Raw genomic sequence first — 57,671 nt, 5'->3', positions numbered from 1 at the left:
CGCCCAGGCGTCCGACAGGTAGAGCTCGGCGCCGGCCACCAGCGGCTCGAAGCGCTGGTTGGTCGGGAAGCTGCGCACCCGCTTGAAGGCCGGCAGGTAGCCGTAGAGCTGCGGGAACTGGTTCTGGTCGTAGGCCCAGATGTTGAGGAAGATCGTGCCGCGCGCGTCGGCCGGCTCGGTGAACAGCACCGACTGGTAGCGCAGCTTGTCCGGCTCACCGGCCCAGTAGGGCTTGGGATCGATGACGGTGCGTGCCACCGTGGACATCTCGGCCCACACCGACGAGTACTGGTACTGCAGGTTGCCCGCCGGGTCGAGGTCGTACTCCTTGCTGGCATAGACCGACACGTCGTGGCGGCCCCAGCTCAGCGTGTGCGCGGCGAACATCTCCAGCGCGGACGTGGGCTCGGGGAAGGGGTTGCCGCCGATCCACGGCTTGCCCTCGGTGGTGACGATGTTGCCGCTGGCGTCGAAGCGCGCCTTGCCGCGGTTGCGCGCGGTGGCTTCCAGGTAGGGCAACGGGTTCAGGTGGCTCAGGTCGGTGGTGGTCGGGGCCAGCACCAGCTTGCGCCCCATCGTGGCGATCTGCCGGTAGCGGACCGGGTCGAGCAGGTCCTTCACCAGCTCCACGTTGCCCGCGTCGATCACGTCGCCGGACTTCAGGCGGCCCTTGCTGTAGGCCTCGATCGACAGCAGTTCGTCGGGGTAGGCCGCGGCGACCGAACCGCTGCGCAGGAAGGCCGCCCAGGCCGACCCGAACACGCCGGCGCGCAGCAGCCCCTTGCCGGTGGCGTCGAGGAAGGCCCGGCGGCTGTAGTCGCGGTCGAAACGAAGGAGGTGCGCCATGGGCTGGAAAGAAAAAAGCACCGGCTGCGCGAGCGGCCGGTGCATGTCGTCGTCGACACCCGGCCGCCGCGGCGGCCGGGTCGACTCGAACCACGACTAGACACTCAGAACTGATAAGCCACGCGGGCGAAGATTTCGTTGTTGTGCTGCAGGCCGTCGACGAAGTCGCGGTACTCGCCCTTGTTCTGGGAGTACACGGCGTTGAGGTAGAGGTCGGCCTGGATCGACTTGGTGGGCTTCCACTTCACGCCCGGCTGCATGTACCAGCCGCCCTTGAGGTCGGTCAGGATCGCGAAGTCGAAGCGGTACTCCAGCGTCGGCGACGGCTGCTGCAGCGCCAGCGCCACCGCGTTGAAGCCGCCCGACTGGCCCTTGGGCGACTCGCCCGGGGTGTTGCCCACGCCGTCGAGGTAGCGCCCGAACAGGTCGCTCCTGGACTTGTGCAGCCACTGCGCCACGAAGTAGGTCGCCGGGAAGGCGCTGGTGAACTTGTGGTACTTCTCCATGATGAAGGCGAACTGGTATTCGTCCTTCTCGATGTAGTCGCCCAGCGTCGGGTTGGTGAAGTGCTTGTTGGGCGTGTAGGAGAACTCGAAGCGCCCGATCAGCTGGTCGAGCAGCGAGTCGGGCTCGCCCTCGAACACGCGGTTGATGCCGCCACCGAACACCGTCTCGCGCTTGTACTCGCGGCTGAGCCAGCCGCGCAGCGAACCGGCCACGGCCGGCGTGAAGAAGGTGTCCAGGATGCACGACGCAGCCGCCTTGTTGCCGATCTTGAAGTCGCCGTAGACCGCACGTTCGGCACCGCAGACGGTGGCCAGGCCGACCAGGCCGTAGGGGTCGCCCGCAGCGGTGATGAAGTTCATCGAGGTGGCCACGCCTTCGATGCCGTTGAGGCGCGAGTTGGCCGCGCCGCGGAACCACTCCTCGGCGCTGTAGACGCCGGTGGGCTGCGCCGCGAAGGCGGTGCCTGGCAGCGTGCCGGCGCCCTTGGCCGCCGTCCACTTGAAGACGCCGTCGGGGTTGGTGCGGTTGATGGCAAAGGCCTGGTAGCCGAAGCCGCCGGCCTCGCCCTTCAAGCGGAAGCCGACGTTCCACTTGTTCTTGACGTCCTCGTAGCCGGGCCGCTGGTCGACGGTGAACTGATCCTGGATGAGGTTGTAGCCGGTCTCGCCGTTGGGCAGCAGCGTGGGCGCGAAGCGCTGCACGAAGCCGTCGACGTCCATCTTCTCGTTGACGCGGTAGTTGGCGCGCAGGCCGAGCGCGGAGCGGCGGGTGTCGGAGTACTCTTCGGCGGCGACGCCGAACAGGTGGCCGCGCAGGTCCAGGCCGTTGGGCTGGTCGGCCACGCGGAAGAACAGCGCCTCGCCCCAGGCGATCTGCTGGTTGCCGGCGCGGATCCACAGCGGGCCGTTGTTGTAGTCGAGGTAGAAGGCGGGCAGGTCGATCAGCGCGCGGTCGGTGGCGTAGGCCAGCGGGCCGCCGGCGGTGCCGCCGAAGGCCTGGCGGAAGCTGCTGCCGGAGTTGATGTCGCCCACGCCGGTGCTGGCGCCGCCGACGGTGCGGGTGCCGTAGGCGTCTTCGACGGCGCGGGTCTCGTCGACGATGCCGCGCAGCTTGATGGTGGCCTTCAGCGAGTCGGTGAGCTTGCCGTCGAGGTTGAGGTCCACGCGGGTGGCGAACCAGTTGATGTCGGCGTCCTTCTTGTAGGCCGCCGGGCGCGACAGCGTGGGGACCCCGCCCTGCGTCACCAGACTGTTGTTCGAATAGACCACCCCGTTGGTGGAGTTGCCGTTCTGGGTCGTGAGGTTCTGGTCGTCGGTGGTCTTGACCGCCAACTCCTGTCGGATGAAGCCCGACACTGCCCACTCGGCCGCCTGGGCCGACCCGCACAGCGCGACCAACGCAGCTGCTGCGATGGCGTGCCGCTGAGAGATTTCTGTACGAATCTTCTTCACGCTGTTGTCTCCTCGTTGTAGGTCAAAGATCGAGTTCCAGGATCGTTCCACCGGCCCCCACCGCCACCAGGCGCCGCTTGCCGCCGCTGCCTTCGCTCGCGGCGAGCGCCTGGTACCAGGCGTTGCGCACGAGCTTGGAGTTCAGCGGGCTCCAGGTGGCCCCGCCGTCGCGGCTGAGGACCACGGCGTTGATGCCGCTGGCGAGCACTTCGCCCTGGGCCGTGGCGTGCACGCCGGTCAGGATGGCGCCGGTGCCGGTCTTGTGCGAGACCCAGGTGGCGCCGCCGTCGGCGCTGCTGAGCAGCGCGCCGCTCTGGCCGCTGGCGTACATCTTCTTGCCGCCTTCGACGACGGACAGGCCGAACAGGGAGCGTTCGCCCTTGTGCAGGGCTTTCCATTGCTGGCCGTCGCTGCTGCGCAGGACGAGTTCGAATTCGCCCACCGCGGTGACGCTGCCGTCTTCGGCGACGTGGATGTCGTAGAGGTGGGGTTCGGCTCCGTCGTCGGTGATGCCGCTCCAGTCGACGGTCTGCACGGCCCAGGACTGGCCCCAGTCGGTGGACTTGAGGATGGTGCCGAAGGCGCCCACGGCGTAGGCCAGGCCTTGGCGGGTGACGTCGACGGCGAGCAGGCGCGACTTGGTCATGGAGGGCGCAGCCTTCCAGGTCTTGCAGTCGGCCGCCGCATACACCAGGCCGGTCTGGCCGACGGCGATGCATTTGCCTTCGCGCATCGCCACGGCCATCAGCGCCAGGTGCTTCATCGGGAAGGGCTGGACTTGCCAGCTCGCCCCGCCGTCGGCCGTGGCCAGCACGTTGCCGAACGCCCCCACCGCGATGCCCCGCTCCCCTTCGAACACCACGTCGTACAAGGCATCGTGCGCCGTGCCGTGGCGCAGAAGCTTGGCGCTGCCGATGGGTGCAGCGGCTGCCACCGCAGCGGCCGGTGCCGGAGCGGCCGGTGCTGCGGCAGCCGCCGAGGCGGCGCCGTCGGCGGCTTGCGCCGCTCCCGTGACCGCCCCCCCGCACAGCAGCGCGGCGGCGGCCGCGAGCCGGGCGAGCCCTGCGGCAGACCGAGCCCGGCCGCCGCGAGCGGTGGACCGCTCGTGTTGCTGACGCTCGGGCATGTTCAGGTCCCCAGCCGCTGCAGCGCCTGCTCGGTCATGAACTTCTCGATCATGCCCGGATTGTCGTAGCCCGACTGGTAGCCGCCGGTGATGCTCTTGGCCTGCACGAAGCGCGTCATGCGACCGTCCTGCACGTTGTGCGACATCACCGCCGTCCACGACCAGTGCGTCTTGCCGCTGCTGTCGACGTACTTCTTGTCGCCCTTCTCGTAGAAGCTGTACTGCGGCTCGAAGGACTTGAACAGCTCACCACGACGGTCGTAGGTGACGTAGGCCACGTACATCTGATTGCGCACGTCCATCCACACGCGCTTCTTGCCCACCGGCGCGCGGGGATAGCCCGTCGGCTCGGCTTCGAAGATCACGACGTCGGGGCACAGCTCCATGCTGGTCTCGAGGAAGGTCTGGCCCTTCGGCCCGCCGTGCACCGGACGTTCCCAGTTCGGGTGATCGCCGTACCAGGTCTGCGACACCGCGCCCAGGAAGGGGCCACGGCCGATGATCTTGTAGTTGCCCCAGGTCAGCATCGGGTCGCCGGCCGCCCAGGCATCCGACAGGTACAGGTTGGAGCCGGCCACCAGCGGCTCGAAGCGCTGGTTGGTCGGGAACTTGCGCACGCGCTTGAAGGCGGGCAGGTAGCCGACGAGGTCGGGGAACTTGCGCTGGTCGTAGTACCAGGTGCTCAGGTAGCCCGTGCCCTTCACGTCGACAGGCGAGGTGAAGAACACCGACTGGTAGCGCAGCTTGTCCTCGGCGCCGGGGAAGGTCTTGCCGTCCACGCGGGCCAGCGTGTTCTCTTCCACCCAGGCGAAGTCGTACTGGTAGCTCAGCGAGCCGTCCGGCGCCACTTCCTGGTCCTTGATGCAGTAGATCGAGTTGTCGTGGCGGCCCCAGCACAGCGTGAGGTTCGCGGCGGACTCGATGCCGGTCTTGGCGTCCGGGAAGGGGTTGCCGCCGGCCCAGGGCTTGCCGTCGGCGGTGACGACGTTGCCGCCCGAATCGAACTTCGCCTTGCCCTGGTTCTTCAGCGTGGCCTCGAGGTACTGGTGCGGATACATCCGCGTCACGTCCTTCGTGGTCGGCACGATCTTGATCTTGCGGCCCAGCGTCTTGACCTGCTGGTACGCGACCGGATCGAGCAGTTCCTTGACGATGTCGACGTTCTCGGCGGTGATGAAGTCACCGGTCTTGATCTTGCCCTTGGACCAGGCGTCGATCGACATCAGCTCGTCCGGGTAGGCCTTGGTGATGTCCGCGGAGTTCGCGATCATCGGCCACAGCGGCCCCAGCACCCCGGCCGTCGCAATGCCCTTGGCGGCCTGCTCCATGAAGAAGCGTCGGCTGTAGTCGTGGTCGTACTTTCTGATATGCATGGTTGTCTCCTACTTCGTTGTCGACAATTCGCAGTCCCCACCCAGCGGGGGGCGGCGCACTCTCACAGGGCTCAGGCAGGCACCGCCGTCTGAGGCTTCTTCTCCAGGGATTCGGACAGGGCCGACATGTCGCTGTCGAGGAACTTGGGCTTGATCAGGTACACCAGCAGCGGCAGCAGCACCAGCGCCAGCACCATGTTGATGAGCATCAGGATCACCAGCAGCAGCCCGGTGTCGGAGAGGAACTTGAGCTCCGACAGGAAGTACCACGGCGCCAGCCCGATCGTCATCAGCGAGGCGGTGAAGAAGATGGCCTTGCCGCAGGTCTTGAGCGCCACCCGGATCGCCACGCCCAGGTCCTTGTTGGCCACCTGGTATTCCTCGCAGATGCGCGTCATGAGGTAGATGCCGTAGTCGATGCCGACCCCGATGCCGATGGCCAGGATGGGCAGCGAGTTGACGTCCAGGCCGACGCCGGCGAGCGACATCGACGCGGTGAGCATGGCGTTGGCCAGGTTCACCGGGATGAGCAGCAGCAGGCCCGCGACGATGGAGCGGTAGGCGAGCGAGCAGCCGATCAGGATGACGAGGTTGAGCGCCAGCAGGATGCGGCTTTCGTAGCGCACCACGGTGTCGTTGATGGATTGCTGCAGCGCAATGGCCCCGGAGGCCAGCCGGATGGTGAAGGTGGGGTGCTCGGGGCCGACCTTCTCGACGCAGGCTCGGGCCTGGGCCAGCGCGGTGTCCACCGTCTCCTGCTTGTTGTTGGAGTACCAGAGCGAGACGGTGCCGTTCTTCTGTTCGAAGTCGGTGACGTGCAGGAAGGCCTTGGCGTTGGTGCCGGCCATCAGGCCGGTGACGGCGGCCGAGGCGGAGGCGTCGTCGTTGTCGAGCGGCGACCACTTGGGGTTGCCGCCGCTGAAGACGCGGTTGGCTTCGGGCGCGAGGTCGGCGAAGGACAGGGTGGCCGTGGGCGGGTTGGGGCTGCTCTCCAGGCAGTGCTGGAGGTCGCGCATCGTGGTGAGGGTGTCGCTCTGGCGCACGATGCGGGCGTTGCCCTTGCCTTCGAACACGACTTCCATGGTCATGGAGCCGGGGAAGTGCTGGTTGATCTCGCGCACGGCGAGGTTGAACTTGGAGTCGTAGCGCAGCAGGTTGGTGCCTTCGACGGGGTTGCCGACCTGCACGCGCAGCATGAGGAAGACGGCGACGATGCCCAGGACGATGAAGACGATGCCGGTGTAGCGGGCGTTGCGCCCGGTGGAGAGGGCAGCGAAGCCGCCGAGCGTGCCCTGGATGCCGCGTTGGACGGGGCCGCTGTGCTGGTCGGTGCCGAGCAGGTGCTCGATGTTGTTCGGCCTCGGCATGAGGCTGAGCAGGATGGGGGTGAGGAAGACGCTGCAGGGGACGAGGTTCAGGGCCCACAGGCCGGTGAAGAGGGCGAAGCGCTCCATGGCCGGGATGGGCGCGAGGGCGACGAGCAGGAGGCCGGCGACGTCGGTGAAGATGCCCAGGGTGCCGGGGTAGACGAGGGAGACGAGGGAGAGTTCGGCGGCCTTCTCCTTGGGGTGGCCGTCGTGCAGGAGTTCGAAGTAGCGCTCGGTGGCCTGCACGCAGTGGCTGAAGCAGCGGGCGATGAGCAGCAGCGGCACGACCATGAGCAGGGGCTCGACGGGCAGGCCGAGCCAGCCGACGAGGCCGAAGCCCCAGATGGCCGAGACGGCGCTGACGAGCACGGGCACGAGGATGCCGGCGACGTTGCGCATGTGGAAGGCGAGCACGCCGAACATCAGGATCAGGGTGATCGCGAAGATCTCGAGGGTGTTGTCGCCGAAGGCGTAGATCCACCCGGTCATGACGGGGAAGCCGGCGGCGTGGATCTCGTGCGCGGCGTCGGTCTCGTTCTTGACGATGGCCTGGACGGCGTCGAAGACCTTGTGGTAGTCGACGGATTGCTCGATGAAGGTGGCGTTGACGATGGTGGCGGTGCCGTCGGAGGACACGAGGAAGGTGTTGGCTCCGGGGGATTCGTCGACGCGGCGGCGGATCTCGGCGAGCTGCTCGGCCGTCTTGGGCAGCTCGTCGTCCATGATGGGCTGCGAGAAGATGCCGTCAGGGGTGATGACGGTGTAGCGCGCCTTGGAGGTGGCGATGGAGAGGATCTGGTCGTGGTCGACCCCGGGCGTCAAGTCGATGTCGCGCGAGATGCGCCAGATCTTCTCGAGCGTGTCGGCCTGGAACACGTCCTTGCCATCGACCCGCTTGATCATCAGCGTGACGGTCAGCGGGTTGCCGAAGTTGGGGTGGTCCTTGTAGACCTGCACGAAGGGGTGGTTCTTCGGGAACAGGTCCGAGAAGATGGTCTTCACGTCCACGCGCACCAGACCCACCGCGAAGAACGCCGTGATCAGCCCCATCACCACCAGGATCGCCCACCGGTTCCCCAGTGCAAATCGCGCCAGCTTGCGTCGCAGGTCAATCTTTTCCATCAGGCACCCAGGTCTCTTGATATCAGTTGTTTATGTCGAACCGCCACGAACCGAACGTGCATGCGGGCCTCCACCGCCCGCTTTTCGATCGAGCAATTAGAGAGGCAGTGGGGGGCACGGCGACCCACCCGAGCGGGTAGTTTCTGCAGCGTCTCGGCGTTCATCCCACAAGCGTTTTCACGGGGGTGTGCGGCTACTGCGCGGTGTAGCCGCCGTCGATGACGAGCTCGCTGCCCGTCATGAACGAGGACTCGTCGGAGCCCAGGTAGAGCACGCCGTAGGCGATGTCGTCGGGTTCACCCATCCGCCCGATCGGGTGCATCTTCGAGATCACCTGGCGCCCACCTTCGACATCGCCGAGGCTGGTCAGATAGCCTTCGACCATCGGCGTCCAGATGTAGCCTGGATGGATGGTGTTAACCCGGATGCGGTAGCCCGCCTGCGCGCAATGCAGCGCCGCCGACTTCGAGAAGATGCGGACGCCGCCCTTGCTGGCGTTGTAGGCCGCGAGCTTGGGGTCGGCGACGATGCCCTCGATCGACGAGATGTTGATGATCGAGCCCGTGCCGGGCCCGTCCTTCATCGCGCGGATCGCGTGCTTGGTGCCGAGGAAGACGCCGTCGAGGTTGACGGACATCAGGCGGCGCCAGGCCTCCAGCGTCTCGTCCTCGGCGCTGCCGGCGGTGCCGAGGCCGGCGTTGTTGACGACGATGTTCAGGCCGCCGAACTGCGCGCGGGACTTCTCGACCACCTCGACCCAGCGGCTCTCGTCGGTCACGTCCTGCGTGAGGAACAGCGCCTTGCCGCCGGCGCGCTCGATCTCCTTCGCCACCGCGGCGCCCTGCGCCTCGTCCACGTCGGTCAGCACCACGCGGGCGCCTTCGCGCGCCAGCATCAGTGCGCTGGCCCGGCCGATGCCCTTGGCGCCACCGGTCACCAGCGCCACCTTGTTGTCCACACGTCCCATGTCCTGATCTCCTGTTCGTTGTCGTGTGCGCCGCGCCGCCGTCAGACCGCGGTGTAGCCGCCGTCGACCACGAACTCGGCGCCGGTCACCCACTTCGCGGCGTCGGAGGCGAGGTAGAGCGCGGCCGAGGCCACGTCCTCGGGCGCGCCGCAGCGGCCCATCGGGATCGCCGTCTCGAAGGCGGTCTGCGCCGCCGCCAGGTCGGGCATGATCTTCAGGTCGACGAAGTGCTGGAACAGATCGCGCCCCATTGCGGTCCACACCACGCCGGGGTGGATGGAGTTGCAGCGGATGCCGAGCTTGAGCTGCCCGCACTCGACGGCGACCGACTTCGTCAACAGCCGCACCGCGCCCTTGGACGCGCAGTAGTTGCTCAGGCCGATGCAGCCCACCAGGCCGGCGACCGAGGACAGGTTGATGATCGAGCCGCCCTGCCCGGCCGCGCCGCCCGGCCGCATCGCGCGGATCGCGTGCTTGCAGCCGAGGAAGACGCCGGTCACGTTGACGTCCTGCACCTTGCGGAATTCCTCGACCGTGGTCTCGGTGATGAACTGCAGGCGCTCGATACCCGCGTTGTTGACGAGGACATGCAGGCCGCCGAGCCGCTCGATCGTGACGGCGATCGCGGCCTCCCACTGCGCCTCGTCGGTGGTGTCGAGCCGGAAGAAGTCGGCCTGGCCACCGGCGGCGCGGATCTCGGCCACCGTCTCGCGACCCTGCGGCTCCAGCACGTCGGTGACCATCACGCGCGCACCGGCACCGGCCAGCGCCCGCGCCATCTCGGCACCGAGGCCGCGCGCCGCGCCGCTGATCAGCGCGACCTTGCCGTCCACGCGGTAGGCCTTGCCGTAGTCGATGGGAGCCGGGGTGCTGGCGCGGCTGTCGGTCATTGGGGGTCTCCTGGTTCTTGTCGGTGCGGGCATCGGCCCGACCGGAGGCATGGGCGCGACTCGCGGCGCAGCGCGAGCACAGGGCGAGGCCGGATGATTGCGGCGCCCTCCCCCACCGTCACTACCCGGCGGGGTAGTTCGCGCGCGCCGCTCCCGCGGGGAAACCCAGGGTCGCGCGTCGCGGACGCGACACCCGCCGGCCGCCTGACGCCGCACACGCCGCGTCAGGCGGCCGGCGTGCACCCCATCAGTGCGGCCACTGCGGCGATCACCGCCTCGGGCCGGTCGCGGTGCGGCGAATGGCCGCAGCGCGGCAGCTCCAGCAGTCGCGTCTGCGGCACGCGCCGTGCGATGCCGCGGACCTGCTCCAGCGTGCCGTACTCGTCGTCCTGCCCCTGCACCGCGAGCAGCGGGCAGCGGATCGCCGCGATCTCGGCCTCGATGCTCCATTGCCGGAACGACGGATGCAGCCAGATGCGGTTCCAGCCCCAGAAGGCCGAATCGACGTCGTCGTGGTGGCGGGCCAGCTTCTGCGGCAGCTCGGTCGTCATGAAACTGCGACGCGTCTGCTCGATGCCCGCGACCGTGATGTCCTCGACGAGGATGTGCGGTGCCAGCACCGCCAGCCCCGCCACCGACGCCGGAAAACGCGCGGCATGCAGCAGCGCGATCGAGCCGCCGTCGCTGTGCCCGAACAGCCACACCGGCTCGTCGATGGCCAGCGCGGCGAAGAGCGCCGGCAGCACCTCGTGTGCCTGGCGGTGCAGGAAGTCCACGTCCCAGGCCTCGTCGGCCGCGCGCGGCGTGGAGCGGCCGTAACCGGGCCGCGAGTACACCAGGCCGCGCACGCCGACGGCCTGGCACAGCCGCTGCGGGAACTCGCGCCACATCGACACCGAGCCCAGGCCTTCATGCAGGAACACCAGCAGCGGCGCGGCGCGGTGTTCGCAGCCGATCCAGCGGTACTCGATGCGCACGTCGCGGTCGCGCCACGTGATCGACGCGAAGCCGTCGCGGACGGCATCGGGATGGGCGGGCGGCGGAGAGTTCACGGCGTGGGGTCCGGTCAGGCCGCGGGTCGATCGCGCGCGATGCCGGGACGCGACCGATGCTACCCCGCCGGCACGAGAACGCGATCGCGGCGACACTGCGCCGCGAAGGCCGCCCGCACTTCGCGTGCCGACCGCGAGGACCGGAAAGGAGAACCCGCCGTGAACACAGTGAGCATCGACGTGACGTCCTCCGGGGTGGCGCGCGTGGAGATGGCCCGACCGCAGGTGTTCAACGCCTTCGACGAGGCGATGATCGGCGAGCTCGACGCCGCCTATGCCCGGCTCGCGGCCGACCCGCAGGTGCGCGTGATCGTGCTGGCCGGCCAGGGCAAGGCCTTCTCGGCCGGCGCCGACCTGGCCTGGATGCAGCGTGCCAGCGCGGCCACGCAGGACTGGAACCTGGCCGACGCAAGGCGCTTCGCGGCGATGCTCGACCGCGTTGCCGCCTGCCCGCAACCCACGATCGCACGCGTGCACGGCGTGGCGCTGGGCGGCGGTGTCGGGCTGGTGTGCGCCTGCGACCTCGCGGTGGCCAGCGAGGACGCGACGTTCGCCGTCAGCGAGGCCCGCTTCGGCATCCTGCCGTCGGTGATCGGGCCCTATCTCACCAACGCGGTCGGCAAGCGCCAGGCGAAGCGGCTGGCGCTGACGGCCACACGGATCGGCGCCGCCGAGGCCCGCGAGCTGGGCCTGGTGCAGCAGGTGGTGGCGCCCGCCGCGCTGGATGCGGCGGTCGACGCGCTCGCGGCCGAGCTGCTGCAGAACGGTCCGTGCGCGCAGGCGGAGATCAAGGCGCTGTTCGGCCGCCTCGAGGTCGGCGCCATCACCGCCGAGGTGCGCGAGCTGACGGCGCAGACCATCAGCCGCGTGCGCCTGGGCGACGAGGCGCGCGAAGGCTTTGCCGCCTTCTTCGCGAAGCGCCCGCCGCCGTGGGCGAAGGGGCCGGCATGAGGCGCGCGCTCGACACGCAGTCGCCGGTGTGCGTGATCGGCGCGGGCATCATGGGCGCCGGCATCGCGCAGGTGGCGGCCCAGGCCGGGCACCCGGTGCAGCTGCATGACGCCCGCGACGGCGCGGCGCTCGCCGCATGGCGCCGGCTCGCCGCCGGCCTGGACGCGCTGGTGGCGAAGGGTCGCCTGAGCGCGGAGGCGGCGCAGGCCACGCTGGCGCGCATCACCCCGGCCACGTCGATCGACGCGGCGGCCGGCGCCCGGCTGGTGGTCGAGGCCATCGTCGAGCAGGCCGAGGCCAAGCGCGCGCTGTTCGCGCAACTCGAGGCGATCGTCGACGCCGACTGCGTGCTGGCGTCCAACACCTCGTCGATCTCGATCACCGCGCTGGCGCGCGACCTGCGGCACCCGGGGCGCTGCGTCGGCCTGCACTTCTTCAACCCGGTGCCTGTGATGAAGCTGGTGGAGGTGGTCTCCGGCCTGCGCACCGAGCCGGCCGTGGCGCAGGCCGTGTTCGCGCTCAGCGAGCGCTGGCGCAAGACACCGGTGCACGCCCGCTCGACGCCGGGCTTCATCGTCAACCGCATCGCGCGGCCCTACTACGCCGAGACGCTGGCGCTGCTGCAGGAGCGTGCGGCCGAGCCGGCCGTGCTCGACGCCTGCCTGCGCGGCGCGGGCTTCCGCATGGGGCCCTGCGAGCTGATGGACCTGATCGGCCACGACACCAACTTCGCGGTGACCGCCTCGGTCCACGACGCCAACTTCGGCGACCGGCGCTACGCGCCCTCGCTGGTGCAGCGCGAGCTGGTCGACGGCGGCCTGCTCGGCCGCAAGTCGGGGCGCGGCTTCTACGACCACGCCGAGCGCGCGGCGCCGGGCCCGGCCGCGCACCCCGCCGCGCCGGCACCCGCGCTGCCGCCGGCGGCGCGCTGTCGGGTGCACGGCCACGGCGCGCTGGTCGAGCGCTGGCTCGACGGCCTGGCGCGCGAGGGCCGGCCCTTCGAGCGGCTGGCAGAGAGCCCCTGGAACGGACTCGAACTCGACGGCGCCCAGCTGCGCCAGACCGACGGCCGGCTGGCCGCGCAGGTGGCCGCCGAGGACGCGGTGAGCGACCTCGCGCTGTACGACCGCACAAGCGGCACGCCGGCCGCCGACGGCGACGCTGCGCTCGCCTGGAGCGCCAGCGGCAACGCGAGCGTGGCCTGGCAGGCGCGCGCCGCACAGTGCCTGCAGGCCGCCGGCCGGCAGCCGCAGCGGTTGCGCGACGTGCCGGGCCTGGTGGTGGCGCGCACGCTGGCGATGCTGATCAACGAGGCGTCCGACGCGGTGCTGCAGGGCGTGTGCAGCGCGGCGGACGCCGACTTGGCGATGAAGCTCGGCGTCAACTACCCGGCCGGCCCGTTCGAATGGCTGGCAGGCTGGGATGCGCGCCAGGTGGTCGCGCTGCTCGACCGCCTGGACACCCACTACCGCGGCGAGCGCTACCGTGCGAGCCCCGCGCTGCGCGAACAGGCCTGGCTGCAGGAAGCGACCGCGCCCTGAGCGCCCGGCATCGACGAACCCTCCCCTTGCCTCTCATCATGACCCGTGACGCCTACCTCTGCGACGCGCTGCGTACCCCGTTCGGCCGCTACGGCGGCGCCCTGTCCGGCGTGCGTGCCGACGACCTGGCCGCGGTGCCGCTCGCGGCCCTGATGGCCCGCAACCCGCGGGTCGACTGGCAGGCCGTCGACGACGTGGTGCTGGGCTGCGCCAACCAGGCCGGCGAGGACAACCGCAACGTGGCGCGCATGGCCAGCCTGCTGGCCGGGCTGCCGGTGGAGGTGCCGGGCAGTACCGTCAACCGCCTGTGTGGCTCCGGCATGGACGCGGTGGGCACGGCCGCACGCGCCATCCGCAGCGGCGAGGCCAGTCTGATGCTGGCCGGCGGCGTGGAGAGCATGAGCCGTGCGCCCTTCGTGATGCCCAAGGCCGACAACGCCTGGTCGCGCAGCGCCGCGATCCACGACACCACACTGGGCTGGCGCTTTGTCAACCCGCGCATGCAGGCGCTGCACGGCACCGACTCGATGCCGGAGACGGCCGAGAACGTGGCCGCCGAATTCGGCATCGAGCGCGAGGCGCAGGACCGCATGGCGCTGGCCTCGCAGCGCAAGGCGGTAGCGGCACAGCAGCGCGGCTTCTTCGACGCCGAGATCACTTCGGTGACGGTGCCGCAGCGCAAGGGCGAGCCCCTGGTCGTCGCGAAGGACGAGCACCCGCGCGAGACCCGCCTCGAGGCGCTGGCCCGCCTGAAGGGCGTGGTGCGTCCCGACGGCACGGTGACGGCCGGCAACGCCTCGGGCCTCAACGACGGCGCCTGCGCGCTGCTGCTGGCCGACGAGGAAGGCGCGGCCCGGTACGGCCTCACGCCGCGCGCACGCGTGGTGGGCATGGCCACAGCCGGCGTCGCGCCGCGCCTCATGGGCATCGGCCCGGTGCCGGCCTCGCAGCGCGTGCTGCAGCTCACCGGCCTGACGCTGGCGCAGATGGACGTGATCGAACTGAACGAGGCCTTCGCCGCCCAGGGCCTGGCGGTGCTGCGCCAGCTCGGCCTGGCCGACGACGACGCGCGCGTCAACCCGAACGGCGGCGCCATCGCGCTGGGCCACCCGCTGGGCGCCAGCGGCGCGCGGCTGATCACCACCGCGATCCACCAGCTGCACGACACCGGAGGGCGCTACGCCCTGTGCACGATGTGCATCGGGGTCGGCCAGGGCATTGCGGTGGTGCTGGAGCGGGTGTGAGCCGGGCGTGAGCGCCGCTCAGAGATCGAGCTCGAGGACCGATGAGCGTGCCCTCGAGACGCAGACCATGATGGATCGCCCGGACCGCCGCTGCTCGTCGGACAGCACGCTGTCGCGATGGTCCGGAATGCCGGACACGACCCCCGTCTGGCACGTCGCGCAGAGGCCCTCCCGGCAGGAGGACGGGACGGGCAGTCCGTGCTGCTCCAGAACGTCCAGCAGGCTGCGGTCGGCCGGCACCTCGAGCCGCCGGCCCGTGCTTCGGATCAGCACGGTGAACGGGAGCGCCTCCGAGGCCGCGGGGTCCTGCCTCGGCGTGAACCACTCGAAATGGAGCCGGCCGTCGTCCGGCGCGTGCGCCGACGCGCGCACCGCCTCCATCAGCGCCGTCGGGCCGCAGCAGTACACGTGTGCCTGCGGCGGCGTGTCCTGCAGCGCCGGCTGCGGATCGAAGTAACGCCCCGCCTCGTCGTCGACGTGCATCGTGATGCGGCCCAGGCCGCTCCAGCCTTCGAGCACCTCCCGGAACGCGGCCCGCTCGCGCGAGCGCACGCTGTAGTGCAAGCGCCAGTGCTTGCCGTGGTCCACGCACCACCGGAGCATCGACAGGATCGGCGTGATGCCGATCCCGCCCGCGATGAAGACGTAGGCCTCCGCGTCGGTCCGCAGCGGGAAGTGGTTCCGGGGCGCCGACACCTCCATGCGCTGGCCACGACCCAGGCTCTCGTGGACGTAGCGGGACCCGCCCCGGCCGTCCACCGCCAGCCCGACGCCGATGCAGTAGCGGTGCCGCTCGGCGGCACTGCTGCAGATCGAGTAGTGCCGGACCAGCCCGTTCGGCAGCGTGATCTCGAGGTGCGCCCCCGGCTCGAAGGGCGGGAGCGCCGCGCCCAGCCTGTCGCGCAGGTCCAGCACGACGACGCCTTCGGCTGCTCGCTGGATACCGAACACCTCGAGTTGCATCACCGCCTCACGCATGCACGGGGATGCTCTTGCGCTGCGCGTCCTGCTGCGCCTGGAGTTCCTGCGCCTCCTCGCGGATGAGCTTGTCCAGCACCCACAGCATCTTTCCCGGCCCGGCGTCGTGCGTGATGTTGACCAGCTTCATGTCCGGCCGCTCGCGGCGGCGGAGGTGCTGCGCCTCCAGCATGATCCGGTCCTCGGTGAACGCCTGGTCCAGCGCTCGCCCGAGCAGATCGCTCATCCCCGGGAATTCGGTCTCCTTGCTGGCGCCCCAGGAGTAGTAATAGTCCACCGAGTCCTCGTCGCAAGGCGTCACCGCCTGGCAGGTCCAGGAGTCGAGGATGAGCTGGCCGTTGGACTCCCCCTCGGTGCGGGTGCCGGCGCTGAACGCGCGGAAGCGCATGACCCAGTTGCACGGCACGGTGTGCTGGATGTCGAAGCAGATGTCGAGCTTCATGTCGGGCGGAAACAGGTGGGCGACGATCCCCGTCGGGGCGACCGAGCGCACCCAGAACAGCGTGTTCACCCCGCGCGGCGTGAGCGTGTGGGTCGGCTTGATCTGGCCGTAGGCCGGATCGCCGCCGACCGTCTTCTCGTGCACCCAGGTCAGGTGGCTGAGGTCGGCGAGGTTCTCGATCTCCCAGCGGTAGTGGGTCTCGACGTGCATCTTCGACGGCTTGATGTGCCAGTTCGGATCGCTCGGTCCGACAGCGAAGCAGATCAGGCTCTCGTCCGCCTTGACTGGATCGCCCATCCAGACCCAGACCCAGTTGTTCTTCTCCACCACCGGGAAGTGGCGGACGCAGGCACGCTCGGGGATCACCGCCTGGCCCGGGATCTCTTCGCAGCGGCCCTCGCTGTCGAACTTCATCCCGTGGTACATGCAGCGCAGCGAGTTCCCCTCCTTGCGCCCCAGCGACAGCGCGGCCTGCCGGTGCGGGCAGCGATCCTCCAGCGCGACCATGCGCCCATCCGGCCGGCGGTACAGCACCACCCGCTCGCCGGCGATCTTGCGGGCGATGATGGCGTCGCGGCCCTGGTCGAACTCGCTGTCCCAGCCCGCGCAGTACCAGGCATTCTTCAGAAACATGGGGGCCTCCTTCTTGTGGGTTTGACCGGGCCATCCTAGGAATCGCGTCATCGCCACGCACCGCCTGCGAAGGACGGTCGCCCCGGCGTTGGCGGCCCGCCCATCGACCGGGGGGCTCGCCTTTTGGGAGGGTGCCGGCCCGTCGCAGGCGGCGCATGCTCGGCACCGAGCCTGCCCCGGGGGGATTCCCCCTGGCGACGCTGTACAGGCTTTGCTCGAATGCGCCCCAGGGATTGCACTCGACGACCGCCTCGGGATCGAACCGATCTCGGTGACCCCACGATGCGCATCGACAAGCTCGCCTCCACCGTCAACACGACCAAGCTGGCCCCGCCGGGCAAGCACTCGGGCCTGCTGGTCGACCGCACGGAGCTGTGCGCCCGCATCGCGAAGCGCGCCACCCGGCCCCTGACGACCCTCGTCGCGCCGGCCGGCTACGGCAAGACCAGCCTGCTCACGCAGGTCCGGCACGAGATCGAGCGCAGCGCCGCCGCCACCGGCTGGCTCAGCGTCGACGAGGAAGACAACGACCTCGGCCGGTTCCTGCTGCACCTCGTGGAGGCCCTGCGCAGCGACGCCCCGCACGCCGGACAGGCCACGCTCGCGCTGCTGCGTTCCGGGGTCAGCCTGCCGGCCACGGTGCTCAAGACCACGCTGCTGAACGAGCTGGTCGGCATCGATCGCGACGTCTTCCTCTTCATCGACGACTTCCACCTGATCACCGACCGGTCGGTGATCGCCACGCTGCAGGCGATCCTCCTCGCGCCCCTCGAGCGCCTGCACCTGCTGGTGGCGACCCGCGACGCACGCACGCTGCCGCTGTCGCAGCTGCGGGTCCGGGGCGACCTGCTCGAGATCGGCGTCCAGGACCTCAAGTTCTCCGCGGCCGAGGTGGGCGACTTCTTCGCCCGCCAGAACGGCGTCCCGATCTCGCCCGACCTGATCGGCCTGCTGCACGGCCGGACCGAAGGCTGGGTCGCCGGCCTGCAGTTCGCCGCGATCGCGCTGCGCGACAACGACGACCCGCGTCGCTTCCTGGCCCGCTTCTCGGGACAGCACTGCAACGTCGGCGACTTCCTGGCGGACGAAGTGTTCGAGCGCCAGCCGGCGCCGGTCCAGGATTTCCTGCTCGCCACCTGCATCCTCAAGCGCTTCGACACCGGGCTCTGCAATGCGGTCACGGAAACGACGGACGGACGCGAGCACCTGGACCAGCTCGAACGCGCCAACCTGTTCGTCTTCTCGCTCGACTCCGAGAAGCAGTGGTACCGGTACCACCACCTGTTCTCCGAGTTCCTGCAGCGCCGGCTGCACGAACGCCACCCCGAGCGCTGGGTCGCGCTGCACCGGCGCGCCTGCGATTGGCTCGCGGCGCACGGACACGTGGTCGACGCCATCGAGCACGCGTTCGCCGCGCAGGACGAGCCGCTCGCCGCCCGGCTGCTGGACGCCGCCAGCGCCCACCTGTTCGCCGCGGGGCAGGTCGCCAGCATCCGCAGCTATGCGGCGCGACTGCCGGAGCCCCTGGCCGCACGCTGCCCCCAGCTCCAGCTCGACCTGGCCTGGGACTGCGAGCTGCACTGGCAGTTCCTCGAGGCGCGCCAGGCGCTCGACCACGCGCGCGCGGCCCTGGAGTCGCGGCTGCCCGCCCAGGACGCCGCGGCCCGCGCGCAGCACAAGCTCCTGATGTCGAAGCTGGCACACCGGGAAATGATGCTGTCGATGCTGAGCGACGACATCCCCGCCACGCTGGGACTCTGCCACCAGTGGCTCGCTGCGGCGACGGTGGCCGATGCCTTCATGCGCGCCTCGACCGAGACCGCGCTGATGCTGTGCCGCCGCGAGACCTACAGCGTGGACGGGGTGGCCGCCGCCGCCGAGGCCACCCATGAGATGTTCGTGAAGGGCGGTGCGGTCTACGGCACGGCGTTCCACAACAGCATCGCCGGCACCACCCTGTTCGCGGCCGGGCATCTGGCGCAGGCCGAGGACGCGTACAACCGCGGGCGCGACTGGGCGATCCGGCTGCATGGGGAGAAGTCGGCGCTGCTGGCGATGCCGTCGATGCTGCTGGCCGAACTCCACTACGAGCGCAACCAGGTCGAGGCGGCGCGCCAGCTGCTGGGCGAGAACTTCTCGATGTCGCGCGAGCTCGGCTTCGTCGACAACCTGATCGCCGGGTTCGTCACCCACGCGCGCATCGCCTTCCTGGATCGCAACCACCTGTCGGCGCAGGCCATCCTCGAGGACGCCTCGCACTACGCCGACCGCTACGACTTCGATCGGCTGCGTGCCCACATCCTCTGCGAGCGTTCGCGCCAGCTGCTGCTGCTGGGCGAGGTGCGGGAGGCCGCCAGGGTGCTCGATGCGGACAAGACCGACCCGGGTCGCTTGACGCCCGGCACCCGTGCGACCAGCACCACCGAGACCCTGGCCATCGCCCATGCGCGCCTGTTCTGCGAAACCGGCCGGGAGGCCGAAGGGCTGGCGTTGATCAAGAGCTGGCTCTCGTTCGCTCGCGGTCGCCGTTGCACGCGATCGTTCGTCCGCCTGGCCGTGCTGCTCGCCAGGCTGTCGCTGCGCAGCGGCAACCGGCCCGCCGCATTGCGCTACCTGATCGAAGGGCTCGATGCCGGTGCGCCGGGCGGCTTCGTCCGCAGCTTCCTGGACGAAGGCGAAGCCGTCATCGAACTGCTGAACCAGTTGCACCGCGGCGACCCCGGCGCGTCCACGCCGGCGCTGCAGACCGCCGGCCAGATCCTGCGCCTCGGCGGTGCCGCGGCCCTGCCGCAGCCGGGCCTCGCGGGCACCGGCACCGCGCTGCTCGAGGCCCCCGCGACGGAGCCGCTGTCCGAGCGGGAGATCGAGATCCTCCAGCTCGCCGGCAGCAGCATGCTCAACAGCGAGATCGGCGCGTCGCTCGGCCTCGCCGAGAGCACGGTGAAGTGGTACTGGCAGCGCATCTTCCTGAAGATGGGCGTGCACCGCCGCGCCCAGGCGCTCGTGCAGGCCCGCCGCATGGGGCTGCTGCGCGGCTGAACCCTCCGCCGCCCCGCCCTCCTTCGCGGACTGCCTGACGGGGCGCCCACCGGCGCACCGCCCCGGCCCGCCCGTCTTTTCGATGGGTGCCCGGTGGGCGATCCCTCGCGAGACTGTCCGCAGACGAGCCTCCAGGCTCGCTGACCGAAGGAGACATCCCGTGATCATGACCCTCAGACCGCGCCACCGCGCCCCCACGGCAGGCATCCCGCCTCGCCGATTCCACCCCCGGACCGCCGGCTTGCTGAAGCTGCTGCTGCTCACCGCCGCCTGCACGCCCTGCGTCGCCCAGGAGGTGGCGGACGAGGTGCTGAACAAGGCGTTCCACACCTACCGCGCGGGCGCACCGAGGGCCGAGGGCATCGCCCCCGGCGGCGTGATCCACAAGGGCAACGTCGAGGCCGCCAAGCCCTATCTCAACAGCGCGATGTACGAGTTCATCAAGAAGGGCGAATACGAGATGCAGGTCGGGGAGACCTTCGACTTCTCGATGCACGCCAAGTACATCGAGGCCACCCGGAAGAACGCGCTGAACGTCCGGCTCGATCCGAACGGAACGCTGAAGAACTACGTCGCGGGACGTCCGTTCCCGCAGGAGCCCGACCTCAAGGACCCGACCGCCGGCCTCAAGCTGGCCTGGAACTTCCAGTACGGCCGCGTGTGGGGCGATCTCGGCTGCATCGAGCCCTTCATCTGGGACTACAAGAGCTACGACACCGGCAAGGTGGAGCGCTCCATCGTGTTCGACAAGTTCTGCTTCAAGCGCTATGCGTTCCGCACCGTCGACGAGCCGACCCCGGAGTTCACGCCGAACCCGAGCAACCTCTACCGCGGCATCTACGTGCGCGTCAGCGCGCCGCAGGACCTGGCGAACACGCAGCTGCTGATCCAGAAGTTCAAGGACGACACCAAGCTCAGCGATGCCTACCTCTACCTCGGCTTCCAGCGGCGGGTGCGCCGGCTAGCCACCGGGCAGACGACCGACGCCTTCCTCGGTTCCGATCTGATGATCGAGGACTTCGAGGGCTACAACGGCCGCATCTCGGACATGACCTGGACGTACAAGGGTACGAAGACGCTGCTGCTGCCGTTCTGGGACCGTGCGGCGGTCAAGAGCAAGGGGCGCCAGCACAAGGCGACCGGCGAGGACGGTTCGGTGTGGGAGTACACCGGCTTCGGCGGCAAGTCCCAGTGCCACCAGGACGCACCGTTCCAGCTGCGCACGACCTACGTGATCGAGGCCACGCCGAAGGACGCCAGCCATCCGGTGAGCAAGCGCGTGTACTACATGGACGCCCAGACCGCGGAGCTCCCCATCGTCGAGATCTACGACCGGAAGGGCGAACTCTGGAAGCAGTTCGTCATCGGCTGGGTGCATGCCGACCGCGGCGCCGACCCCATCAACAAGGGCAAGGGCGCGGACATCGGCGACACCTTCTCGATGATCGACGTGCAGGCCCGGCACTGCACCACGGGATCGTTCCGCGGCAAGGTCGATCCCGGCCTGGTGCACGACGGCATCTTCAGCGTCCAGAACATGCGAGGCGGCAACTGAGATCGGCATTCCCCGATCGCGGCTCCCGAGCGAACGATTGTTGAATCTGTGGATTTTTCGAGATCCACTTGCGGACTCTTCGGAGTCCGCTTTTTTTGCCCTGCCGGGGCGAGATGTGAGTTCTTCCCACATTGACGCCCGGCTTCGCAAACTACCCCGACGGGTGGGCGCCACGCCGCGAGCCTGAGGGATCATTTCCACAACGCAGGCGCACGGTGACGACCGTGCAGCCCGCTTTCGCTGCCGCCAGCCCCGGTCACGCGCATCGCCGCGGAACGGCAGGGCCGGCGGACCCGACGACGCCGGCGCGATGCACCGTGCCGCGGCGCAATGCGGCCTTGCCGCGTCGGCGGGGCCCATTCCATCGAACACAACGGAGCTCCTCGACATGCACTCATGGAAGGCCGTCCTGCGCCATGGCGCGACCCCCCTGATCCTTGCGGCGACCCTGGCCGGCAGTCCCTGCGCATCGGCCGCGCCAGCGAACCCCGTGAACGCCGCGCGACTGGCCGCCGCGGCCCAGGAGCCCGCCAACTGGATGACGCACGGCGGCACCTACCAGGAGGCCCGCTACAGCCCGCTCGACCAGATCAACACGCGCAGCATCGCGCGGCTGAAGCTGGCCTGGTACGGCGACTTCGACACCTCGCGAGGCCAGGAGGCCACGCCCTTGGTGATCGACGGCGTGATGTACACGACCTCGAGCTGGTCGAAGGTCTACGCCTACGACGCCGCCACCGGCAAGCTGCTGTGGCGCCATGATCCGAAGGTGCCTGGCGACCGCGGTGCCGACGCCTGCTGCGACGTGGTCAACCGTGGCGTCGCCGCGTGGAACGGCAAGGTCTACGTCGGCACCCTGGACGGCCGGCTCGAGGCGCTGGACGCGAAGACCGGCAAGCTCGTGTGGTCCACCGTCACGGTGGATCAGACCCGGCCGTACACGATCACCGGCGCGCCCCGGGTGGTCAAGGGCAAGGTCCTGATCGGCAACGGCGGCGCGGAGTACGGCGTGCGCGGCTACGTCAGCGCCTACGACGCCGAGACCGGCGCGCTGGCCTGGCGCTTCTACATGACGCCGAACCCCGAGAACAAGCCCGACGGCGCGGCCTCGGACGCGATCCTGATGAGCAAGGCCTACGGCACCTGGCACGACGGGGCCTGGAAGCAGACCGGCGGTGGCGGCACGCCGTGGGATGCCATCGTCTACGACGCCGACTTCGATCAGGTGATCATCGGCACCGGCAACGGCAACCCCTGGAGCTGGGAGCACCGCTCGGGCAGCAAGGGCGACAACCTGTTCCTGGGCTCGCTCCTCGCGCTGGATGCGGAGACGGGCGCCTACAAGTGGCACTACCAGGAAACCCCGAGCGAGAACTGGGACTTCACCTCCACGCAGCCGATCATCCTGACCGAGCTGACGCTGCAGGGCCGCCAGCGCAAGGTGCTGCTCCATGCGCCGAAGAACGGCTTCTTCTACGTGGTCGACCGCAAGGACGGCGCACTGATCTCGGCCGAGCCCTTCACCACGGTCAACTGGGCGACCGGCATCGACCTGAAGACCGGCCGCCCGATCGAGGCGCCCGGCGCCCGCTACGAGCGCACGAAGAAGTCGTTCTGGGCCATGCCGGGGCCGTTCGGCTCCCACAACTGGCACCCCATGGCCTTCAGCCCGAAGACCGGCCTCACCTACATCCCGGTGCAGGACGTGCCGCTCGACTACAACTACTCGCCCGACTTCAAGTACTCGCCGCAGCGCGGCACCTGGAACACCGGCATCGAGGCCACCACCTTCGCCGGCCCCGGCAGCGAGTCGCATCGGCGCCTGCTGGCCATGCAGACGCGCGGCGCGCTGGTGGCGTGGGACGCCGTCCGGCAGAAGGAGGCCTGGCGGGTCCAGCACGGCAACCTGGCCTCGGCGGGCGTGCTGGCGACCGGCGGCAACCTGGTGTTCCAGGGCACGCCCGATGGCCGGCTGGTGGCCTACACGGCCGACACCGGCCGGCAGGTGTGGAGCTGGCAGGGCTTCGACGGCATCATCGCCGGCGCCATGACGTATGCGGTCGGAGGCGAGCAGTACGTCGCGGTCGTGGCCGGCTTCGGTGGCTCGAACGCCCTGCACGCGCCGTTCGCCATCGCACCCAAGGTGGGCCTGCACGGACGCATCCTGGCCTTCAAGCTCGACGGCCGGGCGGTGCTGCCGGACAACAGCAGACCGCTCCTGCCTCCCAATGTGCCCGCGCAGACGTGGCCGGCCGAGACCGTGTCGCGCGGCGCCGCACTGTACGGAAACTGCGCGGCCTGCCACGGCTTCGGCACCTACGCCGCCAACGTGATCCCCGATCTGCGCCGTTCACCGATGCTGTCGGTCAAGTCCGCCTGGGATGCGGTGGTCCTGGGCGGCGCGCTGGCCGACAAGGGCATGCCGAACTGGACGGGACGCATCGCCGCCGAGGACGTCGAGGCGATCCGGGCCTATGTGGTCGATCGCGCGCGTCAGCTGAGAGACGACGAGGCGGCCGCGCAGGCCGCTGCGAAGACCCGGGACCGATGAAGCTGCGGCCCGCGCGGCGCGCTCAGCGCCGTGCGGGATCGAAGTGCCGGCGCAGGCCCTGCCAGCAGCGCGCGTAGTCGGCCTGCCGCAGCGGCGAGGCCAGCGCCCGGGGTGTCGGGCGCCAGACGTGGCGCGCCTCGAACATGAAGGCCATGGTGTCGCGGATCACGTCGGGCTGCGACAGGTCGGCATGGCTCGCCTTCTCGAAGGTCTCGGCGTCGGGGCCGTGGCCGGTCATGCAGTTGTGCAGGCTCGCGCCGCCGGGCAGGAAGCCTTCGGCCTTGGCGTCGTACACGCCGTGGATCAGGCCCATGAACTCGCTGGCGACGTTGCGGTGGAACCAGGGCGGCCGGAAGGTGTCCTGCATCGCCAGGATGCGCGGCGGGAACACCACGAAGTCGAGGGCGCTGGTGCCTGGCGTGTCGGAGGCCGCATGCAGCACCAGGAAGATCGACGGGTCGGGGTGGTCGTGGCTGATCGAGCCGATGGCATTGAAGCGCCGCAGGTCGTACTTGTACGGTGCGCAGTTGCCGTGCCAGGCCACCACGTCGAGCGGCGAGTGGTCCATCGCCGCCGACCACAGCCGGCCCATGAACTTCGTGACCAGCTGGTGCGGGCCGTCCACATCTTCGTAGGCGGCCACCGGCGCGAGGAAGTCGCGCGCATGCGCCAGGCCGTTGGCGCCGATCGGTCCGAGGTCGGGCAGGCGCAACGGCGCGCCGTGGTTCTCGCACACATAGCCGCGGCCCGCGCCGTCGGGCAGCTCGACGCGAAAGCGCAGGCCGCGCGGGATGACGACGATCTCCTGCGGCTCGACCTCGAGCACGCCGAGCTCGGTGACGAAGCGGTGGCGGCCGAGCTGGGGCACGATCAGCAGCTCGCCGTCGGCGCTGCAGAAGCTGCGCTGCTGCATCGAGCGGTCGGCGGCGTAGAGATGGATCGCGGCACCGGCCTGCACGCCCGCATCGCCGTGACCGGCCCAGGTCACGAGGCCGTCGACGAAGTCGGTCGGCGCCGCCGGCAGCGGCAGCGGGTTCCAGCGCAGCGGGTCGGGCGGCGTGGCGAGCGTCGAGAAGTCGCTGACCAGCCGGCCGCCGTCGTCGTACGGCTCGAACGGCGCGTGCATCGCGGCCGGACGGATGCGGTAGAGCCAGCTGCGGCGGTTGTCGGCGCGCGGCGCGGTGAAGGCGGTGGCGCTGAACTGCTCGGCGTACAGGCCGTAGGGACAGCGCTGCGGCGAGTTGCGGCCCACCGGCAGCGCACCGGGCAGCGCCTCGCTCTCGAAGTGGTTGGCGAAGCCGCTCTGGTAGCGCAGGGGAGCGTGGTGCATCGAAATCCCGTCCTCGCCGAGCATTCTGCCTGCGGCCCTGCAGGCGCTGCGGACGGGCCGCCGGCCCCGGCGCTCAGACGGCGCAGCCGGCCTCGACCGCGGCCGGCCCCGACGGCGGCACCGGCGGCAGGATGCGGTAGCCGTAGCGCACCGCGGTCATCTCGGCCAGGATGCTGACGGCGATCTCCGGCGGGGTGCGTGCGCCGTTCTTCAGGCCCACCGGGCCGTGCAGCCGGGCGAGCGCGGCATCGTCGAGGCCGAAGTGCTGCTTCAGCCGCTCGCAGCGCTTGCGCTGGTTGGCCTGCGAGCCGATCGCGCCGACGTAGAAGGCCTCGGACTGCAGCGCCTCCATCAGGGCCAGGTCGTCGAGCTTGGGGTCGTGGGTCAGCGCGACCACCGCGGTGTGCGCGTCGGGGCGCAGCGCGGTCACGGCGTCGTCGGGCATGCCGCTCACCCGCGTGCTGCCGGCGACGGCCCAGGCGGCGGCGTACTCCTCGCGCGGGTCGCAGATCAGCACCTCGTAGTCCAGTGCCAGCGCCATCATCGCGAGGTAGTGGGTCAGCTGGCCGGCACCGATCAGCAGCAGGCGGAAACCGGGGCCCAGCGTGGTCACCAGCGTCGCGTCGTTCAACAGCAGCAGCTCGCCGGCACCGGCCGCCAGCTCGACCCGGCCATCGGCCAGGTGCAGCGTGCGCCTCACCCGGCCGCCGCGTTCCAGGCGGGCCAGCAGCTCGTCGATCGCGCTGCGCGCGGTGACCGTTTCCACCACCAGTTCCAGCGATCCGCCGCACGGAAGTCCGAAGCGCGCCGCCTCGTCACCTGTAACGCCGTAGCACACTTTTTCCGGGCGATCCGCGGCGATCGACGTGGCGCGCACGCGCTCGATCAGGTCGTCCTCGATGCAACCACCCGACACGGAGCCGGCCACCAGGCCGTCGCCGCGCACCGCGACCACCGAGCCCACGGGCCGCGGCGCGGAGCCCCAGGTGCGCGTCACCGTCGCGAGCACGACGCGATGCCCGGCTTGGCGCCAGTCGCGCACCGTCCTGAACACCTGCAGGTCGACGTTGTCCATGTTGTCCGTCCGTGGAGCGGCATCGTGAAACGCCGAGGCCACCGCGTCGACCGCGCGCTTCCCCCTATGAAACCTTTCGCCGAACTCGACCCGCCAGCCATTGCAATCGATTTCATAAGGGATTCCTGCGGTAAGCCAAACACGAAGAGCGTCGCCACACTTTCCGGATCGACACACCAAGGCACGAGGGACATGCGATGAGTCAAACGCTGAAACTGACGGTGAACGGGCGCGCGGTGGAACGCGAGGTCGAACCGGCCACGCTGCTGGTGCACTTCCTGCGCGACACGCTGCGACTCACCGGCACGCACGTGGGCTGCGACACCGCGCAGTGCGGTGCCTGCACGGTGCACCTCGACGGCCGGGCGGTGAAGAGCTGCAACATGCTGGCGGTGCAGGCGGCCGGCCATACGGTGACCACCATCGAGGGCGTGGCCGCGGCCGACGGCACGATGCACCCGATGCAGGCCGCCTTCAAGGCCTGCCACGGCCTGCAATGCGGCTACTGCACGCCCGGCATGGTGATGAGCTCGATCGACCTGGTGAAGCACCACGACCACAGCAGCGAGCACAGGATCCGCGAGCACCTCGAGGGCAACTTCTGCCGCTGCACCGGCTACCAGAACATCGTCAAGGCGGTCCAGGTGGGCGCCAAGGGCATGGGCGCCTGAGCCCCGCGAACCCAGGAGACCTACACCATGAACGCACGCCAGGGTTTCATCGGCCAGCCGGTCCAGCGCAAGGAAGACGCGCGCTTCCTCACCGGCCGCGGCCAGTACACCGACGACCTGATCCAGCAGGGGCAGACCTACGCCTATTTCCTGCGCTCGCCCTACGCCCACGCCCGCATCAACGGCATCGCCATCGACGCGGCGCAGGCCGCGCCGGGTGTGCTGGGCGTCTACACCGGCGCCGACTTCCGCAACGTCGGCGGCCTGCCCTGCGGCTGGCTGATCACCAGCGTCGACGGCACGCCGATGAAGGAACCCAAGCACCCGATCCTGTGCGACGACAAGGCGCTCTACGTCGGCGACGCGGTGGCGCTGGTGGTGGCCGAGACCCATGCGCAGGCCAAGGCCGCGGCGGCCCTGATCGAGGTGGACTACGAGGAACTCGCGCCGGTGGTCGACACCGCCACCGCCAAGGCGGCCGGCAGCACGCTGCACGAGATGGCGCCGGACAACGTCTGCTACACCTGGGCCATCGGCGACCGCGCCGACGTGGACGCCGCGGTGGCCGCGGCGCCGCACGTGAGCAAGCTCTCGTTCCGCAACAACCGGCTGATCCCGAACGCGATCGAGCCGCGCTGCGCGAACGCGTCCTACAACCCGAGCGACGAGAGCTACACGCTGCATGTGGCCAACCAGAACCCGCACGTCGAGCGGCTGCTGATGTGCGCCTTCGTGCTGGGCATCCCCGAGCACAAGATGCGCGTGGTGGCGCCCGACGTGGGCGGCGGCTTCGGTTCCAAGATCTTCCTGTACGCGGAGGAGACCGCGATCACCTGGGCCAGCAAGCACGTCGGCCGGCCCATCAAGTGGACCGCCGACCGCAGCGAGGCCTTCCTGACCGACGCCCACGGCCGCGACCACGTGACCACCGCCGAACTGGCCACCGACCGGGACGGCCGCTTCCTCGCGCTGCGGGTGCACACCACGGCCAACCTCGGCGCCTACCTGTCGACCTTCGCGTCCAGCGTGCCGACCATCCTGTACGCCACGCTGCTGGCCGGCCAGTACGCCACGCCGAAGATCTTCTGCGAAGTGACCGGCGTGTTCACCAACACCGCGCCGGTGGACGCCTACCGCGGCGCCGGCCGGCCCGAGGCCACCTACGTGGTCGAGCGCATGGTCGAGACCGCCGCGCGCGACCTCGGCATCGACCCGGCTGAGATCCGCCGCCGCAACTTCATCCAGACCTTCCCGTACGCCACGCCGGTCGGGCTGACCTACGACACCGGCGACTTCGCCGCCCTGCTCGGCCGCGCGCAGGAACTGGCCGACGTGGCCGGCTTCCCCGCACGCCGCGCGGCCAGCGAGGCCAAGGGCCTGAAGCGCGGCCTGGGCTACTCGGCCTACATCGAGGCCTGCGGCCTGGCGCCGAGCAACATCGCCGGCGCGCTGGGCGCGCGTGCGGGCCTGTTCGAGGCCGGCGAGGTGCGCGTGCACCCGACCGGCAAGGTGACCGTCTTCACCGGCAGCCACAGCCACGGCCAGGGCCACGAGACCACTTTCGCGCAGATCGTCGCCGACAAGCTGGGCATCCCGCTCGAGGACGTGAGCATCGAGCACGGCGACACCGGCAAGGTGCTGTTCGGCATGGGCACCTACGGCTCGCGCTCGCTGTCGGTGGGCGGCACCGCGATCGTGAAGGCGGTCGACAAGGTGATCGCCAAGGGCAAGAAGATCGCCGCTCACCTGATGGAGGCGGCCGACACCGACGTCGAGTTCGAGGACGGCGTGTTCAAGGTGGCCGGCACCGACAAGAGCGTGCCCTTCGCGTCGGTCTCGCTGACCGCCTACGTACCGCACAACTACCCGCTCGACAAGCTGGAGCCGGGCCTGAACGAGAACGCCTTCTACGACCCGACCAACTTCACCTACCCGTCGGGCACCTACATCTGCGAGGTCGAGGTGGACCCGCTGACCGGCGTGGTGAAGGTCGAGCGCTTCACCGCGGTCGACGACTTCGGCAACATCGTCAACCCGATGATCGTGGAGGGCCAGGTGCACGGCGGGCTGGCGCAGGGCATCGGCCAGGCACTGCTGGAGCACGGTCAGTACGACACCGAGAGCGGCCAGCTGCTGACCGGCAGCTACATGGACTACGCGATGCCGCGCGCCGACGACCTGCCCAGCTTCGTGGTCGAGACCGCCCAGGGCACGCCTTGCACCCACAACCCGCTGGGCGTGAAGGGCTGCGGCGAGGCCGGCGCGATCGGCTCGCCGCCGGCAGTGATCAACGCGGTGTGCGACGCGCTCGGCCTGCGCGACATGCCGATGCCGGCCACGCCGCACACGGTATGGCAGGCCGTCCAGGCCGCCGCCCGCTGAGCCCGCCGATCCGACCAGGAGACCCACCATGCAAGCCTTCGCCTACCAGACCCCCGCCACCGTGGCCGACGCCGTGAAGGCCGCTGAGGCCGACAACGCCAAGCTGATGGCCGGCGGCCAGTCGCTGCTCGGCTCGATGAAGCTGGACCTCGCGGCGCCGGACGCCATCGTCGACCTGGGCGCCATTGCCGAACTCAAGGGCATCCAGGTCGACACGAAGAGCGTCACCATCGGCGCGATGACCACCCACGCCACCGTGGCCGCTTCGGCCGAGGTGCAGAAGGCCATTCCGGCGCTGGCCGAGCTGGCCGGCAAGATCGGTGACCGCCAGGTGCGCAACCGCGGCACGATCGGCGGCAGCCTCGCCAACAACGACCCGGCGGCCTGCTATCCGGCGGCCACGCTGGGCCTGGGCGCCACGGTCACCACCGACCGCCGCAGCATCCCGGCGGACCAGTTCTTCAAGGGCCTGTACGAGACGGCGCTGGCCGAGGGCGAGATCATCACCTCGGTGAGCTTCCCGATCCCGGAGAAGGCGGGCTGGCAGAAGTTCAACCAGCCGGCCTCGCGCTTCTCGATCGTCGGCGTGTTCGTCAGCAAGGGCCCGCAGGGCGTGCGCGTGGCGGTCACCGGCGCGGGCGCCGGCGTGATGCGCGTGAAGGCGCTGGAGGACAGGCTCGCGGCCGGTTGGTCGGCCGCCGCCTGCAACGGCGTGAAGGTCGACGCCGAGGGCCTGAGCACCGACCTGCACGGCTCGGCCGAGTACCGCGCCGCGCTGATCCCGGTGCTGGCCGGGCGGGCGGTGGCGGCGGCTGGTTGAACGTGACCGACCTCCCCACCGGCATCGACGACACCGCCGCCCGCCTGCAAGCGCACGGCTACCTCGCCGACCGCCAGCTCGCCACCGCGCTGTACCTCGCGCTGCGGCTGCAGCGCCCGCTGTTCCTCGAGGGCGAGCCGGGCACCGGCAAGACCGAGATCGCCAAGACGGTGGCGGCGATGCTGGAGCGCCCGCTGATCCGCCTGCAATGCCACGAGGGCCTGGACCTGGCCGGCGCCGCCTACGAGTGGAACTACCCGCGCCAGATGATCGAGATCCGCCTCGCCGAGCGCGACGCCGGGGCCACGCGCGAGCAGCTCGCCGCCGACCTGTTCTCGCCGCGCTTCCTGACGCAGCGCGCGCTGCTGCAGGCCATCGACCCGGCGCAGCCGCTGCCGCCGGTACTGCTGATCGACGAGCTCGACCGCGCCGACGAGCCCTTCGAGGCCTACCTGCTGGAGGTGTTGTCGGACTTCCAGATCACCATCCCCGAGCTGGGCACGGTGAAGGCGGCGGCGCCGCCGATCGTGGTGCTGACCAGCAACCGCACGCGCGAGGTGCACGACGCGGTGAAGCGACGCTGCCTCTACCACTGGGTCGGCTTTCCCGACGCCGACCGCGAACTCGCGATCCTGCGCCAGCGCGTGCCGGGCGCGAGCGAGGCACTGTCGCGGCAGATCGTCGCCTTCATCCAGGCGCTGCGCGGCACCGACCTGTACAAGCTGCCGGGCATCGCCGAGACCATCGAGTGGAGCCGCGCGCTGCTGGAACTCGACGCGCTGCAGCTCGACCCCGAAACCGTGAACAACACGCTGGGCGTGCTGCTCAAGTACCAGGACGACATCGCCAAGGTGCAGGGCTCCGAGGCGGCGCGGCTGGTGGAGCAGGTGCGCGCAGCCTTGCGCGGCTGACGTCGCGATGCCGGGCCACTGACGCCAGATGCTCCCGCCCGCCGCGATCGACACCCTGCCCGGCCACCTGGCCGCCAACGTGATGCACTTCGCCCGCGTGCTGCGCAGCGCCGGCCTGCCGGTGGGGCAGGACCGCGTGCAGCTCGCGCTGCGCGCGCTGCCGCTGGCCGGGCTGGCGAGCCGGCGCGATTTCCACGCCACGCTGCAGGCCTGCTTCGTCGCGCGGCCCGAGCAGCACCTGCTGTTCGACCAGGCCTTCCACCTGTTCTGGCGCGACCCCGACCTGACGGGCCGCGTGATGGCGATGCTGCTGCCGCGCGTGCAGGGCCCCGAGAAGGGTCCGCCGCCGCCCGAGAACCGCCGGCTCGCCGCGGCGCTGTTCCCGCAACAGCCTCCACGGCCCGATGCCCCGCCGCCGAAGGAGCAGCTCGACATCGAGGCCACGCTCACCTGGTCGGACCGCGAGCTGCTGCGCAAGGCCGACTTCGACACGATGACGGCCGACGAATGGCGCGAGGCGCAGCGCCTGCTGCAGGCCCTGGAACACTTCGCCGAGCCGCTGCGCACCCGCCGCATGCGGCCGGCGACGCGGCCCGGCCAGGCCGACTGGCGCGCCACCGTGCAGGCGATGGCGCGCCACGGCGACGGCGGGCCGATGCACTGGCGCACGCCGCGCACGCGGCCGGCGCCGCTGGTGGTGCTGGCCGACATCTCCGGCTCGATGAGCCGCTACTCGCGCATGCTGCTGCACTTCGCGCATGCCATGGGCCGCGGCGGACTGCGGGTGCACAGCTTCGTGTTCGGCACGCGGCTCACGCCGATCAGCCGGCTGATGGCGCAGCGCGACCCCGACCTCGCGGTGGCGCAGGTGGTGCGCCGGGTGGACGACTGGTCGGGCGGCACCCGCATCACCGCCTGCCTGCACGACTTCAACCGCCACTGGTCGCGCCGCGTGCTCGGCGGCGGCGCCACGCTGCTGCTGATCTCCGACGGCCTGGAGCACGGCGACACCGACGCGCTGCGCTTCGAGATGGAGCGCCTGCACAAGAGCTGCCGGCGCCTGGTGTGGCTGAACCCGCTGCTGCGCTACGCCGGCTTCGAGCCACGCGCCGCCGGCATCCGCGCGATGCTGCCGCACGTGGACCACTTCCTGCCCGCGCACAACCTCGACAGCCTGGCCGACCTGGCGCGCGTGCTCGCCACCGCACCGGCGCCGCGCCGCCCGTCGCGCGCGGGCCCTTCCTTGCCCCTTCCCGTTCCGACCTGAGAGACCGCCGCCATGCAACTCACCAGCCAGCAAGCCCTGCCCGTTTCGCAAGCCATCGCCTGGGAAGCGCTCAACGACACCGCCATCCTGCAGGCCGCGATCCCCGGCTGCGAATCGATCACCGCGACCGGCGAGAACGCCTACGAGGTGGCGCTCACCGCCGCCATCGGCCCGGTGAAGGCCAAGTTCAAGGGCAAGCTGCTGCTGTCGGACCTGCAGCCGCCGACCTCCTACGTGCTCGCCTTCGAAGGCCAGGGCGGCCCGGCCGGCCACGGCAAGGGCCAGGCCACGGTGCGGCTGGAGTCCACCGGGCCCCACACCACGCTGCTGCACTACACCGCCAACGCCTCGGTGGGCGGCAAGATCGCGCAAATCGGCTCGCGGCTGATCGACATGGCGGCGCAGAAGATGGCGGGCGAGTTCTTCACCGCCTTCGAGCAGCAGCTGGCGGCGCGCTATCCGGCGGCGGCGGAGATCGCCGCACCGGCCGCCGAGCTGCCGGCCCAGGGGAGCTGGGCGCGCCTGGTGGCCTGGTTCAAGCGGTTGTTCGGCTGAGGTGATCTTTTGCGCCGAGGCGTCTGCACCGCACGGTCGGTGCAGATAGACGACAACCGGCGCGACCTGCTTCAGCCCGCCAACCGCCCCGCCGCCTTCACCGCCACCTCCCGCGGCACGCTCCCCGCATCCGCCAGCGCATCCAGCGCCGCCAGCGCGATGTGCGCGCGGTCCACCTCGAAGTGGCGGCGCAGCTGCTCGCGCGTGTCGCTGCGGCCGAAGCCGTCGGTGCCCAGCGCCACGAAGCGCGAGGCCTCGGCGTAGGGCGCGATCAGCTGCGGCCAGGCGCGTACGTAGTCGCTCGCGGCCACCACCGGCGCCTTGCCGGCGAGGCACTGCGCCACGTGGCTGCGGCGGCGCGGCGCCTGCGGCTGCAGGCGGTTGTGGCGCTCCACCTCGATGGCCTCGCGCTGCAGCTCGCTGTAGCTGGTGGCGCTCCACACCTCGGCCTCCACGCCGTAGTCGCTGCGCAGCAGCTCGGCCGCCGCCAGCACCTCGCGCAGGATCGCGCCGGAGCCGAGCAGGCGCACCTGTGCGGCCTTCTTGCCCTGCGCCGGCCGGAAACGGTACAGACCCTTCAGCACGCCGGCCGCCGCGCCCTCGGGCAGCGAGGGGTTGGCGTAGTTCTCGTTCATCAGCAGCAGGTAGAAGAACTCGTCGGCCTGCTCCTCCAGCATGCGGCGCATGCCGTGCTCCACGATCACCGCCACCTCGCCCGCGAAGGCCGGGTCCCAGGTGCGGCAGTTGGGCACGGTCGACGCCTGCAGCGGGCTGGAGCCGTCCTGGTGCTGCAGGCCCTCGCCGCCCAGCGTGGTGCGGCCCGCGGTGGCGCCGAGCAGGAAGCCACGCGCGCGCTGGTCGGCCGCGGCCCAGATCAGGTCGCCCACGCGCTGGAAGCCGAACATCGAGTAGTAGATGTAGAACGGCAGCATCGGCACGCCGTGCACGCTGTAGCTGGTGGCCGCGGCCACCCAGGAGCTCAGCGCGCCGGCCTCGCTGATGCCCTCTTCCAGGATCTGGCCGTCGGTGGCCTCGCGGTAGCTGAGCACCGAGCCGATGTCCTCGGGCTCGTAGTTCTGGCCCAGGTTGGAGTAGATGCCGATCTGCTTGAACAGGTTGGCCATGCCGAAGGTGCGCGCCTCGTCGGCGACGATGGGCACGATGCGCGGGCCGAGCTGCGCGTCCTTCAGCAGCGCGGTGAGCATGCGCACGAAGGCCATCGTGGTGCTCATCTCCTTGCCGTCGGCGTTCAGCGCGAAGTCACCCCAGCGCGCCACCGGCGGCACCGCCAGCACCGGCGCCTGCGCCACGCGCGCCGGGATGGGGCCGCCCAGCGCCGCGCGGCGCGCGTGCAGGTAGCGCATCTCGGGGCTGTCGTCGGCCGGCTTGAAGAATTCCAGGTTCGCCGCCTGCTCGTCGCTGAGCGGCAGCGCGAAGCGGTTGCGGAAGGCGATCAGGTCGTCGCGGTCGAGCTTCTTCTGCTGGTGGGTGGTCATGCGGCCCTGGCCGGCCTCGCCCATGCCGTAGCCCTTCTTGGTCTGCGCCAGGATCACCACCGGCCGGCCGCGGCACTGCATCGCCGCGTGGTAGGCGGCGTGGATCTTCACCATGTCATGGCCCCCGCGGCGCAGCCGGTCGATCTGCTCGTCGGTCAGGCCCTGCGCCAGCGCGGCAAGCTCGGGGGTCTGGCCGAAGAAGTGCTCGCGGTTGTAGCGGCCGTCCTTCGCGGCGAAGGTCTGGAACTGGCCGTCCACGGTGCCGGCGAAGGCCTTGCGCAGCGCACCGTGGGTGTCGCGCGCGAACAGGCCGTCCCAGTCGGAGCCCCACACCAGCTTGATGACCTGCCAGCCGGCGCCGGCGAACAGCGCCTCCAGCTCGTCGATGATGCGGCCGTTGCCGCGCACCGGGCCGTCCAGGCGCTGCAGGTTGCAGTTGATCACCCACGTGAGGTTGTCGAGCTTCTCGCGCGCGGCCAGCGTGAGCGCGCTCATGCTCTCGGGCTCGTCCATCTCGCCGTCACCGAACACGCCCCAGACGCGGCGGCCATCGGTCTGCAGCAGCCCGCGGTGCTGCAGGTAGCGCATGAAGCGCGCCTGGTAGATGGAGCTGATGGGACCGATGCCCATCGAGCCGGTGGGGAACTGCCAGAAGTCAGGCATCAGCCACGGATGCGGATAGCTCGACAGGCCCTGCGCGCCGGCCGCCGGCGCGGCGAGCTCCTGCCGGTAGTGCGCGAGGTCGGCCTCGCTCAGGCGGCCTTCGAGGAAGGCACGCGCGTAGACGCCGGGCGCCGAGTGCGGCTGGTAGAACACCAGGTCGCCGCCCTGCTGCGCGTTGCGCGCGCGGAAGAAGTGATTGAAGCCGACCTCGAACAGATCGGCCGCGCTCGCGTAGCTGGCGATGTGGCCGCCCAGATCGCCGTAGGCCTGGTTGGCGCGCACCACCATCGCCAGTGCGTTCCAGCGCATCAGCGAGGCCAGGCGCTCCTCGATCGCCAGGTCCCCCGGGAAGACCGGCTGGCGTTCGACCGGGATGGTGTTGACGTAGGGCGAACCGCCGCCGCGCGGCTGCCAGGCGATGGCGGGCTCGCGGGCCTGCGCGGCCAGCTGGTCCAGCAGGAAACGCGCGCGCTCCGGCCCGGCGGCGGCCAGCACCGCGGCCAGCGCATCGCGCCACTCGGCGGTCTCGGCGGGGTCGATATCGCCGGCGGCGGCCTGGAACTGCAGGGGTTCGAACACTTGGGTCATGGCAAGGCTCCTCTGCCCTGCACTGTGCGCCTGCGGAGGCCGCATATGCCACCGAAAGCCGGCGTCCTCCGCCCATTTACAGCACAAAATGCTGTGAACATTCAATTTGACGGCACGACGATGAAACCCGACGCCCTCGACCTGCGCATCCTGGCCGAGCTGCAGCGCGACAGCAGCCTCTCGAACGTGGAGCTGGCGCGCCGCGTGCACCTCTCGCCCTCGCCCTGCCTGGCGCGGGTGCGCGCGCTCGAGGCCGCCGGCGTGATCCGCCACTACGTCGCACTGCTCGACCCCGCGCCGCTGGGGCTGCACCTCAACGTCTTCATCTCGATCAGCCTGAAGCAGCAGAACCGCGCCGCGCTGGAGGCCTTCGAGGCCAGCGTGTGCGCGCGCGACGAGGTGATGGAGTGCTACCTGATGACCGGCGACGCCGACTACCTGCTGCGCGTGGCCGTGGCCGACATGGCGGCGCTGGAGCGCTTCATCCTCGAACAGCTGTCGCCGATCGCGCAGGTGGAGAAGATCCGCTCCAGCTTCGCGCTGAAGCAGGTGCGCTACAAGACCGCGCTGCCGCTGGCCGCCGGCAGCTGAGCGCCGCCGGGCACGGCCGCCGCGCGGCGCGCGCGCCGGTCCTGCCGCAGCGCGAGGCCGAACACCACCAGCCCGCCCAGCGCGAGCAGCGCGCCGACCCAGCCGGTCGAGGTCCAGCCCAGGCCGGCCGCGATGGCCACGCCGCCCAGCCAGGCGCCGAGCGCATTGGCCATGTTGAAGGCCGAGTGGTTCAGCGCGGCGGCCAATGTCTGCGCGTCGCCGGCCACGTCCATCAGGCGGATCTGCAGCGCCGGCGCCAGCGCCACCACGGTGCCGACCAGGAACACGCTGGCGGCGGCGCTGACCGGGTGGTGGGCGGTGAACACGAAGGAGCCCAGCACCAGCGCGCTCCACAGCAGCAGGCCGGCCACCGTGCGCATCAGCGCGCGGTCGGCGAGCCGCGAGCCCACCAGGTTGCCGGCCACCATGCCCAGGCCGAACAGCGATAGCACCGCCGGCACCGCGCCCAGCGGCAGGCCGGACACCTCGGTCAGCGTGGGCTTGATGTAGCTGAACACCGCGAACATGCCGCCGAAGCCGATGGCGCCGATGCCCAGCGTGAGCCACACCTGGGGCCGCGCCAGCGCGCCCAGCTCGCGCAGCGGGCTCGCGCCCTGCGCCGCCGGCAGGTCGGGCACGCCGCGGCGCACCAGCACGCAGGCCAGCGCGGCGATCGCACCGACCAGCACGAATGCGGACCGCCAGCCCCAGTGCTGGCCCATCCAGGCCGCGATCGGCACGCCGACCAGCGTGGCGCTGGTCAGGCCCAGCATCACCAGACCCACCGCGCCGGCGCGGCGGTCGGGTGGCGCCAGCGAGGCGGCCACCAGTGCGGCCACACCGAAGTAGGTGCCGTGCGGCAGGCCGGCGATGAAGCGCAGCGCGTTCAGCGACAGATAGCCCGGCGCCAGCGCACTGGCGAAGTTGCCCAGCGCGAACAGCGCCATCAGGGCCATCAGCAGCCGGCGCCGCGGCCAGCCGGCGGCCAGCACCGCCAGCACCGGTGCACCGATCACCACGCCCAGCGCGTAGGCGCTGATCACGTGGCCGGCCTGCGGGATGCTCACGCCGAGGTCACGGGCCACCTCGGGCAGCAGGCCCATGATCACGAACTCGCCGGTGCCGATGGCGAAGCCGCCGACGCCGAGCGCGACGATGGCCGTCCAGAACGGCGGATCGCTGCGGGCCATCGGCGCCGACGCGCCGGCGGCGGAGAGGAGATCGGTGGGCGAAGGATTCATCGCGACGCATTGTGTTGCGTCGCAGCAAGTCCCGGTCGCCGCAGGCCTTTGCAGAGCGTGCTAACTGGAGGACGGACCGGCTGCAACGCGAGCCATCTTCTGATGCTTCGGGCGATCGACGTCGGCGGCGGCCAGCGGTCGCGCCAGGATGGGCTGCCAGCTGGCGCGCCACTGCGTGAGCGCCGCACCGTCCCCTTCGAAGACCAGGTCGAGGAACGCCAGGGCGAGGTCCGCCGTGGCCCGCTTCACCTCGGCGTTCAGGGCACGACCGCCGGTGTTCGGACGATCGGTGAACATGCTGTGCGAGCCGCCGCGGAACACCGCGAGCAGCTTGTGCGGATGGGCGATCGCATCGAAGATCGCCAGCCGATCCTCCACGCCGGAGCGGTAGCCCGGGATCTCGATCATGTCGTCGGTGGCGGTGACATGGAGGGTCGGCACCGACACCGGGCGCAGCACCGACGCGAGGTCGGGCTCGCCGTAGAACGGCGGCGCGGAGATGACGATCGCCGACGTGAAGCGGGCATCCAGGCAGACGATCGCCTGTCCGTTGCGCACGACCTGAGCACCGACCGCCAGCAACGTGGTGTTCGCGCCATAGGAATGGCCCGCCGCGACGATGCGCCGGCGGTCGACGGCGGCGCCCCGCTCACCCGTTCGATCCGACAGCATGCCGTCGAGCGCGAAGCGCACATCCGCGGCCCGGGCGATGGCCTCGTGCTCCCGAGCCGCCGACTGCAGGCGACCGACCACCCCGAAGGGGTTGCCGCGCCAGAGCGCGGCGTCGCTGCCGACGTGCTGAACATGCAGGCTCGCCACGCCGTGGGTCGACCAGTGCCTGCCGAGGTAGCTGTAGCCTTGCCGCGAGCCGCCGATGCCATGCGAGAACACCACCAGCGGCACCGGGGTTCCGCCCACCGTTCGCGCCGGCCAGTACAGGCGCACCGGCACGGCCCGGGCCCGCGCCGGATCGAACCAGTCGAAGTCGATCACCTCGAAGGACGGCGCCACCGGCTGCGCTCCGGCGCCGCCGTGCGCCGCCATCACGGCCATCGACAGCAACAGGGCGTTCATCCGCCGTCGGCCCGGGTCCACCGAGCCGTCCGGCGAGTCCGGGGCGCTGCGGTCAGGCTTCATGGCAGAGGCTGCTTGTTGCCGGCAGGAAGCTCGCGCCGGTCAGGCGCTCGGACTCCCGCCAGAGCCGCGTCGCGTGACCCGTGTCCAGCGCCTGCGGAGGGACCCTGGCTTCGGTGGGGTGACCGCGGGTCTCGCCGAGCCGGTCGGGGCCGTAGTAGGCGCCGCCTCGCGCCTGCGGCGACGTCGCCGCGAACAGCGTCGGCAAGGCCCCCTGCGCCGCCGGCTGGAACATGAACCACAGCACGCGCCGCGCCAGGCCGGCGGCGCTGAACGGGCCGGCGCCGTTGGGCAGCAGTTCGGTGCGCGCGATCCCCGGATGCGCGGCGACGCTCTGGATGCCCCAGCCGCCGGCATCGCTGCGGCGCTGCAGCTCGAACGAGAACATCAGGCAGGCCAGCTTCGACTGGCCGTAGGCGGCGAACGGCCGGTAACTCCGCTTCGATTGAAGATCGTCGAACTGCAGGCTCGCGTCGCGAGCCGCGACGCTCGAGACACTGACGACACGAGGCGCCTGGCCCTCGCGCAGCAGCGGCAGCAGCTGGGCGGTCAGCGCGAAGTGCCCCAGGTGGTTGGTCCCGAACTGCAGCTCGAAGCCGTCGACCGTCTGCCGGCGTTCAGGAGGCGTCATGACCGCCGCGTTGTTGATCAGCAGGTCCAGGCCGGCCAGCGAACTGCGCAGCCGGCTGCCGAAGGCTTCGATGGACTCGAGGCACGCGAGATCCAGGAGCTCGAAGCCCACGGCCGCGCCGGGCACACGGCGACGGACATGCTCGACCGCTGCGGCGCCCTTGTCCGCGCTCCGGCCGGCGATGATGACGTTCGATCCCGCCCGCGCCAGTGCCAGCGCGTCCTGCAATCCGAGTCCACCGGTGCCGGTGACGACCGCCGTGCGGCCACGCTGATCGGGGATGTCGGAAGCTGTCCAGTGTTTCATGAGCCTTGCCTGAGGGTTCCGGAACCGACATGCTGGCAAAGCCTGTTTAGGAATCGATTAAGGGTGCGCTGTCGCCCTTCAGGCCGCTTCCGCGAACGGCGAAAACAGCAGGCGCACGCTGAGACCCGGATCGCCGAAGCCGGCCCCGGTCTCGATGCGCGCGCTGTGCATCCTGGCGATCCGGCTCACCAGCGACAGGCCGATGCCCGCGCCACGGACGGCCCCGTTGCCGGGCACGCGATGAAACCGCTCGAAGATGGCTTCCCGTTCCTCGGTGGGCACGCCGGGGCCGTTGTCGGCCACCTCCAGGAAAGGTCGGGAACCCTCGCCTTCGTCGCGGTGACCGCAACGGATCAGCACCCGTCCGCCGGGCGGGGTGTAGCGCAGTGCGTTGTCGACGAGGTTCCGGACGAGGATCCCCATCTCGTCGATGTCGCAATGCACCCGGCACGGCTGCACGGCCAGTTCGATGGACTGCCGCTGCCGAGCGGCGCTGACTTCGAATTCGCTCGCCACATGAAGCACGATGTCCTGCAGGTCGTACCAGCTCCGTACCGGCGCATGGTTGCCGGCCTCGAGCCGGGCCAGGTCGAGCAGCTGTTCCGCGAGCCGGGTGCTTCTCTGCACGCCGACCAGCAGCTTCCTGAGCGACAGGTTCCGCTCTTCCTCGGTCCTGGAGCGCAGCGCCACTTCGAACTGCGCCTGGAGCGCGGACAACGGCGTCCGCAGCTCGTGGGCGGCGTCGCTGATGAACTGGCGCTCGGCCTTGATGGCCTGATCCAGGTGCGACAGGACATGGTTGAACGCGTCGACCAGTGGCAGCAGCTCGCACGGCAGGCGCTCGGTGGGCAAGGGCTTCAGATCGAACCTCGAACGGTCGCGCGTGGTCTGCTCGAGGTGCGCCAGCGGCTCGAGCGTCCTGCGCACCGACCACCACATCATCAGTCCCGTCAGCGCCAGCCCGACGGTCGTCATCGCCACCATGCTGGCGAAGTACTTCCGGAAGCCCGCGTTGATCAGGCGGCGGTCGTTGCCGACCTGGACGTGAACGCTGCCGCTGCGGTCCACCACCGAATACACGCGCCACGGCTGACCGCCGATCTCGGCGTTGGCGAAGCCCTCCTTGAAATCGGCGCGCAGCGGCGCCCGAGGGGCCCCCGGCGTGCTGGCCAGCAACCGCGTTCCGCCGTGACCCCACACCTGGAACGTCAGCTCATGCTCCTGGGCCACCACGTCGTGCGGAAGCTGCAGCGTCCGGTCGAAGCCGGCACCGTCGCTGCCGATCCCGGCGGGCAGGATCTGCAGGACCTTGGTGCCGATCGACTGGAGCTTGTCGTCCCAGACGCTGGTCTGGCTGTCGGTGGCGCACAGATAGACGATGCCGATCGGCAGGGCCCACGCGACGATCATCCACAGCACCAGGGCCTGGATCATCCGGCCCTTGATCGAGCGTCTCATGCGCGAGACTTCCTCATCGTGTAGCCATGACCGTGGACCGTCTCGATGATGTCCTCGCCCAGCTTGCGGCGCAGCTGGTGGATGAACACGGCGATGGTGTTGCTCTCCACGGACATGTCGTCCCCGTAGACGAGCTGCTGCAGGTGTTCACGAGTGACCACGCGCTCCGGCCGCTCGATCAGCGCCAGCAGCGTGCGGTACTCGAGTGCGCTCAGACCCACGCGTTCTCCGCCTCGCGTGACGATGCGCTTGTCGGGATCGACCCTCACGTCGCCGAAGGTCCGGTCCTGAACGACGTGCCCCTGGCTGCGACGCACCAGCGCGCGGATGCGCGCCAGCAGTTCGTCGAACTCGAAGGGCTTGACCAGGTAGTCGTCCGCACCGCTGTCCAGGCCCTTGATGCGTTCGCTGAGCTGTCCCTTCGCGGTGATGATCAACACCGGCGTCGAGTCGAAGCGCTCGCGCATCCACTTCAGGACGGAGAGCCCGGAATCGCCGGGCAGCCCGAGGTCGAGCAGGATGACCGAGAAGGTGTGGTCGAGCAACGCGACCTTGGCCGCCACCCCGTTCGTCGCGTGCTCGATCGTCCACTCCTGCTGGCGGAGGCCGTCGCAGATGGCGTCGGCCAGCAGGAAGTCGTCTTCGACCAGCATGAGGTTCAATGCGCACTCCTCGCCCAGGGCATCGGTCAGAAACGATAGCTGTAGGCGACGAATGCGGCGGACGTGCCGGACCGGTCGACGATCGGGCTGTCCTCGATGGCGCTGCCGAGGCGCGTCGCACTCAGGTCGAGCGAGAGGACATGGTCCGGCAGGATCCGGTAGTCGACGCGCAGGCCCAGGCGCAGGTTGACCGTGCTGTCCGGTTCGTAGAGCGAACGGCCCGCCCTCACCTCCTGTGACCGCACGCCGTAGTAGTAGTCGACGTTGCGGCGATCGAGCCAGATGGCCTCGACGCGTGGCGTGATCGAGAACCCGCCCAGCGGCACCCGCCGCTGCAGTCCGAGCGTCGCGCGCTGCCCTTCGCTGTAGCCCGACACGTCGCCGAGCCACTCGGCCTCGATGTCGACGACGCCGGTACGCCACAGCGCGGCGGCGCCCATCCAGAGCCCGGCCTTGCGTTCGGCCATGCCGGCGAGCGCGGGGGCATCGACGGCCTCGTAGCCGAGGCCCAGCTCGTAGCGAGCCCGCAACCGGAACGAGAGCGGCGCGGTGGACGGGAACTTGAGGTCGATGCCGGGCCCGGCCATGCTGAGCCAGCGGTTCTCGAACAGCAGGATCGGGAGCGCGACCGTCTCGTCGTCGACGCCCCGGTAGGGCCGGCGGATCGTCCCGCCACCCAGCCCGAGGCCCCAGCGGGATTCGCTGCCCGAGGCCGATGCGATGGCGGCGGCGTCGGATGGCGTCTCTGCGCGCGCCGCCTGAGGGCCTTGCAGGACGACCAGCGCCACGCACGCTGCGCACAGGTGACGCACGACACCGGCGGGAAGATCGCCGAGAGCTGTCTGGCTCGACATGGTTCGACTCCGAAGAATGACGGGGGATGAAGCAGCAGCCGCTCGGGCGCAAGCGGCTTCCGTCATTCTTTCGAGAGCGCTTTAAGTTTTGTTTAAGGGCCTGGGTGGCAGTGCCCTGGGATCAAGCAAGCGACAGGCCCACCGGTTCAGCGGCCCGCACCCAGCACCAGCGCCAACACGCCGCCGGGTTCGGTCGGCGCGCTGTGCACTTCCAGGTTGTCCACGGTCGACGCAGCGTCCCCACCGCGCGCGAGCTTGGCACCGACGATCACGCTGCCGGCCGTGCTCAGGCGGCGCTCGGGTGTCAGCGACTGCGCATCGGTCAGGGTCAGCTCGTAGTGCTCCTGGTCCGCGCGCGCCGGCACCCGGTTGGCTGCCAACGGCATGCGTTCGCCCTCGGCCGTGCGAGCGAAGACGTACAGGACATCGCCGGTGCGGATCTGGCGGCGTGCGGCCTCGGTCAGGCGAATCGACACGTTCAGGCCGGGTCCGGTGCCGCCCGCCTTCTCTCGCGCGCGCTCCACCATGGCCGTCAGTTGCCTGGCGACGTCGCTGTCGGGCGGGACCAGGCCCTGGAGCCGGCCCAGGTGATCTGCGGCCGCCTGAAATTCGTGCCGGGACAGCGCGGCGGCACCGGCCAGTGCGAGCGCGTTGCGGTTGTCCGGATCGATCGCCAGGGCCCGCTCCACCAGCGAGGGCACCTCGCCATCGAGGCGCCCGCCCTGGTTCAGCACAACGGCCCGCGCGTACTCGGCCAGATGCTCGGCGTTGTCGGGGCGGGCCTGCACGGCCGCGTCGAACGCCTTCACGGACTCGGCCGTGTTCCCCAGCTCCCGTTCGACGCGGCCCAGCATGGCCCATCCCTGGTCGTCCTTCGGACTGCTCTTCAACTGGCGAGCGAGCTGATCGCGGGTCGAGCGCAGGTCCAGCGTCTCGTGTCGCGCTCCGTCCGGCGGCAGGGTACTTTCCACATAGGCCGCGACGGCCGATGCCCCGCCGATCTGCGCATAGACCCACAAGGCGCCGACGACCAGGACCGTCAGCAGGGCCGCCGCCTGCCAGCGCTCCGGCGTCTCGAAGCGCAGCGCGACGGTCGGTGAACGTTCGTCGTGGATCCGGCTCGCGATCTCGCGGCGCGACTCGCCGTACTCCGCCGCGTCGACCGTCCCCGCCGCCAGGCCCCGCCGGATCTCGTCGAACTGCTCGCGCAGGACGCGCTCGCCGGCATCCGCGCCCCGCCGCTCGGGCGCGCTCGACCGCAGCAACGGCCGAACGAGCGGACACAGCGCCACGACGGCAAGCACCGCCGCGATCCCCAGGATCACCATCATGGCCGTTGCTCCTTCACGCTCAAGCCTTCGAGGGCCTCGTGCACCTCCGTCTCGCTCAGCGGGGCCGGCGCACCGCGACGCCGCCGCACCACCGCACGCAGCAGGAGCGCAGCGGCGAACGCCAGCAGGGCGAAGGGCCCGACCCACAACACCCAGGTCGATGGCTTGAACGGCGGTCGGTAGAGGATGAAGTCGCCGTAGCGGTCGACCAGGAATTCGACGATCTCCTCGTCGCTCCGGCCGGCGCGGGCCTGCTCGCGGATCTGGCGCCGCAGATCGACGGCCAGGTCCGCATGCGAGCCGGCAATGCTCTCGTTCTGGCAGACCAGACACCGGAGGTCGGTGGCCATCCGCTGGACACGCAGTTCCAGCACCGGGTCTTCGCTCAGCGGCGTCGCGTCCATCGCCGCGGCAGGCAGGCCGGTCAGCGCGAGCACCAGCAGGATCGTCGGGGCGTCATTCATCGAGGGCCGCCAACAGGGGAAGAATCTTGTCCTGCACCACGGCCGACGTGAGCGGTCCGGTGTGCTTGTAGCGGACCCGCCCGGCCTTGTCGACGACGAAGGTCTCCGGGACACCGTAGACGCCGTAGTCGATGCCGGTGCGTCCTTCGACATCCGCGACGACCGACGCGAACGGGTTGCCGTGCTGGCGCAACCACTGCTGGGCATCCGCCCGTGCGTCCTTGTAGTTGAGCCCGACCACATGGGCGCGCGTGGCCTGCGCGAGCCGAACGACGTGAGGGTGCTCCTCCAGGCAGGGCGGACACCAGGACGCGAAGACGTTGAGCACCCAGACCTGGCCGTGCAGGCTCCGGGTCGACAGCGTCTGTGCCGGATCGGCCAGCACGGGCAGATCGAAGGCCGGGGCCGGCTTGCCGATCAAGGCCGAGGGCAGTTCCTTCGGATCGTGGCGCAGGCCGATCGCGAAGAACACGGCCAGGACCACGAAGCCGAGCAGGGGCGTGAGGTAGCTGCTCATGTCGCGACCCCCTCCGCCGCACCGACCGGGGCCTCGCGACGGCGCACGTGCAGGCGATAGCGGCGGTCGCCCAGCGCGACCAGGCCGCCCAGCGCCATCAGGACGCAGCCAATCCATATCCAGTTGACGAACGGCTTCACGTAGATGCGGACACTCCATGCACGACCGCCGTCGAGCGGCTCGCCGAGCGAGATGTAGAGGTCCCGCAGCAGGCCCCGACGCAGCCCCACCTCGGTCATCGATGTCTCGCTCGCCCGGTACAGGCGCTTCTCGGCCAGGATCTCGACCGGCGGTCCGTCCTCGCTCCGGACCTCGAAGCGGGCCCTCAGCGCCGCATAGTTCGGTCCGTCCACGTTGTCCACGCGTTCGAGCGTGAACGCATGGCGCCCCACCTGGGCGGTCGCCCCGACCTCCATGCGAAGTTCCTGCTCGGTCTCCAGGTGGCTCACCAGGGTGACGCCGATCGCGAAGACCGCGACGCCCAGGTGGGCGAGCAGCATGCCGTACCAGCTGCCGGTCTGGGCGCTCAGCCGGTCGACCCAGCGCGTCACCGCCGAACCTCGCAGGTGGCCGGCCACGGCCGCGAGACTGCTCGTCACCACCCAGGCGGCGAGGAAGAGGTAGACGGCCAGTTGCGGCCTCGCGCTGCCGACTGCCAGCATCGCCCCGGCGGCCAGCGCGAGGCTCGCGGCCAGCGCCCAGCGCAGCCGCAGGGCCAGCTCCGCGACGGGCGAGCGCCGCCAGCGCGCGAGCGACGCCACCCCCATGAGCAGCAGGGCCGGCGTCAGCAGCGGCAGCAGCACGGTGTTGAAGTACGCCGGCCCCACGGAGATCTTTCCCAGGTCCAGCGCGTCGAGCACCAGGGGATAGACCGTTCCGAGCAGGACCACCGCCGCAGCGACCACCAGCACCACGTTGTTGACCAGCAGGAAGCTCTCACGGGACACCAGATCGAAGCTGCCGCCTTCCCGCACGCGCGGGCCGCGCCACGCGAACAGCGCGAGCGAGACCCCCGTCACCAGGCACAGGAAGACCAGGATCGCGACGCCCCGCGCCGGATCCGTGGCGAAGGCATGCACCGACGTGATCACGCCGGAGCGAACGAGGAAGGTGCCGGTGAGGCTCAGCGTGAACGCCAGGATCGCGAGCAGCACGGTCCACATCTTGAAGCTCCCGCGCTTCTCGGTGACGGCCAGCGAGTGGATCAGCGCCGTTCCCACCAGCCAGGGCAGGAACGACGCGTTCTCGACGGGGTCCCAGAACCACCATCCGCCCCAGCCCAGCTCGTAGTACGCCCAGGCGCTGCCGAGGGCGATGCCCAGGGTCAGGAACATCCAGGCCGCCGTGGTCCAGGGCCGGGACCAGCGCGCCCAGGTGCTGTCGAGGCGGCCCGAGATCAGGGCGGCCGCCGCAAAGGCGAACGCCACCGAGAAGCCGACGTAGCCCATGTACAGCAGCGGGGGATGGAAGATCATCCCGGGGTCCTGCAGCAGCGGGTTCAGGTCGTGCCCGTCCGATGCCGGTGGAAACCGGCGGGTGAACGGGTTGCTCGTGAAGAGCGTGAACGCCAGCACGCCGACGCTGATCAGCCCCATCACCGCGATGACGCGCGCCGTCAGCTCGGGAGGCAGTTGCCGCGAGCGCAGCGCAACGGCGGCGGTCCATCCGGCCAGGATGAGCGCCCAGAGCAGGATCGAGCCCTCGTGATTGCCCCAGACCGCGGCGAACTTGTAGGGCAGCGGCAGGTCGAGATTGGAGTGCCGCACCGCCAGTTCGACCGAGAAGTCGTCGCGGACGAAGGCCAGCGTGAGGCACAGGTAGGCGATGAGCACCAGCGCCAGCTGCACGAGCGCGGCGACACGCGCCATCGCGACCCACCTCGCATTGCCCCTCGCGGCCCCGATCAGCGGCATCAGGCTCTGCGGCAGCAGCGCAACCATCAGCGCCAGCACGAGCGCGAAGTGACCGAGCTCCGGCATCATGGCGCAGCGCTCCCGAGCGGCTGGAGACCGGCACCGGTCAGCGACTTGCCGGCCTTCTGGAGGGCCTCGGCCGCCTCGGGTGGCATGTAGTTCTCGTCGTGCTTGGCCAGGACCTGATCGGCCACGAACACGCCGTCGTCGCGCAGGCGGCCCTGCGCGACGACGCCCTTGCCTTCCTTGAACAGGTCCGGCAGGGCCCCGGTGTAGGACACCGGCACGGTGATCGCGGTGTCGGTCACGCGGAAGCTCACCTGCAGCCCGTCGGCCGCCCGCTGCACGCTGCCGTCCTCGACCAGACCGCCGATGCGGAACGGCCGGTCCCGCGGCGTCTGCGCGGCCTGCACCTGCGAGGGGCTGTAGAAGAACACCAGGTTCTCCTCGAAGGCATTGAGCACCAGCGCGGCCGCCGTCGCGAGCGACACGATGCCGGCGCCGATCGCCAGCGCGCGCCTGGCGCGGGGCTTCATGCGTCCTCCCCGCGGTCGGCCGACGCGCGCCGCGCGACCAGGTCCAGGATCTCGATCAGCACGGCGCCGGCGACAACGCCGTACGAGCCCCAGACGTAGGGACCGTAGCCCCCCATCGCCACGAAGTCGGCAAAGCTCGACCAGTACAAGTCCATGGAGACTCCTTCTTGCATCAACGCGCAGCGAGCCCTTGCCGGCACCAGGCTGCGTCCGCCTCCCGGTCGGCGATGACTGTGCGGACGCGCGCCAGCACCACGGCGAGTGCGTAGAACCAGAACGCGAACACCATCACCAGCATCGCCTCGAGCATGACCGGCGCCATCCTCGAAGACGACCCGATCGAGACGGACGCCCCCTGGTGCAGCGTGCTCCACCAGACCACCGAGAAGTAGATGATCGGAACGTTCAGCACACCGACCAGGGTCAGGATGCCCGCGGCGCGGTCCGCCCGACGTTCGTCGTGGATGGCGGAGCGCAGCGCCATGACGCCGACGAACAGGAAGAGCAGCAGCATCGTCGACGTCAGTCGCGCATCCCACACCCACCACGTGCCCCAGGTGGGCTTCCCCCACATCGCGCCGGTCCACAGTGCCAGGAAGGCCATGAGGGTGCCGGTCGGGGCGATGCTCTGCGCCAGCATGGCGGCGACCCGGGCGTTGAAGATGATGGCGACGGCCGACCAGAACGCCATCGCGACGTAGAGCACCATCGCCATCCAGGCCGCGGGCACGTGGATGAAGATGATCCGGTAGCTGTCGCCCTGCTGGAAGTCCGTCGGCGCGACGCCGAGACCGATGAACAGGCCCACCGCACTCAGCACGACGGCGATGGCCGCGCACCACGGCATCAGGCGTCCCGCGAGGGCATGGAATCTGGCCGGTGCCGAGAAGTAGAAGAGGTTCATGAACGTGGCCGTGCGGGCGGTCGATCGGAAGAGGGTGGGTTCGATGCGGCACCGGGCCGCCTTGCATCAGTCCAGGCTGACGCGCAGCGCAGCGCCTGCGGCGACCGGCCCGTAGAACAGCGCCAGCGCCAGCAGCGCGCCGAGCAAGGACAGGTAGGGCGCGCTCGACAGCCCCGAGGCCGTCGCCGCCACCGCGCCCGCGCCGAAGATCAGCACCGGGCAGACCAGCGGCAGCGTCAGCAGGAACACGAGCACGGTCGGTCGCCGCACGCCGACCGTCAGCGCCGCACCGATCGTGCCCACCAGGCTGATGACGGGCGTGCCCAGCAGCAGCGAGCCTTCGAGCGTGACGATCTCCGCCGACGACAGGCCGTACTGGATCGCGAGCAGCGGCGCCAGGACGACCAGCGTCAGGCCGCTGACCACCCAGTGCGCCAGGACCTTGGCGAGGACCAGCAGCGGCAGCGGCGTCGGCGACAGCAGCATCGATTCCAGCGACCCGTCCAGGCCATCGTCGGCGAAGATGCCGGGCATCGCGATCATGCCGGCCAGCAGCGCGACGACCCAGACGACGCCCGCACCCATGCGGGCGAGCAGCTGGGACTCCGGGCCCACGCCGAGCGGGAACACGCTCGCGGCCCCGACGAAGAACACCGCCGCCCCGAAGGCGTCCGACTTGCGACGGACGGCCACACGCACGTCGCGCGCCAGCAGCGCGGCGGCGGTGTGCATCGGGCCGGCGAGCGCACGCCCCTGCGCACTCATAGCGCGACCGTCACCACGTCACGCAGCGCGCTCACCGCCGTCGGCGTGCAGTGGCTCGTCAGCACGACCATGCCGCCGCGGTCGACGTGGTCGCCGAGCTGCCGCTGCAGCCACCCGCTGGCCGCGGCGTCGACGGCATTGAAGGGCTCGTCGAGGATCCACAGCGGCCGCTCCCGCGACAGCGCCAACCTCGCCAGCGCAGCACGCCGGCGCTGGCCCGCGGACAGCAGCCGCGCCGGCAGCGACCGCTGCCCCGACAAGCCGATCTCGTCGAGCACGCGCTGCGCCGCCTTCGGACCGATCGCATCGCCTGCCAGCGCGGAGGCCACGCACAGGTTCTCGGCGGCGGTCAGGTCGTCCTTCAACTGGGCCGCATGGCCACTCCAGAACACGGCGCGGTGGTAGGTCTCGCGCTGCTTCGCGATCGGCGTACCGCACCAGTTCACCTGGCCGGCGCTCGGTGTCGTCAGGCCCAGCAGCGTTCGCAGCAGACTCGTCTTGCCGGCGCCGTTGGCGCCGGTCAGGTGCATCAGTCGGCCCCGCACGAGCGAGAACGACAGGTCGCGAAACAGCATCGCCCGACCTCGGCGCAAGCCGAGGCCGACGACGTCCATCACTGCCACGTCCTGCACCGCGGGCCTCTCGTGATGCCAGGTCGCCGTGCGGCGCAACGCACGCGCGTCGAACTCGATGGCCTCGTCTTGCGGTCCAGCATTCGGAACCTCGCGTACTGCATTGCTGCGAACTGTGATCGCTCGATTCTGGGTCGGCACTCCGACATCGCCGCTACTCGTGCGGGTAGCGCGCACATGAGGAAGAACACCTACCCGCGCACGTCGATCGCGCAACATCGACTCCGTTCATCGCGCTATGAAAACCCTAGGTGCGTACCGATCGAGGATCGATGCGCGCGAGAATCGAGCGCCTGAAAAATGCTCATCGCGCACTCGACCCGGAAGTGCGCAAAGAGACGAACGCTCCGTCATGGGTCTGGATCGAAAATCAGTGCGCAACGCAACGCGGCAGACCGTCGAAACCCCCGCAGCGGCACCGTCGACCCGACGCGAGCCCCTGCACCTCCACAAGCTGTTCCCGCCACCGGACCGCCCCAACGGCGTGCGCCGCGAGGGCATCGTGAATCGCGTGCTGTCGCCCGGCTCCGCGGCCGTGATGGTGCTGCAGGCGCCCGCGGGCTACGGCAAGTCGACCGCCCTGCGTCAGATCAAGAGCGCCTGGGACAACCAGGAGCAGCTGTCGGGCTGGCTCACCTTCGATGAGGCCGACAACGACGCACGGCGCTTCACGATCCACTTCGAGGCGCTGCTGCAGCGCCTCGCCGGCACCGGCACGGCGGCACTCGAGAACGCGCCACAAGTCTCCGACGATGCCTATACCCGCCGCACCGACTGGGTCGTCGACCACCTGGCCGCGCTGGGCCGCCCCGTGGCGCTGTTCTTCGACGATTTCCAGTGCCTGACCGACCCCTCGCTGCTGCGTCTGTTCAGCGACATCTTCGAGCGGGTGCCGCCCGGTGTTCGCATCTTCGTGGGCACGCGCTCGGTGCCCGAGCTGGGCCTGGCACGCCTGATGGTGAACGGGCAGGCCACGGTGCTGCGCGCCGAGGAACTGCGCTTCAATGCCAGCGAGGTCGACACCTTCTTCTCGGGCGTCGAGGCGGACCCGGCCACCGCGGACGAGGTGGCGCGCATCTACCAGCTCAGCGAAGGGTGGCCGGCGGCGCTGCAGCTGTATCGGCTGTCGATGCGCGACCCTGCGGTGCGCCAGCTGCTGGGTGACTTCTCGTCCCGCAGACCGCGCGAGCTGGCCGACTACCTGGCCGACAACGTGCTCGCGCTGCAGCTGCCCGGCGTCCAGGACTTCCTGCTCCGGACCTCGCTGCTGAGCCGCTTGTCCGCGCCGCTCTGCAATGCGGTCACGGGACGCAGCGATGCCCAGGACGTGCTGCAGCTGCTCGAGCGCACCGGGCTCTTCGTCCGGCGCCTGGACCTCGACGGCCGCTGGTTCGAATACCACAACCTGTTCGGCTCTTTCCTCGCCGAGCAGATGATGGACCGCGACGCCGAGCTGGCCACCGAGGTCCATCGACGTGCCGCCGAGTGGCTCCTCCAGCACGGCGACCTCGAGAGCACGGTGCGCCATGCGCTGGCCTGCGGCGATGTGGGGCTGGCCGCCGACACGCTCGACGAGTGGTGCTCCAGCCTGGTGTCGAGCGGCATGCTGATCACCGCCGAACGCTGGTGCGACCGGCTGCCCTTCGACGAGATCGCCGCACGCCCGAGCCTGATGATCAAGTGCGCGTGGGCCCTGTGCTTCCTGCGCCGCTGGGAGAAGTTGCAGCCCCTGCTGACCCTGCTCACGGCCCGCGAGAAGTTCCGTCTTGCGCATGCCGACCCGAGCACCGTGCTGTCCATGATCGCGATCGGACGCGACGAATTCCTGGAAGCCTTCCGCCTGGTCCGGGGCATCCCCATCGAGGCCCACCGCAAGCGCGGCTTCGAGGCCTTCGAGGTCGCTGCAGCGGCCAACCTGACGGCCTACATGGAGCTCAGCTACGGCCGTGCCGAGGCGACGCGCGACGCGCTGGCGATCGCCCGGATGCAGGGCGAGCGCAGCGAGGCCACCTTCAGCAGCGGCTACACCTCGGGCGTGCTCGGCGTCGACCTCCTGCTCAACGGCCACCTGCCGGAGTCGGTGGAGCATCTGCGCGGCGCACTGTCCGAACTGCGCTTCAACGTGGCCCATTCCCATGCCTCCGGGGCGATCGCGTCGTGCTACATCTGGAGCCTGTACGAGGCCAACGAGCTGGATGCGGCGGAGGCCGTCTTCCGGCAGTGGCACGACACCATCGAGCAGTCCGCGCTGCTGGACTTCCTGGCGGCGGCGCAGATCTCGATGGTGCGGATCCACGACGTGCACGGCGCCCCCGACCGGGCCCAGCAGGTCATCGACGAGGCCGAGTCGATCGCCCGCGCGAACGGCTGGTCACGCTACCTGCGGATGCTGCGCTGGGAGCGGGTGCGCCGTGCCTTGCTGCTGGGCGACCTCTCACGCGCCAAGGCGATCGCGCAGGCGGGATCGAGCGGCCGGCGCGACGACGCCGACGCCCCGCTGCTGTTCGCCGAGAACTTCGAGGACGAATCGCTCGGCCAGATCCGCCTGGCCATCTACACCGACCAGATGACGCTGGCCCGCGAGCTGCTCCAGCGCGAGTCCGGCCGCTCCTGCGTGATGCGGTTCAGGGAGATCAAGCTCGCGCTGCTCGAAGCGCAGTGGCATCAGCGCAAGCGTGCGCGCAACCTGGCGCAGCGCGTACTGAACAAGGCGCTGCAACTGGCGGCGCCGGGCCGCTACATCCGTTGCTTCCTCGACGAGGGCGAGCCGGTCCTGTCGATGCTGCGCGAGATGTACCAGAGCATCGTCACCCACAACATGGACGACATCCTGAGCCACCAGGGGGTGGACAAGTCGTTCATCGAAGAACTGCTGCGCTCGTCGGGCACCGATCTCAGCCGCGGCCCCGCCTCCACACGCACCGGCCTGCTGGAGCCGCTCACCGATCGCGAGACCAAGATCCTGATGCTGCTGGCCAATGGCGTCAGCAACCGCGAGATGGCGGTCCGGCTGATCGTGTCCGAGAACACGATCAAGTTCCACCTCAAGCGCATCTACTCCAAGCTGGCCGTGGCCAGCCGCCTGCAGGCGGTGGCCAGTGCGCGCGATCTCGGCCTGATCAAGTAGCCGGGCCGGTCTTCGCGCAGTCCGCCGATCGCCGGCGGGCCGCTAGCGCCGGACCTTGTCGATCGACACCGACGTTCTGCCCTTGGCGGGCGTCGCACGCGACTCGCCGATCAGGTCGCCCGGTTCGGGCATGCCCAGGCCGGCGCGCGAGATGCGGGCATGCACCACGACGGGCTCCGCGCTCGACAGCCGGTAGCTCGCGTCGACCGAGTGCGAGTCGTCGAGGCGCAGTTCCATCGCCCCGCCGTCCACGACCGTCCGCCGTGCCATCGCGACGAGCACCCCCGGACGATCGGCCAGGCGGACTTCCAGGAACAGCGCGTCCCCGGGTTTCACCTTGTCCTTCACCGACTTGTCCACGCTGAGATCGACCACGAGCAGCGGCTCGACCGCATTGGACGACGGTGCACCGGCCTCCTGGACACCGGCGCCGGCCGCCGCCGCCGTGAGAGCGAGTTGCAGGGACTCCACGAGCGGACTGCCCGCGGGGGCGACGTCGAGCGCCTGCTTCCAGTAACGGGTCGCCGCGGCGGTGTCGCCGCGTTCGCTGGCCGCCAGACCGGCCATCGCCAGGGCATTCGGGTGCTTGGGGTCGAGCGCCAGCGCCCGCTGCACCGAGGCCTCGGGCGCCCCGCTCATGCGCTCGCCCTGTGCCGCCCCGGTGGCGCTCGCATGGTCGACCCAGAGCTGCGCGTCGCCTTCGCGCAGCTGCGTCGCCTTGCCCAGTGCCTCGGCCGCCTCGGCGAACCTGCGAACAACGATCTGCGCACGGCCCAGCTCGGCCCACGCGTCGGCGTCCTGCGGTGACGCCTGCGCGCGCTCGACGAGCGCGCGAAGCTGCGGCGACATCTCGGGCTCTTTCGGGGCGGCCTGCGCCTGCTCCGGGCCGCCGGCCGGCGAGGCCCGGTTCGTCCATGCCAGGTAGGCGAATCCCGCGATCACCGCGACGGCCACCATCGCGGCCGCCCAGCGCCACGGAGCGAGGGGGCGCCGATCGGAGGCGAATCCCCCCGAAGGGGATTCGGGGGAGCGCTGGGCTTGATGGGCTTCGGCGGCGGAGTGGGTCATGAGGGTCGCGGTTCTAGAGTGCGGGCACCTGGTCGAGCGCGCGGAGCATCTCGTCGGGGGCCCTGAAGCCGATCAGGCGGCGGTTCCGGTATTCCTGCCCGTCCGGCCCGATGAAGACGATTCCCGGAGGCCCGAACAGACCGAACTCCTTCAGGAAGGCGCGGTGCTCCGCCGTGTTCTCGGTGACGTCGAGCTGGACCCGTACCGCCTTGCTCAGACGTGCCTGCACCCGCGCGTCCGTGAAGGTCTTGTGCTCGAGCTCGATGCAGGAGGAACACCAGTCGGCGTAGAAGTCGATCACCACCACGCGACCGCCGGCGGTCTGGATGGCACGCTGGATGCTCGCGACGTCTTCGACGCGCGCAAAGATCGACGGCGGCTTCTGCGCCGCATTGGCATCGCCGGCCATGCCGCGGAAGCCGGCCAGCGGCTCGGTGAGGCTGCGGTGGCCGCTCATCGCGCCGGCCATGATCATCGAACCCATCAGCAGCAGCACCACGCCGCCGGCCTTGCCCACGCGCAGCAGCGGCCCGCTGTCGGCCGCCAGCGGATCGATCGCACGCAGGAAGATGGCGCAGCCGATGAGCAGGGCCGCCGTCAGCAGCATCGTGGCCAGCACCGGCAGGAACGGCGAGACGATCCAGAGCGCCGTGGCCAGCATGAGCACGCCGGCGATCCGGTTGACGCTGCGCATCCACGGCCCAGAGCGCGGCAGCAGCGAGGCGGCCGAGGCGCCCACGATCATCAGCGGGACGCCCAAGCCGATCGCCATCGAGAACAACGCACTCGCACCGAGCACCACGTCACCGGTCTGGCCGATGTAGACCAGCGCACCGGCCAGCGGCGGGGCGATGCAAGGGCCGAGCACCAGCGAGGACACGGCCCCCATCGCGAACACGCTGGTGAAGCTGCCGCCGGGGAGCCGGTTGCCGAGTTCGGCGGCACGCGCCTGGAGCGAGGACGGCAGCTGGAGTTCGTACACCCCGAACATCGACAGCGCCAGCAGGGTCAGCAGGACGCCGAAGCTGCCGATGATCCAGGGGTTCTGCAGCGCACTGGCGAGGTAGACGCCCATCAGTCCGGCGCCCGCGCCAGCCAGGGCATAGGCGACCGCCATGCCCAGCACGTAGACCCCCGACAGCATCACCGCGCGCTTGCGGCTGCTCTTCTGGCTGTGGCCGATGATGATCGTCGAGACGATCGGGATCATCGGCAGGACGCACGGCGTCAGCGACAGCAGGAGGCCGAAGCCGAAGAAGCTCAGCGCCACCAGGCCGTAGCTGCCCGAGCCCAGGATGCCGGCAATCCGGCCCTCGTCGGTCGCGGCCGGCGCCGCGCCGTCGGGCGCGGGCGGTGCGCTCTCGCGGCCCGCCGCCGCACCAGGGCCCGCCGCGCCGAGCCGCAGCGTCTCGGTGACCGGCGGATAGCAGATCCCGGCCTCGCTGCAGCCCTGGTAGGCCACCTGCAGTTCCGCTCCGTCGCGCCACGTCGGTTCGCCGAGCGAGAACGTGGTGACAAAGGTCTCGGGGTACACGATCACCGGGCCGAAGCTCGGATCGTCCTTCAGCTTGCCCTCCGGGAGAACGGCGTCGATCCTGCGCCGCTGACCGCCGTCGTCGAGCGTGAACTTGATCCGTTCCTGGTAGAGGTAGTGCCCCGGCGCGATCACGAAGCGCACGCTCGCCGGCTCCCGGGCCGTGTCGACCTCGACGCGGAACGCCTCCTTCGGATCGAGGAAGTCGGCGGCGCCCGCGACCGACCCGGCAGCGGCGACGACCACCAGCGCCAGCCGGGCCAGCGCCTGCATGAATCTAGATCTCATCTTGTTCCATCTTTCCCGTCCGCACGGCACCCGCGGCATCGACGAGCACGTAGGGCAGTCCGAGGTCTTCCAGCCACTTCGTGCCCTCGACCCGGCCCTTCAGCATGGCGATCGTGGTGGCGGTCCCCGCCACGAGGCAGGCCTCCGCGATCACGCTGACCGAGGCGATCTCGTCGGAGATGGGCCAGCCGGTGAGCGGATCGAGGATGTGGCAGTAGCGCCGACCCTCGTGTTCGAAGTAGCGTTCGTAGCTGCCGCTGCTGGCGATCGCGCCGTAGCGCATCGGGATCACCGCGATCGCCTCCTCGGGTCGCTTCGGGTCGCGGATGCCGACCGCCAGCGGCGACTGGTCCGGATGCGGCCCGATCACCGCGATGTCGCCGGCCAGATCGACGAAGCCGTGCCGCGCTCCCTGCTCGCGCGCCACCGCCACGGCACGGTCCGCGGCGTACTCCTTCACGTAGCCGCCGAAGTCGACTTCCATGCCGCGCTCGGGCAGCGAGATGCACGGATCGCACCAGCTCACCTTCTGCCAGCCGATGAGCGGTCGCACCGTGTCGATCTCCGCCTGCGTCGGCAGCCTCGGCTGCTTGAAGTTCCAGGTCCGGCGCAGCACGCCCGAGGTGATGTCGAACAGCCCTTCGCTCTGCTCCCAGGCCGTCTGCGCGTAGTTCAGCAGCGCCGCGGACTCGGGGTCGACCTCCAGCGATCGCCCCGTGCCCGCCGTGGCGTTGATCTGCGCCGTGATGCTGTCGTCGCGGTACCTGGAGTAGCGCCGCTCGAGCCTGCGAACCTCGCCCTCCACCGCCGCGGCGATGGTGGCCGCTTCCGGCGCCCCGACGCCGTACAGGCGCAGCTCGCAAGGCCCGCCCATGGCCTTGAACGGGTGGGAGATCGCTAGCGGATCGTGCATGACAGCGTCGGCTCCGGACAGGCCGCGCCGCACGGTGGACACGCATCAGAAGCTCTTGGCGATTCCGACGGAGAAGACCCTGAAGTCCACCAGACCGGGGTTCTCCGTCTTCACGTTGCCGACCGCATAGCGACCGTCGCTCTCGTAGTTCTCGAAGCGGGCGCTGAGTCGCCACCCGTCGAAGACCTTCGACGCCTCGAGACTGAAGCTCAGTGCGCCGTACGGCGAGAGCCGATAGTCGCTCGACTGGAAGAAGTCGGCCCTGGGCGTGTTGTAGTACGGCTCGTAGAAGTAGGCTTGGCTCTGACTGTACCAACGCACCCGCGGCACCAGCTGCCAGCCATGCGGCAGGGGCTGGTACCACGCCGCCTCCACCGTGTGGGCGCGGGTCTGCCAGTCGCTTCGGAAGTAGCGGTAGTCGAGGTGCAGCGCGGCGCCGGCCGCCGGCACGTAGTACCGCAGGCGCGTCAACCAGGCGAGCTCCTCGCGGCCGTCGGGGCGGGCATCCTGCAGCAGGTTGCCGGCGACATAGGCGAGCTTGTACGGGTCCGACAGGTAGCCGTCCAGCCACGAGTACGTGAGGGTGGTCTGGATCTGCGCGTTCTCGCTCAGCACCCGGGTGTAGCCGACCGACAGCGCCACCTCGTCGTTGTCGGCGCGCGTGATGCGCGTCGGGAACTGGGCACTGCCGCCATCGGTGGGCTCGAGCTTGTTGTCCGTGTAGGCCAGGGACGCACTCAGGGTGTCGAGCTGGTTGTTGAAGGCCCGCCCGATCTCGAACGCGATCCCGTTGGACCGGTAGTCGTTCTCCCGGGAGAAGCTCAGGTTCAGCGCGCCGTCGTACGAGCCGATCGTCTTGCCGGCCCGCAGCCGCAGTGCGGTGCGCTCGTCGTCGATGCTGGCCCCGCTCATGACCTGCAGCGGCCTGCCGTTCGGACCCGGCGTGATGAACCAGGGCGAGGCGCCGCTCATCGTCTCGACGGCGAGGTCGGCCGACAGGTCGATGCCGTTGCCGAGCAGCTTGGCCGCACGCACGTAGTGCGAATCGACCTTGTAGCGCTCGCGCTGCGAACCGGCGGTCTTGTCCGCAGGAAGACTGCTCTCGCGATAGGACGAATAGCGGTACGAAAGATCGAGGGGCGCGCCGGCGACGTCGGTCGCGGCCTTGGCGGCCTCCTGCGCCGAGGCCCCCCCGACGGGAATGGCCATGGCGGACGCCGTCAGCGCTGCGAGCGCGCTCAGTCGTGTGGTCGACATGGTGCCTCCTAGCGACAACCGCAGCCGCCGCCGGCTGCCGCACCACCGCCGACGGCGGCTTCCTTGCTGTTGTAGTTCTGTTGCCGGCTCGTCGACTCGAGGGCGTCCGGCGTCCACTGCATGATCGGCTTGGCCAGGTGGCCACGCTGCCA

General features: G+C 70.2%; 47 protein-coding genes (2 of these 47 only partly in view). 14 read left to right on the top strand and 33 right to left on the bottom strand.

Annotation, left to right across the window (positions count from 1 at the left end; genetic code table 11):
• The 8 genes from C1M51_RS13740 to C1M51_RS13705 form a co-directional block, all read right to left on the bottom strand.
• Positions 1 to 846 carry the 5' portion of a DUF1329 domain-containing protein gene (locus C1M51_RS13740; protein ID WP_129450592.1) on the bottom strand. Its footprint begins 534 nt before the window's first position, so the window shows 846 of its 1,380 coding nt (coding positions 1–846); it begins with the start codon at positions 844 to 846; its stop codon lies off the left edge, out of view.
• A 104-nt stretch (positions 847 to 950) separates the two neighbouring features.
• Complete coding sequence (locus C1M51_RS13735; RefSeq protein WP_129449833.1) at positions 951 to 2,804, bottom strand: DUF1302 family protein; 1,854 nt, start codon at positions 2,802 to 2,804, stop codon at positions 951 to 953.
• 22 nt (positions 2,805 to 2,826) lie between these two features.
• The gene (locus C1M51_RS13730; RefSeq protein WP_129450590.1) at positions 2,827 to 3,930 is read right to left on the bottom strand and encodes a photosystem II stability/assembly factor-like protein; all 1,104 of its coding nucleotides are present in this window, start codon (positions 3,928 to 3,930) and stop codon (positions 2,827 to 2,829) included.
• A gap of 2 nt (positions 3,931 to 3,932) precedes the next feature.
• A complete protein-coding gene (locus C1M51_RS13725; RefSeq protein ID WP_129450588.1) occupies positions 3,933 to 5,303 on the bottom strand; it encodes a DUF1329 domain-containing protein in 1,371 nt (456 codons plus the stop codon).
• A 71-nt stretch (positions 5,304 to 5,374) separates the two neighbouring features.
• The gene (locus tag C1M51_RS13720; protein ID WP_129450586.1) at positions 5,375 to 7,792 is read right to left on the bottom strand and encodes an RND family transporter; all 2,418 of its coding nucleotides are present in this window, start codon (positions 7,790 to 7,792) and stop codon (positions 5,375 to 5,377) included.
• 193 nt (positions 7,793 to 7,985) lie between these two features.
• Positions 7,986 to 8,759, bottom strand: a complete 774-nt coding sequence (locus tag C1M51_RS13715; protein WP_129450584.1) for a glucose 1-dehydrogenase — start codon at positions 8,757 to 8,759, stop codon at positions 7,986 to 7,988.
• Between the two features lie 41 nt (positions 8,760 to 8,800).
• Positions 8,801 to 9,649, bottom strand: coding sequence for a glucose 1-dehydrogenase (locus C1M51_RS13710; RefSeq protein ID WP_129450582.1), 849 nt, complete (start codon positions 9,647 to 9,649; stop codon positions 8,801 to 8,803).
• 224 nt (positions 9,650 to 9,873) lie between these two features.
• On the bottom strand, positions 9,874 to 10,701 hold the full coding sequence (locus C1M51_RS13705; RefSeq protein ID WP_129450580.1) for an alpha/beta fold hydrolase: 828 nt from the start codon (positions 10,699 to 10,701) through the stop codon (positions 9,874 to 9,876).
• A 210-nt stretch (positions 10,702 to 10,911) separates the two neighbouring features.
• Between C1M51_RS13705 and C1M51_RS13700 the strand changes: the two genes are divergently transcribed.
• The 3 genes from C1M51_RS13700 to pcaF are packed head-to-tail and all read left to right on the top strand — an operon-like array spanning position 10,912 to position 14,437.
• Positions 10,912 to 11,652, top strand: a complete 741-nt coding sequence (locus C1M51_RS13700) for an enoyl-CoA hydratase-related protein (protein ID WP_409072633.1) — start codon at positions 10,912 to 10,914, stop codon at positions 11,650 to 11,652.
• Positions 11,649 to 13,193, top strand: coding sequence for a 3-hydroxyacyl-CoA dehydrogenase (locus tag C1M51_RS13695; RefSeq protein ID WP_129450577.1), 1,545 nt, complete (start codon positions 11,649 to 11,651; stop codon positions 13,191 to 13,193). The genes C1M51_RS13700 and C1M51_RS13695 overlap by 4 nt, the downstream gene beginning before the upstream one ends.
• Before the next feature lie 38 nt (positions 13,194 to 13,231).
• Positions 13,232 to 14,437, top strand: coding sequence for a 3-oxoadipyl-CoA thiolase (gene pcaF, locus C1M51_RS13690; protein WP_129450575.1), 1,206 nt, complete (start codon positions 13,232 to 13,234; stop codon positions 14,435 to 14,437).
• A gap of 18 nt (positions 14,438 to 14,455) precedes the next feature.
• Here the strand turns inward: pcaF and C1M51_RS13685 are convergent, their stop codons facing one another.
• Both C1M51_RS13685 and C1M51_RS13680 read right to left on the bottom strand, forming a co-directional pair.
• A complete protein-coding gene (locus tag C1M51_RS13685) occupies positions 14,456 to 15,415 on the bottom strand; it encodes a PDR/VanB family oxidoreductase (protein WP_242499720.1) in 960 nt (319 codons plus the stop codon).
• Positions 15,408 to 16,490 carry an aromatic ring-hydroxylating dioxygenase subunit alpha gene (locus tag C1M51_RS13680; RefSeq protein WP_129450573.1) on the bottom strand — a complete coding sequence of 361 codons (1,083 nt, stop codon included), beginning with the start codon at positions 16,488 to 16,490 and terminating at the stop codon, positions 15,408 to 15,410. The genes C1M51_RS13685 and C1M51_RS13680 overlap by 8 nt, the downstream gene beginning before the upstream one ends.
• 282 nt (positions 16,491 to 16,772) lie before the next feature.
• On the opposite strand from C1M51_RS13680, the gene C1M51_RS13675 reads away from it, so the two are divergent.
• The 3 genes from C1M51_RS13675 to C1M51_RS13665 all read left to right on the top strand — a co-directional run bounded on the left by C1M51_RS13675 (position 16,773) and on the right by C1M51_RS13665 (position 23,635).
• On the top strand, positions 16,773 to 19,529 hold the full coding sequence (locus C1M51_RS13675) for a LuxR C-terminal-related transcriptional regulator (RefSeq protein WP_129450571.1): 2,757 nt from the start codon (positions 16,773 to 16,775) through the stop codon (positions 19,527 to 19,529).
• 241 nt (positions 19,530 to 19,770) lie between these two features.
• Entirely contained in the window at positions 19,771 to 21,084 is a 1,314-nt protein-coding gene (locus C1M51_RS13670) for a DUF1329 domain-containing protein (protein WP_207207753.1), read from the top strand.
• Between the two features lie 490 nt (positions 21,085 to 21,574).
• The gene (locus tag C1M51_RS13665) at positions 21,575 to 23,635 is read left to right on the top strand and encodes a PQQ-dependent dehydrogenase, methanol/ethanol family (protein ID WP_242499711.1); all 2,061 of its coding nucleotides are present in this window, start codon (positions 21,575 to 21,577) and stop codon (positions 23,633 to 23,635) included.
• 22 nt (positions 23,636 to 23,657) lie between these two features.
• Here C1M51_RS13665 and hmgA read toward each other — a convergent pair whose 3' ends face one another.
• Positions 23,658 to 24,965, bottom strand: a complete 1,308-nt coding sequence (gene hmgA, locus C1M51_RS13660; protein ID WP_129450567.1) for a homogentisate 1,2-dioxygenase — start codon at positions 24,963 to 24,965, stop codon at positions 23,658 to 23,660.
• Positions 24,966 to 25,038: 73 nt separating this feature from the next.
• Positions 25,039 to 26,040, bottom strand: coding sequence for an XdhC family protein (locus C1M51_RS13655; RefSeq protein WP_129450565.1), 1,002 nt, complete (start codon positions 26,038 to 26,040; stop codon positions 25,039 to 25,041).
• Positions 26,041 to 26,237: 197 nt separating this feature from the next.
• Between C1M51_RS13655 and C1M51_RS13650 the strand changes: the two genes are divergently transcribed.
• The 6 genes from C1M51_RS13650 to C1M51_RS13625 are packed head-to-tail and all read left to right on the top strand — an operon-like array spanning position 26,238 to position 32,646.
• Entirely contained in the window at positions 26,238 to 26,711 is a 474-nt protein-coding gene (locus C1M51_RS13650) for a (2Fe-2S)-binding protein (RefSeq protein ID WP_129450563.1), read from the top strand.
• 27 nt (positions 26,712 to 26,738) lie between these two features.
• Positions 26,739 to 29,093 carry a xanthine dehydrogenase family protein molybdopterin-binding subunit gene (locus C1M51_RS13645; RefSeq protein ID WP_129450561.1) on the top strand — a complete coding sequence of 785 codons (2,355 nt, stop codon included), beginning with the start codon at positions 26,739 to 26,741 and terminating at the stop codon, positions 29,091 to 29,093.
• A 28-nt stretch (positions 29,094 to 29,121) separates the two neighbouring features.
• Positions 29,122 to 29,913, top strand: a complete 792-nt coding sequence (locus C1M51_RS13640; RefSeq protein ID WP_129450559.1) for a xanthine dehydrogenase family protein subunit M — start codon at positions 29,122 to 29,124, stop codon at positions 29,911 to 29,913.
• Between the two features lie 2 nt (positions 29,914 to 29,915).
• Entirely contained in the window at positions 29,916 to 30,824 is a 909-nt protein-coding gene (locus tag C1M51_RS13635) for a MoxR family ATPase (RefSeq protein ID WP_129450558.1), read from the top strand.
• Positions 30,825 to 30,852: 28 nt separating this feature from the next.
• Positions 30,853 to 32,091 (top strand): VWA domain-containing protein, encoded by a 1,239-nt coding sequence (locus tag C1M51_RS13630; protein ID WP_129450556.1) that lies wholly within the window; start codon positions 30,853 to 30,855, stop codon positions 32,089 to 32,091.
• Positions 32,092 to 32,103: 12 nt separating this feature from the next.
• On the top strand, positions 32,104 to 32,646 hold the full coding sequence (locus tag C1M51_RS13625) for a CoxG family protein (protein WP_129450554.1): 543 nt from the start codon (positions 32,104 to 32,106) through the stop codon (positions 32,644 to 32,646).
• 71 nt (positions 32,647 to 32,717) lie between these two features.
• Here the strand turns inward: C1M51_RS13625 and mdeB are convergent, their stop codons facing one another.
• Positions 32,718 to 35,393, bottom strand: coding sequence for an alpha-ketoglutarate dehydrogenase (gene mdeB / locus C1M51_RS13620; protein ID WP_207207752.1), 2,676 nt, complete (start codon positions 35,391 to 35,393; stop codon positions 32,718 to 32,720).
• Between the two features lie 120 nt (positions 35,394 to 35,513).
• Between mdeB and C1M51_RS13615 the strand changes: the two genes are divergently transcribed.
• Positions 35,514 to 35,984 (top strand): Lrp/AsnC family transcriptional regulator, encoded by a 471-nt coding sequence (locus tag C1M51_RS13615; RefSeq protein WP_129450552.1) that lies wholly within the window; start codon positions 35,514 to 35,516, stop codon positions 35,982 to 35,984.
• Here the strand turns inward: C1M51_RS13615 and C1M51_RS13610 are convergent.
• From C1M51_RS13610 to ccmA, 15 genes are all read right to left on the bottom strand, one after another.
• Positions 35,948 to 37,174, bottom strand: a complete 1,227-nt coding sequence (locus C1M51_RS13610; RefSeq protein ID WP_409072632.1) for an MFS transporter — start codon at positions 37,172 to 37,174, stop codon at positions 35,948 to 35,950. The two genes, C1M51_RS13615 and C1M51_RS13610, sit on opposite strands and share 37 nt — an antisense overlap.
• Before the next feature lie 111 nt (positions 37,175 to 37,285).
• The gene (locus tag C1M51_RS13605; RefSeq protein ID WP_207207751.1) at positions 37,286 to 38,362 is read right to left on the bottom strand and encodes a hypothetical protein; all 1,077 of its coding nucleotides are present in this window, start codon (positions 38,360 to 38,362) and stop codon (positions 37,286 to 37,288) included.
• The gene (locus C1M51_RS13600) at positions 38,352 to 39,296 is read right to left on the bottom strand and encodes an SDR family oxidoreductase (protein ID WP_129450548.1); all 945 of its coding nucleotides are present in this window, start codon (positions 39,294 to 39,296) and stop codon (positions 38,352 to 38,354) included. Before C1M51_RS13600 ends, C1M51_RS13605 begins: the two co-directional genes overlap by 11 nt.
• 78 nt (positions 39,297 to 39,374) lie before the next feature.
• A complete protein-coding gene (locus tag C1M51_RS13595) occupies positions 39,375 to 40,754 on the bottom strand; it encodes an ATP-binding protein (protein ID WP_129450546.1) in 1,380 nt (459 codons plus the stop codon).
• Complete coding sequence (locus tag C1M51_RS13590; protein ID WP_129450544.1) at positions 40,751 to 41,416, bottom strand: response regulator transcription factor; 666 nt, start codon at positions 41,414 to 41,416, stop codon at positions 40,751 to 40,753. The genes C1M51_RS13595 and C1M51_RS13590 overlap by 4 nt, the downstream gene beginning before the upstream one ends.
• A gap of 26 nt (positions 41,417 to 41,442) precedes the next feature.
• The gene (locus tag C1M51_RS13585) at positions 41,443 to 42,270 is read right to left on the bottom strand and encodes a MipA/OmpV family protein (protein ID WP_129450542.1); all 828 of its coding nucleotides are present in this window, start codon (positions 42,268 to 42,270) and stop codon (positions 41,443 to 41,445) included.
• A gap of 146 nt (positions 42,271 to 42,416) precedes the next feature.
• Positions 42,417 to 43,601 carry a c-type cytochrome biogenesis protein CcmI gene (gene ccmI, locus C1M51_RS13580; RefSeq protein WP_129450540.1) on the bottom strand — a complete coding sequence of 395 codons (1,185 nt, stop codon included), beginning with the start codon at positions 43,599 to 43,601 and terminating at the stop codon, positions 42,417 to 42,419.
• Positions 43,598 to 44,065 (bottom strand): cytochrome c-type biogenesis protein, encoded by a 468-nt coding sequence (locus tag C1M51_RS13575; protein WP_129450538.1) that lies wholly within the window; start codon positions 44,063 to 44,065, stop codon positions 43,598 to 43,600. The genes ccmI and C1M51_RS13575 overlap by 4 nt, the downstream gene beginning before the upstream one ends.
• Entirely contained in the window at positions 44,058 to 44,582 is a 525-nt protein-coding gene (locus C1M51_RS13570; protein WP_129450537.1) for a DsbE family thiol:disulfide interchange protein, read from the bottom strand. Before C1M51_RS13570 ends, C1M51_RS13575 begins: the two co-directional genes overlap by 8 nt.
• Positions 44,579 to 46,564, bottom strand: coding sequence for a heme lyase CcmF/NrfE family subunit (locus C1M51_RS13565; protein WP_129450535.1), 1,986 nt, complete (start codon positions 46,562 to 46,564; stop codon positions 44,579 to 44,581). The genes C1M51_RS13570 and C1M51_RS13565 overlap by 4 nt, the downstream gene beginning before the upstream one ends.
• Entirely contained in the window at positions 46,561 to 47,031 is a 471-nt protein-coding gene (gene ccmE, locus C1M51_RS13560; RefSeq protein WP_129450533.1) for a cytochrome c maturation protein CcmE, read from the bottom strand. Before ccmE ends, C1M51_RS13565 begins: the two co-directional genes overlap by 4 nt.
• On the bottom strand, positions 47,028 to 47,186 hold the full coding sequence (gene ccmD / locus C1M51_RS13555) for a heme exporter protein CcmD (RefSeq protein WP_129450531.1): 159 nt from the start codon (positions 47,184 to 47,186) through the stop codon (positions 47,028 to 47,030). Before ccmD ends, ccmE begins: the two co-directional genes overlap by 4 nt.
• Before the next feature lie 17 nt (positions 47,187 to 47,203).
• A complete protein-coding gene (gene ccmC, locus C1M51_RS13550; protein WP_129450529.1) occupies positions 47,204 to 47,935 on the bottom strand; it encodes a heme ABC transporter permease CcmC in 732 nt (243 codons plus the stop codon).
• Positions 47,936 to 48,001: 66 nt separating this feature from the next.
• Positions 48,002 to 48,700, bottom strand: a complete 699-nt coding sequence (gene ccmB / locus C1M51_RS13545) for a heme exporter protein CcmB (RefSeq protein WP_242499709.1) — start codon at positions 48,698 to 48,700, stop codon at positions 48,002 to 48,004.
• Positions 48,697 to 49,332, bottom strand: coding sequence for a cytochrome c biogenesis heme-transporting ATPase CcmA (ccmA, locus tag C1M51_RS13540; protein WP_242499693.1), 636 nt, complete (start codon positions 49,330 to 49,332; stop codon positions 48,697 to 48,699). Before ccmA ends, ccmB begins: the two co-directional genes overlap by 4 nt.
• Positions 49,333 to 49,705: 373 nt before the next feature.
• On the opposite strand from ccmA, the gene C1M51_RS13535 reads away from it, so the two are divergent.
• Positions 49,706 to 52,459 carry a LuxR C-terminal-related transcriptional regulator gene (locus C1M51_RS13535; protein ID WP_129450527.1) on the top strand — a complete coding sequence of 918 codons (2,754 nt, stop codon included), beginning with the start codon at positions 49,706 to 49,708 and terminating at the stop codon, positions 52,457 to 52,459.
• A gap of 42 nt (positions 52,460 to 52,501) precedes the next feature.
• Here the strand turns inward: C1M51_RS13535 and C1M51_RS13530 are convergent, their stop codons facing one another.
• The 5 genes from C1M51_RS13530 to C1M51_RS13510 form a co-directional block, all read right to left on the bottom strand.
• Positions 52,502 to 53,308, bottom strand: a complete 807-nt coding sequence (locus tag C1M51_RS13530) for a hypothetical protein (RefSeq protein ID WP_129450525.1) — start codon at positions 53,306 to 53,308, stop codon at positions 52,502 to 52,504.
• A gap of 232 nt (positions 53,309 to 53,540) precedes the next feature.
• The gene (gene dsbD, locus C1M51_RS13525) at positions 53,541 to 55,349 is read right to left on the bottom strand and encodes a protein-disulfide reductase DsbD (RefSeq protein ID WP_165349693.1); all 1,809 of its coding nucleotides are present in this window, start codon (positions 55,347 to 55,349) and stop codon (positions 53,541 to 53,543) included.
• Positions 55,339 to 56,262, bottom strand: a complete 924-nt coding sequence (locus C1M51_RS13520) for an FAD:protein FMN transferase (protein WP_129450521.1) — start codon at positions 56,260 to 56,262, stop codon at positions 55,339 to 55,341. Before C1M51_RS13520 ends, dsbD begins: the two co-directional genes overlap by 11 nt.
• Positions 56,263 to 56,307: 45 nt before the next feature.
• Entirely contained in the window at positions 56,308 to 57,519 is a 1,212-nt protein-coding gene (locus C1M51_RS13515) for a DUF3570 domain-containing protein (protein WP_129450519.1), read from the bottom strand.
• Positions 57,520 to 57,527: 8 nt separating this feature from the next.
• Positions 57,528 to 57,671 carry the 3' portion of a DUF4266 domain-containing protein gene (locus tag C1M51_RS13510; protein WP_129450517.1) on the bottom strand. 84 nt of this gene lie beyond the right edge of the window, so the window shows 144 of its 228 coding nt (coding positions 85–228); the start codon falls outside the window, past its right edge; it ends in the stop codon at positions 57,528 to 57,530.

The organism is Methylibium sp. Pch-M (assembly GCF_004136295.1).
In the GTDB taxonomy this organism is placed as follows: Bacteria; Pseudomonadota; Gammaproteobacteria; order Burkholderiales; family Burkholderiaceae_C; genus Methylibium; species Methylibium petroleiphilum.
The sequence above is the reverse complement of the archived record's forward strand: the minus strand, read 5'-3'. Positions and strand labels throughout refer to the sequence as shown.

Coding starts and splice junctions, on each gene's coding strand:
- C1M51_RS13715 (WP_129450584.1), bottom strand. CDS start 8,759: ATGGGACGTGTGGACAACAAGGTGGCGCTGGTGACCGGTGGCGCCAAG.
- C1M51_RS13710 (WP_129450582.1), bottom strand. CDS start 9,649: ATGACCGACAGCCGCGCCAGCACCCCGGCTCCCATCGACTACGGCAAG.
- ccmB (WP_242499709.1), bottom strand. CDS start 48,700: ATGAGTGCGCAGGGGCGTGCGCTCGCCGGCCCGATGCACACCGCCGCC.
- C1M51_RS13730 (WP_129450590.1), bottom strand. CDS start 3,930: ATGCCCGAGCGTCAGCAACACGAGCGGTCCACCGCTCGCGGCGGCCGG.
- C1M51_RS13585 (WP_129450542.1), bottom strand. CDS start 42,270: ATGTCGAGCCAGACAGCTCTCGGCGATCTTCCCGCCGGTGTCGTGCGT.
- C1M51_RS13630 (WP_129450556.1), top strand. CDS start 30,853: ATGCTCCCGCCCGCCGCGATCGACACCCTGCCCGGCCACCTGGCCGCC.
- C1M51_RS13575 (WP_129450538.1), bottom strand. CDS start 44,065: ATGAATGACGCCCCGACGATCCTGCTGGTGCTCGCGCTGACCGGCCTG.
- C1M51_RS13640 (WP_129450559.1), top strand. CDS start 29,122: ATGCAAGCCTTCGCCTACCAGACCCCCGCCACCGTGGCCGACGCCGTG.
- C1M51_RS13600 (WP_129450548.1), bottom strand. CDS start 39,296: ATGAAACACTGGACAGCTTCCGACATCCCCGATCAGCGTGGCCGCACG.
- C1M51_RS13720 (WP_129450586.1), bottom strand. CDS start 7,792: ATGGAAAAGATTGACCTGCGACGCAAGCTGGCGCGATTTGCACTGGGG.
- C1M51_RS13565 (WP_129450535.1), bottom strand. CDS start 46,564: ATGATGCCGGAGCTCGGTCACTTCGCGCTCGTGCTGGCGCTGATGGTT.
- mdeB (WP_207207752.1), bottom strand. CDS start 35,393: ATGACCCAAGTGTTCGAACCCCTGCAGTTCCAGGCCGCCGCCGGCGAT.
- C1M51_RS13625 (WP_129450554.1), top strand. CDS start 32,104: ATGCAACTCACCAGCCAGCAAGCCCTGCCCGTTTCGCAAGCCATCGCC.
- C1M51_RS13615 (WP_129450552.1), top strand. CDS start 35,514: ATGAAACCCGACGCCCTCGACCTGCGCATCCTGGCCGAGCTGCAGCGC.
- C1M51_RS13685 (WP_242499720.1), bottom strand. CDS start 15,415: ATGCGTGAGGCGGTGATGCAACTCGAGGTGTTCGGTATCCAGCGAGCA.
- C1M51_RS13520 (WP_129450521.1), bottom strand. CDS start 56,262: ATGCACGATCCGCTAGCGATCTCCCACCCGTTCAAGGCCATGGGCGGG.
- C1M51_RS13680 (WP_129450573.1), bottom strand. CDS start 16,490: ATGTTTCTGAAGAATGCCTGGTACTGCGCGGGCTGGGACAGCGAGTTC.
- pcaF (WP_129450575.1), top strand. CDS start 13,232: ATGACCCGTGACGCCTACCTCTGCGACGCGCTGCGTACCCCGTTCGGC.
- C1M51_RS13515 (WP_129450519.1), bottom strand. CDS start 57,519: ATGTCGACCACACGACTGAGCGCGCTCGCAGCGCTGACGGCGTCCGCC.
- ccmC (WP_129450529.1), bottom strand. CDS start 47,935: ATGAACCTCTTCTACTTCTCGGCACCGGCCAGATTCCATGCCCTCGCG.
- C1M51_RS13610 (WP_409072632.1), bottom strand. CDS start 37,174: ATGGCCCGCAGCGATCCGCCGTTCTGGACGGCCATCGTCGCGCTCGGC.
- C1M51_RS13595 (WP_129450546.1), bottom strand. CDS start 40,754: ATGAGACGCTCGATCAAGGGCCGGATGATCCAGGCCCTGGTGCTGTGG.
- C1M51_RS13645 (WP_129450561.1), top strand. CDS start 26,739: ATGAACGCACGCCAGGGTTTCATCGGCCAGCCGGTCCAGCGCAAGGAA.
- dsbD (WP_165349693.1), bottom strand. CDS start 55,349: ATGAGATCTAGATTCATGCAGGCGCTGGCCCGGCTGGCGCTGGTGGTC.
- ccmI (WP_129450540.1), bottom strand. CDS start 43,601: ATGATGGTGATCCTGGGGATCGCGGCGGTGCTTGCCGTCGTGGCGCTG.
- C1M51_RS13675 (WP_129450571.1), top strand. CDS start 16,773: ATGCGCATCGACAAGCTCGCCTCCACCGTCAACACGACCAAGCTGGCC.
- C1M51_RS13700 (WP_409072633.1), top strand. CDS start 10,912: ATGGCCCGACCGCAGGTGTTCAACGCCTTCGACGAGGCGATGATCGGC.
- C1M51_RS13605 (WP_207207751.1), bottom strand. CDS start 38,362: ATGAAGCCTGACCGCAGCGCCCCGGACTCGCCGGACGGCTCGGTGGAC.
- hmgA (WP_129450567.1), bottom strand. CDS start 24,965: ATGCACCACGCTCCCCTGCGCTACCAGAGCGGCTTCGCCAACCACTTC.
- C1M51_RS13570 (WP_129450537.1), bottom strand. CDS start 44,582: ATGAGCAGCTACCTCACGCCCCTGCTCGGCTTCGTGGTCCTGGCCGTG.
- C1M51_RS13650 (WP_129450563.1), top strand. CDS start 26,238: ATGAGTCAAACGCTGAAACTGACGGTGAACGGGCGCGCGGTGGAACGC.
- C1M51_RS13695 (WP_129450577.1), top strand. CDS start 11,649: ATGAGGCGCGCGCTCGACACGCAGTCGCCGGTGTGCGTGATCGGCGCG.
- ccmE (WP_129450533.1), bottom strand. CDS start 47,031: ATGAAGCCCCGCGCCAGGCGCGCGCTGGCGATCGGCGCCGGCATCGTG.
- C1M51_RS13725 (WP_129450588.1), bottom strand. CDS start 5,303: ATGCATATCAGAAAGTACGACCACGACTACAGCCGACGCTTCTTCATG.
- C1M51_RS13530 (WP_129450525.1), bottom strand. CDS start 53,308: ATGTCGCCGCAGCTTCGCGCGCTCGTCGAGCGCGCGCAGGCGTCACCG.
- ccmD (WP_129450531.1), bottom strand. CDS start 47,186: ATGGACTTGTACTGGTCGAGCTTTGCCGACTTCGTGGCGATGGGGGGC.
- C1M51_RS13655 (WP_129450565.1), bottom strand. CDS start 26,040: ATGGACAACGTCGACCTGCAGGTGTTCAGGACGGTGCGCGACTGGCGC.